We start from the raw sequence: 57,671 nt of genomic DNA, 5'->3' as shown, positions 1-57,671 counted from the left end.
CGACGGCACCGAGGGCTCGGCCGTCGCCGGGCTGCGGCGGTGCCGCGTACAGCACCGCTCCGCCACGCCCAAGCCGGTGTGGAACCCCGACATCCCCGCCACCGAGCCGTTCCGCGACCAGTGGCAGGAGGTCCCCGACAACGGCGAGTTCGACAACGGCTTCAAGGCGCAGTGGGAACTCTTCCTGCGCCACGTCGTGCGGGACGAGCCGTGGCGCTGGGACCTGGCGGCCGGCGCCCGCGGCGTGCAGCTGGCCGAACTCGGCCTGCGCTCCTCGGCCGAGGGCCGCCGCATCGAGGTGCCGGAGCTGGCCCGATGACCGGGAACGGCGCGCCCGAGGCTGAGACCGGCCCGCTGCTCTCCCGCACCGTCTTCTCGGCCGCACACGTGGTCGCCGACCCGCTGGCCGACACCACCCCGGACGGCCCCGCCGCCCTCGACTGGGACGCCACCCTCGCCTTCCGCCACCACCTGTGGTCCCACGGCCTGGGCGTCGCCGAGGCCATGGACACCGCCCAGCGCGGCATGGGGCTGGACCACGCCACCGCCGCCGAACTCGTCCGCCGCTCGGCCAAGGAGGCCCGGGCGGTCGGCGGAGCCCTCGCCTGCGGCGCCGGCACCGACCAGCTCACCGGCCCGGCCCACTCGCTGGACGAGGTGCGTGCTGCCTACGAGGAGCAGCTCGCCGCGGTCGAGGACTGCGGCGCACAGGCCATCCTGATGGCCTCCCGCCAACTCGCCGCGGCGGCACGGGGGCCGGAGGACTACGCCGAGGTCTACGGCCGGCTGCTGCGCCAGGCCCGCGAGCCGGTGATCCTGCACTGGCTGGGCCCCATGTTCGACCCCGCCCTGACGGGCTACTGGGGCAGTGCGGACCTCGACGCGGCCACCGAGTCCTTCCTGCACGTCATCGCCGACCATCCGGACAAGGTCGACGGCGTGAAGGTCTCCCTCCTGGACGCGGACCGCGAGATCGCCCTGCGGCGCCGGCTGCCGGACGGCGTGCGGTGCTACACCGGTGACGACTTCCACTACCCCCAGCTGATCGCCGGGGACGAAGCCGGCTTCAGCCACGCCCTGCTGGGCGTCTTCGACCCGCTGGCCCCGATCGCCGCCCGGGCGGTGCGCCGGCTGGACACCGGCGACACCGGCGGCTTCCGCGAGCTGCTGGACCCGACGGTGCCGCTGGCCCGCCACCTCTTCCAGGCCCCGACCCGCTACTACAAGACGGGCGTGGTCCTGCTGGCCTGGCTGGCCGGCCACCAGGACCACTTCACGATGGTGGGCGGCCTGCAGTCGGCGCGTTCCCTGCCCCATCTGCAACGCGCCTACGAACTCGCCGACGCCGTGGGCCTGTTCCCGGACCCGGAACTCGCCGCCTCCCGCATGCGCACGCTGCACGCCCTGTACGGCCGCGGCGGTGCGGCGTGAGGTGCGGCGAGGCCCGCCCGGCGACGCGCCCGTACCCCCTCCGGCGACAAGGAGCCACCACATGACCGCCCTGCGGGAGACCGTGACCGGGGACCCGGTACCGGCCCGGTTCAGCATCAACCAGGAGACCGTCAAGCAGTGGAGCCTGCCGCAGCTCGTGCGGGGCTGCACGGCGGCGGGCGTGAGCGCGGTGGGGCTGTGGCGTGAGCCGGTGCAGGGGTACGGGGTGGCCGCCGCGGCGGCACTGGTGCGCGAGGCCGGGCTGACCGTCACCAGCCTGTGCCGCGGCGGCTTCCTGACCACCTCCGACCCCGACGAACGCAAGGCCCGGCTGGAGGACAACCGGGCCGCGATCGAGGAGGCCGCCACCCTCGGGGCGCCCACGCTCGTCCTGGTCTCCGGCGGGCTTCCGCCGGGCAGCCGGGACCTGGCCGGGGCCCGGGAGCGGGTCGCCGAGGCCCTGGCGGAACTCGGCCCCTACGCGGCCGAGCGGGGCGTGCGGCTGGCGGTGGAGCCGCTGCACCCCATGTTCGCCTCGGACCGGTGCGTGGTCTCCACCCTCGCCCAGGCCCTGGACCTCGCGGAGCGCTTCCCCGCCGACCAGGTCGGCGTGGTCGTGGACACCTACCACCTGTGGTGGGACGACACGGTGGCCGCGCAGATCGCCCGGGCCGGCGCCGGCGGCCGGATCGCCGCCTTCCAACTCGCCGACTGGGTCACCCCGTTGCCCGAGGGAGTGCTCCTGGGACGCGGCCAGCTCGGGGACGGCGCGGTGGACCTGCGCTGGTTCCGCGAACGGGTGGAGGAGGCCGGCCACACCGGCCGCATCGAGGTGGAGATCTTCAACCCCGCGCTGTGGGACCGCGACGGGGACGAGGTCCTCGCCGAGACGCTGGACCGCTTCCGCCGCCACGCCTTCGGCCCGGCGCCCGCCTGAGGGAGGCGGGGCCGGGGCGCCGGCCTCGGTGGGCCGGGCCGCAGGCGGGCACCGCGGGAGGCCGTGCGAGGGTGCGGAGGCCGGCGGCGGTCGGAGCCGGGTCCGGTCTCCGGCCGCCGCCAGCCGGCTTCACGCCCCGCCTGGTCTCCCGGGCCCCACCCGCACGGCCACAGGCCGGACCCTCACTGCTCCTGGTGCACGTGGACCCGGTCGAAGCGCAGGTCGGCCAGGTCCCGGCGGCGGATCGCCCAGACGACGGTGGCGGACTCCATGCCGTCGAGGTCCTCCTCCGCGCACGACCAGGTGGCCAGGACCCCCAGTCCTCGCCGTCCTCTTCCTCCAGTGCCTCCTCCAGCTCGATGCCGATCGCCGTGCCGCCGAGCTGGATGTCCCCGCGCAGGGCCAGGAGCTGCGGGTCGGTCGCCCGCTGCCACGTCTCCCCGAGCTGGTGGGCGAGGTACTGCTGCTCCTGGTCGCACTCCTCGCCCCACCGGTCCCGGGCGAAGGCGTACCCGTCAGCGGCGGTGAGTACGACCTCGGTCACGGCCAGCGACCGCTTCCGGTACGAGTGAGAGGGGGCGGACGCCCCGGTGCCGGGACGGGGAGCGGTGGGCGTCCCGGCCGGGACGTACCGCACGCCGTTGCAGGTCGTGCCCACGCTGATGCCGTCCCGGTCGACCCAGGCGAAGAACAGCAGGTGGCCGTCGGCGGGCAGCGGGAGGTCGGTCGCGCCGGCAGGCAGCAGGCCGCAGTCGACGGAGAAGACGAAGGGGAGGGCCGGGTCCGGCGCATCGTGCGGTAGCGCCGGTGGGCCGCCCATCCGGCCCACCCCCGGCGGCTGGTCCGTCGCCACCAGCCGGACCGCGGGGCGGACTGCGCGGATGAACGCCGCCACGTCCTCGCAGGGCAGGTCCCGATCGGCGGCCGCGGGACGGAAGAGATCCGCAGCGGAGGCAAGTTCTTCCTCGAACACGCCTGCACTTTATGGCGCGTTGACCGTCCGTGGCGCACAACCGCCGCACGGCCCGGCACCCGCCATGGCCGGCACCCGGCCGGTCACCCGAGGACCCCGGCCGGTCGCCCGAGGACCCGGGCCGGAGCCCGGCGGCAGGCCGATCGGCCCGCGCACCGGCCTCACTCGGTCCCGGCCTGGCTCCTCCCGGAGGCGTCCAGGCCCCTGGAGCGCCGGGCCACGACCGTGAGCACCACCGGCAGCAGCAGCTCCAGGGCGTCCAGGACGGGGCCTTCGGGCAGGCCGGTGCGGTACGCCACCGTCCGGGAGACCGTCGGGGTGATCTGGCGCAGCACGCCGGTGACCGGCGGCGGCCCGGGTGTGGTGCGGGTGTCGAGCTCCGGCGGCCGGGAGAGGTCGGTGGCCTCGTCGGGCAGTGAGGCAACCGTCGTCCGGATGACGTCCCGGGCGGTGGCAACGTCGGTCCCCAGTTCCTCGGCCAGCTCGCGTACCCGGTCCTCCCCAAGCTCGGCCAGTACGTCGTTCTGCAACGAAGCGTCGCTCATGCGTCCACGCTACGGGCGGCCCCCGCCCTCGGCACCTCGGTGCGCCGGGGGCCGCAGCGAGGCGCCTTTGAGCCCGGTCGGGCGGCCCGGCCGGAGCCCGGTGGCCCTGGCGCGGACGGCCGGTCGGACGGGCAGGGGAGAGGCCCGCGGGGCTGCCGGGGCAGCGGCCGGGAGGGCAGCGGGGAAAGCGGGTCGTGGGAGCGCTCTCCGAAAAATGCGGCGGCGGTGCAACCGTTCGGCGGGTTGCGGAGTCTTACCGGATGCCGAGGCCCGAGGGGGGACCAGGGGAGCTGGGGGGCTCCCGGGGGGACGGGTGAGGCGAGGGGGGTCGGGGGCCCGGTCTGCGACCGGGCCCCCGAAACGCGTCCGGGCCACCGCCGGTCCGGGCAGCACGCACACCGGGCGGCGGGAGCGCCGGCGCGGGCGGCGTCCGAGGCCGTCAGTGGGCCCCGGTACGGTCGGGCCATGGGAAGCACGGCCGTCGTCGAAGGGGTCCTGGAGCGGATCACCTACGCCAACGAGGAGAACGGCTACACCGTCGCACGCGTGGACACCGGCCGGGGCGCCGGTGACCTCCTGACCGTCGTCGGGGCGCTGTTGGGCGCGCAGCCCGGCGAGTCGCTGCGCATGGAGGGCCGTTGGGGGAGCCACCCCCAGTACGGCCGGCAGTTCACCGTCGAGAACTACACCACCGTCCTGCCCGCCACCGTCCAGGGCATCCGCCGCTACCTCGGCTCCGGCCTCATCAAGGGCATCGGCCCCCGGATCGCCGACCGCATCACCGAGCACTTCGGCCTGGAGACCCTCGACGTCATCGAGGGCGACCCGCAGCGCCTGATCGAGGTACCCGGGCTCGGACCCAAGCGCACCCGGCTCATCGCCGCGGCCTGGGAGGAGCAGAAGGCCATCAAGGAGGTCATGGTCTTCCTCCAGGGCGTGGGCGTGTCCACCTCCATCGCGGTGCGCATCTACAAGAAGTACGGCGACGCCTCCATCTCCGTGGTCCGCAACCAGCCCTACCGCCTCGCCGCCGACGTCTGGGGCATCGGCTTCCTTACCGCCGACCGCATCGCCCAGTCCGTCGGCATCCCGCACGACAGCCCCGACCGCGTCCGGGCGGGCCTGCAGTACGCCCTGTCGCAGTCCGCCGACCAGGGCCACTGCTACCTGCCGGAGGACCGTCTCATCGCCGACGCGGTCAAACTCCTCCAGGTCGACACCGGGCTGGTCATCGACTGCCTCGGCGACCTCGCGCAGGACCCGGAGGGCGTGGTGCGCGAGAAGGTCCCCGGGCCCGACGGGGACGAGCCGGTGACCGCCGTCTACCTGGTCCCCTTCCACCGTGCGGAGATCTCGCTGGCCGGCCAGGTGCTGCGGCTGCTGCGCACCCCGGAGGAGCGCCTCCCGGCCTTCCGCGAGGTCGTCTGGGAGCGGGCCCTGGAGTGGCTCGCCCGGCGTACGGGGGCCGAGCTGGCCCCGGAGCAGGAGGCCGCGGTCCGGCTCGCGCTCACCGAGAAGGTGGCCGTGCTCACCGGCGGTCCCGGCTGCGGAAAGTCCTTCACCGTCCGCTCGGTGGTGGAGCTGGCGCGGGCCAAGGGGGCGAAGGTGGTGCTCGCGGCGCCGACCGGGCGGGCCGCCAAACGGCTCGCGGAGCTGACGGGCGCCGAGGCCTCGACGGTCCACCGCCTCCTGGAGCTCAAACCGGGCGGGGACGCCGCCTACGACCGGGACCGGCCGCTGGAGGCCGACCTGGTGGTCGTCGACGAGGCGTCCATGCTCGACCTGCTGCTGGCGAACAAGCTGGTCAAGGCCGTGCCGCCGGGCGCGCACCTGCTGCTGGTGGGCGATGTCGACCAGCTCCCGTCCGTCGGCGCGGGGGAGGTCCTCGGCGACCTGCTCGCCCCCGGCAGTCCGGTGCCCGCCGTCCGCCTGACCCGTATCTTCCGCCAGGCCCAGCAGTCGGGGGTGGTGACCAACGCCCACCGCATCAACGCCGGCCTCCCCCCGGTGACCTCCGGCCTCCCCGACTTCTTCCTCTTCCCCCAGGAGGACACCGAGGAGACCGCCCGCCTCACCGTGGACGTCGTGGCCCGCCGCATCCCGGCGAAGTTCTCCCTCGACGCCCGCCGGGACGTCCAGGTGCTGGCACCCATGCACCGCGGCCCGGCCGGCGCCGGCGCGCTGAACGCACTGCTCCAGCAGGCGGTCACCCCGGCCCGTCCCGACCTGCCGGAACGTCGTTTCGGCGGCAGGGTGTTCCGGGTGGGCGACAAGGTAACCCAGATCAGGAACAACTACGACAAAGGGGCCAACGGAGTGTTCAACGGCACGGTGGGCGTCGTCACCGCCCTCGACACCGTTGAGCAGACCCTGACCGTGCGGACCGACGAGGACGAGGAGGTGCCCTACGACTTCGACGAGCTGGACGAGCTGGCGCACGCCTACGCCGTCACCATCCACCGCTCCCAGGGCAGCGAGTACCCGGCGGTCGTGGTGCCCGTCACCACCAGTGCCTGGACGATGCTCCAGCGCAACCTGCTCTACACGGCCGTCACCCGCGCCAAGCGGCTGGTCGTGCTGGTCGGGTCCCGCCGGGCTCTGGCGCAGGCCGTGCGGACGGTCTCGGCGGGGCGGCGCTGCACTGCTCTGGACGCCCGACTCGGTCAAGCGATCTGAGGGGTGGCTCTTCCGTTGTCGGGGCGAAGGGGAGCAAGATGGGCCAGTAGACGGCACTCAGTGCCGCGATAAGGCCCTATGGCCGACCCCGAGTGCACGAGCGAGCGCCAAATGGGGGAAGGTATAGGCAGTCAGGGCACCTCGAAGAAGAGGCACAACGTCGGTGAGGGATGACGTGAGCGAGAAACGCGACGAGAGCGTAGTACTCCGTTACGGGGACGACGAGTACACCTACCCGGTGGTCGACAGCACCGTCGGTGACATCGGCTTCGACATCGGGAAGCTGCGCGCCCAGACCGGTCTGGTGACCCTGGACTCCGGTTACGGCAACACCGCGGCCTACAAGTCCGGTGTCACCTACCTGGACGGCGAGGCCGGCATCCTCCGGTACCGCGGCTACCCGATCGAGCAGCTGGCCGAGCACAGCACCTTCCTGGAGACCGGCTACCTGCTCATCAACGGCGAGCTGCCCACGGTGGACCAGCTCTCCGAGTTCAAGCAGGAGATCACCACCCACACGCTGCTGCACGAGGACGTCAAGCGGTTCTACGACGGCTTCCCGCGTGACGCGCACCCCATGGCGATGCTGTCGTCCGTGGTCAGCGCGCTGTCGACGTTCTACCAGGACAGCCACAACCCGTTCGACGAGAAGCAGCGCCACCTCTCGACGATCCGGCTGCTGGCCAAGCTCCCCACGATCGCGGCGTACGCCTACAAGAAGTCCGTGGGCCAGCCGGTGGTCTACCCGAGCAACGACCTCGGGTACGTGGAGAACTTCCTGCGCATGACCTTCTCGGTGCCGGCCGCCGAGTACGAGATGGACCCGGTCGTGGTCAGCGCGCTGGACAAGCTGCTGATCCTGCACGCCGACCACGAGCAGAACTGCTCCACCTCCACGGTGCGCCTGGTGGGCTCCTCGCAGGCGAACCTGTTCGCGTCCATCTCCGCCGGCATCAACGCGCTGTGGGGCCCGCTGCACGGCGGCGCCAACCAGGCGGTGCTGGAGATGCTGGAGTCCATCCAGGCCTCCGGCGGCGACGTGGACTCCTTCATCCGCAAGGTGAAGAACAAGGAGGACGGCGCGAAGCTCATGGGCTTCGGGCACCGCGTCTACAAGAACTTCGACCCCCGGGCGAAGATCATCAAGGCGGCGGCGCACGACGTCCTCTCGGCGCTGGGCAAGTCCGACGAGCTGCTGGACATCGCCCTGAAGCTGGAGGAGCACGCGCTCTCCGACGACTACTTCGTCGAGCGCAAGCTCTACCCGAACGTGGACTTCTACACCGGCCTGATCTACCGGGCCATGGGCTTCCCGACCGAGATGTTCACCGTGCTGTTCGCCCTCGGGCGGCTCCCGGGTTGGATCGCCCAGTGGCACGAGATGATCAAGGAGCCGGGCTCCCGCATCGGCCGCCCGCGCCAGATCTACACCGGCGTGGTCGAGCGCGACTTCGTGCCGGTCCAGGAGCGCTGAGGCGCCCCACCCACCCGCCGCGGCGGCGGTGTGCCCGCACGGGCCCCCGTGCGGTGTCCGCACCCGCCGTCGCCGTGGCGCTCTCCGCAGGGGCCGGCAGCCCCGCCCCTGCGGACGCGGCCACCTCGCGGTGGTCCAGGAGAAGCAGAAAGCGCCCCGCCTCCAGATCCCCCCACGGGTCCGGAGTGCGGGGCGCTTCCCTGTGCCCCGATCGGATTCCCCCCACGGGACCCGGCCGGGCGTCAGGTCGGCCACGGTGTCGCATGGCCGAAGTCTCGCGCCGCGCTCTGCCGGGACGCGCACTGCGGGAGGGCCGCTCAAAGCTCCCCGGGCACGTCGCCCCGGCCAAACGCGCTAAGCCGTGAAGATCCCCCAAGACCCTTCCGGCTTCTCGCGTGCAGGCGCCGCCGGGTGCCTGCACTCGTCTCTAAAGACTCACGACCCCCCGCAATGGTTACGTTGCGGAGAGTGTGATCTGCGTCTCTGTCTATAAGGGTACGTAAGCGGTCAACACCCCATGTCTGAAACTCTCGTTGACCTTCCGTGTGGTACGTGGGGACAGTGTGACGCTTGTGGAGTTCGCGTGGGGGTGTGGGTGGGTGCCCGGGGTGGCGTGGTCCGGCGCGTTGGGCGCCGGGGGCGTGCGGGGCGGGCCCCGAAGGGTGCCGGACGTAAAATCCGCGCCGCCGGAACGGGGGCCGCTCCGCGTCCGGGGGCCGCGGGCGCTCCTGGGCGGCGGGGCGGGTGTCCCGGTGGCGCGGAGCCCCGGCAGGCCCCCGGCACGGCCCCGGCCTCGCACTTCCGACCGCCGCGACTGCGGGCCCGGCCGCCACCCCCTCAAGGGATTGGACATGGACATGTCCACCAAACCCCGGCTGGTCAACCTTTACGGTGACTCCCGTCACTTGACCACACATGTGCACCTGACTTCACTGCTTCCGCGACCCTCCGGACGGTGACCTCACCGCCCGGAGACCTTCGGAAAACCCGTCAAGGGAGGCCACGATGAAGTTCGTTCGCATGGTGAAGAGGATGCGCCCGGAGAAGAGCCTGAAGGCCTACGCCTGGTACGGCTGGGTCTGACCGGACGGTCGACCCCGGATCGGAACCGGGCCGGGAGTTGCGCTGCCGGCCGCTGACCAGGGAGCGGTGCGGACGGCCCTCGCGGCCCTCCGCACCGCTCGCCCACGGAGGGACGCCATGTCCGAACCAGTGACCGCCACCGGCGTCGGCGGCCGGACCCTGCGGTTCGCCCCGCGCATCGAGGCGCTGCTCGCCCGCCACCGCGGGGCCGACCTGTTCCGGCTGGAGCCCGACACGGTCGGCGTCGCCGGCCCGGAGCTGATGGACGCGGTGCTGCGCAGCCGTCCGGCAGCCGCCGAGGAGCGTCCCACCTTCAAGCCCGTCCGCAAGCGCCGGGTGAGCCGGACCGACGCCGCCACCTACATGCAGGCCGTCTCCGCGGACGTCCGCAGGGCGCTGCAGACCCCGGTGCCGGACGCGCTCGACCTGACCGGGACCTGGCCGCAGGTCCCGCACGACTACCTCCGCGACCTCGTCTTCGGCGAGGAGCGCCGCCGCTTCCGAGTGCTCGTGGACCGCCGGCTGGAACTGACCCCCAAGCTCACCTGGTCCGCGGTGACCTCCGGTGCCGCACTGCTGCCGCGGCCCGGCGCGCAGGTCCCCCTCTCCCGGCTCGCGGGGCTCGTCCTGGACGCCGACACCTACGCCGACCGCCGGTACGCGATGTACCTCTACCGCCGGGTCGCGGCACCGGTGTGCTTCACCGTCGCCGCGCTCGTCACCAGCGCCGTCTGGCTCGGCGCCCCCTTCGACGACACCACCCCCGCCCGCCACCTCATCGCCGAGGCGCTGCGGCTGCTGCCGCCCTCCTGGAACATCCTGCGGGTGGCCTCGCCGGAGTTCTGCGCGGTGGACGAGCGGATCGGCCCGGGCGACGACCTGCTGCTCCTGCCGCTGCTCAGCCACCGCGACCCCGCCCTCTTCGAGGAACCGGACCGCTTCCTCCCCGAGCGCTGGGCCGCCCTCGACCCGGAGACCCACCCCGGGTACCTGCCCTTCGGACCCGCCAGTGAGCGCTGCTGGGGCCGGCACATGGTCCTCCCGCTCGCCGAACGCCTCCTGGACACCGTGCGCCGCACCGGCCTGACGGTCAGCGCCGACCAGCGGGTGGGCAAGGTGGAACTCGACGGGCTGATGGAGGTGGCTCAGGTCCGGGTGGTGCGCGGGGGGCGGTCCTGAGGATGCGTCGCTGACCGGCGCCGCCCCTGCCGGCCGGGGCCTGGCAGGGGCGGCGGGTGACACCCCTGCTGCCCCTGCCGGCGCCGCGGCGCGCTCGGTGCGGGCCCCGGTCCCGTCAGCCGGACACTCCCCGGAACCGCCGCAGCCGCAGGCTGTTGCCGACCACGAAGACCGAGGAGAAGGCCATCGCCGCCCCCGCCACCATCGGGTTGAGGAGCCCGGCCGCCGCCAGCGGGATGGCCGCCACGTTGTAGCCGAAGGCCCAGCACAGGTTGGAGCGGATGGTGGCCAGGGTGCGGCGGGCCAGCAGCACGGCGTCCGCCGCGGCCCGCAGGTCGCCGCGGACCAGGGTCAGGTCGCCGGCCTCGATCGCGGCGTCCGTGCCGGTGCCCATGGCGATCCCGAGGTCCGCGGTGGCCAGCGCCGCCGCGTCGTTGACCCCGTCGCCCACCATGGCCACGCCCCGCCCCTCCTCCTGGAGCCTGCGCACCACCGCGGCCTTCTCCCAGGGCAGCACACCGGAGATGACCTCGTCCCCCGGCCGGTCCATGCCCACCGCCCGGGCCACGGAGTGCGCCACCGCCTCGTGGTCGCCGGTCAGCAGCACCGGGCGCAGGCCCAGGCCGCGCAGCCGTGCGACCGCCTCGGCACTGGTCTCCTTCACGGCGTCGGCCACCCCGACCACCCCTCGGGCGCGGCCGTCCCAGGCCACCAGCACGGCCGTCCGCCCCGAAGCCTGAGCCGCCTCGACGGCCGCGGCGCACCCCTCGGGCACCGTGACACCGGCCTGCGCCAGCAGCGCCTGCCGGCCGGCCAGCAGCAGGTGGCCGCCGACGCGACCGCGCACCCCCAGGCCGGGGACGTTCTCGAAGTCGGTGGCTGCGGGCAGGCTCCCCAGGCGCTCCCGCGCCCCGTCGGCGATCGCCCGCCCCACCGGGTGCTCGGAGGCGTGCTCCAGCGCCCCGGCCAGCCGCAGCAGTTCCGCCTCCGACTCCGCCGGTTCGGGCGCCACCTCGGCCAGCGTCATCCGGCCGGTGGTCACCGTGCCCGTCTTGTCCAGGACGACGGTGTCGACCCGGCGGGTGGACTCCAGTACCTCGGGTCCCTTGATGAGGATGCCGAGCTGAGCGCCCCGCCCGGTGCCGACCATCAGGGCCGTCGGCGTGGCCAGCCCCAGTGCGCAGGGGCAGGCGATGATCAGGACGGCGACGGCCGCGGTGAACGCCGCCGAGGCGCTGCCGGTCTCCAGCAGCCACCCCACCAGGGTGGCGAGGGAGAGCAGCAGCACGACCGGGACGAAGACGGCCGAGACCCGGTCGGCCAGCCGCTGCACCGCGGCCTTGCCGTTCTGCGCCTCCCGCACCAGGTGCGCCATCTGCGCGAGTCGGGTGTCCGCGCCGACCCGGGTCGCCGCCACGACCAGCCGGCCGGAGGTGTTGACGGTGGCGCCGGTGACCGTGTCACCCGGTGCCACGTCGACCGGGACGGACTCGCCGGTCAGCGCCGAGGCGTCCACCGCCGAGACGCCCTCCAGCACGGTGCCGTCGGTGGCGATCTTCTCACCCGGGCGGACCACGAACCGGTCGCCGACGGCGAGCCGCTCCAGCGGCACCCGCACCTCCCCGTCCTCGCGCAGCACCACGACGTCCTTCGCGCCCAGCTGCATCAGGGCCCGCAAGGCCGCACCGGCCCGGCGGCGCGACCGCGTCTCCAGGTAGCGGCCGAGGAGGATGAGTGTGGTCACCCCCGCCGCGGCCTCCAGGTAGATCGAGGAGCCGGCGTCACCGCGCGAGACCGTCAGGTCGAAGCCGTGCCGCATCCCCGGCATGCCGGCGTCGCCCAGGAAGAGCGCCCACAGCGACCAGCCGAAGGCCGCCAGCGTGCCCAGCGAGACCAGGGTGTCCATCGTGGTGGCGCCGTGCCGCAGGTTGGTCCACGCGGCCCGGTGGAAGGGCAGCGCGCCCCAGACCACGACGGGCGCGGCCAGCGTGAGCGAGAGCCACTGCCAGTTGTCGAACTGGAGCGCCGGCACCATGGCCAGCACCACCACGGGCAGCGAGAGGACGGCCGAGACGGTCAGCCGCTGCCGCGCCGCACGGGCGCTCTGTGCCGCCTCCGTCCCGGCCCTGGACTCAGCCGGGTCCGCCGCCGGGTCGGAGGGCGCGGGTCCGGGCCCCCCGTCCTCGGTCGCGTCGGCCTGCGCGCCGCTCCTGCCGCCGGCCTGAGCGGCGGCGGACCCGGCGGGCGGTGCCGCGGCCACCACCTCGCGGGCGGTGTAGCCGGTCCGCTCGACGGTGGCGACGAGGTCGGCGACGGACACGTCCGGCCCGTGGGTCACGCTCGCCGTCTCCAGGGCGAGGTTGACCGAGGCCGAGACGCCCGGCATGCGGTTGAGCTTCTTCTCCACGCGGGTGGCGCACGACGCGCAGGTCATGCCGCCGATCTCCAGCTCCGCCCGCGCGGTGGGGCCGTCCGCCGGGACGGCCCCGGGGTCGGCCGCCGCCTCGGGCGGGGCGGTTGCGGAGTGGGATGCCGAGGGCGTGGGGGACACGACGGATCAGACCTGTCCGACCAGCTCGTAGCCGGCCTCGTCGACGGCCTCCCGCACCTGCGCCTCGTCCAGCGGCGCCGCGGAGACGACGGTCACCAGTCCGCTGGCCGAGGACGCCTCGACCGATTCGACGCCGGCCAGCTCGGAGATCTCGGAGCGGACCGCGCCCTCGCAGTGGCCGCAGGTCATGCCGTTGACCTTGTAGGTGGTGGTGACGCCGGGGGTGCTGCTCACGATGGGCCTCCTTGGGTGGTTGCTCGGGGACTCCTGCCCGCCGGACCTCCAGTCTATACCCCCTAGGGGTATACGTTCGGTGAGGGACGCTCGGGTTCCGGTTGCCGGACGGCCGCACGCCGCGACCCACCGGCGGGAAGCGCGGGACGCGCGGCCCCGCCCTCCCAACGAGGCGGCGGCCCCGCAGGCTCGTGTCGTTGCCGGCATCCGGGGGACCCGGCAGGCTGGAGAGGGGTGGACGCCGCAGCGCCCGGCGCGCCGTCGGTCGCGCCCTGCCGGGAGCCCGCCCGAGAGGTGGCCATGGACCCGCTGCCGCTGTACCTGCTGCTCGCGGTGACGACCGCGCCTCCGCTGGTGCCCAACTCGGCGCTGCTGGTGACGGCCGGGGTGCTCGCCGCGCAGGGCCGGCTGCCGCTGGTACTGGTGCTGGTGGTCGTGGCGGGCAGCGCACTCGCCGGCGACCTGGTGATGTACCTGCTCGCCCGGCGGTTCGGCGGCCCCCTGCGCAGGCTCCTGGAGCGCCACGCCCGGTCCCGGGTGGCCCTGGACCGGGCGTGGCGGGGGGTGCGGCGCCACGGTCTGCCCTTCGTCGTCGCCGTCCGCTTCCTGCCCAGTGGGCGGATCGTCGCGGCGCTCACCTGCGGAGTCCTCCGCCACCCGGTGCGCCGGTTCGCCACCGCCGCCGCGATCGCCGAGTCGGTGTGGGCGGGCTACTCGGTGGGGCTCGGCTACCTGGGGAGCGCGGCCGTCGGACAACCGCTGCACGCGGTGGGCGTGGGCTTCGCCGTCTCCTGCGCGGTGGCCGGCGTGGCCGTGCTGGTGGGCTGGGTCGGGCGGCGGCTCCCCGTGCGGCGCCGGGCGGACACGCCGGCCGGGGCCACCGCGGGACGGCCGGACGCAGCGGCCCGGGGGCACCTCGTCCGCGCCACCGGGGCGCGGGGTGTCACCCCGTCCCCCGAGAACGAGGTCAGGTTCGGCGCCCGCGGTGGCCGGGGCGCTGGGTGACCCAGTGGCGGATGGTGTCGGCGTACCAGTACGGACGGCCGCCCTTGCGCAGGTCGGGCGGCGGGAGCAGCCCGTGCTTGCGGTAGGAGCGCACGGTGTCCGGCTGCACCCCGATGTGTGCGGCGATCTCCTTGTACGACCACGGCGTCCGGTCGGTCATGGACATTCGGCACCTCCAGCTCCCGCCGGCGACCGCGGCCGGGCGGCCGGGTGCGACGGGTGATGATCACGGACCTTGGGCCCTGAGAACGACGCTCCGTGAACACGGACAGGGGCTGTCGCTCCCCTGTGACGGAAGGCCCGTGTAATGCGGACCTCCGTGATGGGGCCGGGAAGGACGTGGCGGAACGGTTACGCACCGGGCCCGGCGTGGCGGGTGGCCGGGGCCGGGCGTCAGCCCCCGGCCCCGGCCCGCAGACGGTGCTCCAGCTCCTCCAGCGGCACGCCCTTGGTCTCCGGGGCGTACCGGTGGCAGAAGACGAAGGAGAGCACGCACGCCACCGCGAACAGCCAGAAGGTCACGGAGGCGCCCACGGCCTCCTGCACCACCGGGAAGAGCAGCGCGACCGCGAAGTTGCACAGCCACATCACGAACACCGCGGCCCCCATGGCGGGGCCCCGCACCCGCAGCGGGAACATCTCCGCCAGCAGCAGCCACACCGAGATGTTCAGCGTCGCCTGCATGCAGCCCATGTAGCAGACCATCAACGCCAGGACGAGGAAGCTGACGCCGGTGGACGGCGGCAGCAGGAACGCGGCGCCCAGCAGCACCAGCGAGACGGTCATGCCCGTCAGCCCGCCGAGCGTCAGGGGGCGCCGCCCCACCCTGTCGACCAGCGTCATGCCCACGACGGTGGCCAGCACCGAGACCACGCCGACGGCGATGCTCGCGGTGATCGCCGTGTCCACGGCCAGACCGGTGGTGCGCAGGATGGTGGGGGCGAAGTAGACCACGGCGTTGACCCCGGTCACCTGCTGCACGACCGAGAGGCCGACACCGATCAGGAGCAGCCGGCGCAGCCACGGAGTGCGCAGCAGGTGCCGCACGCCCGTCCGGGCGCTCCGCTCGTGGGCCCTGGCCTCCTCGATGCGGGCCAGCTCCTCCTCCACCCCGCCCTCGGGCAGCGACCGCCGCAGCACCCGGGAGGCGTCCTCGACCCGTCCCCGTCCCACGTACCAGCGCGGCGTGTCGGGCAGGAAGACCATGCCGGCCAGCAGGGCGAGTGCCGGTACCGCGGCGAACGCCAGCATCCAGCGCCAGGCGGCCCAGTGGGCGAGCACCGCGTTGACCAGGTAGGCCAGCAGCTGACCGCTGACGATCATGAGGGAGTTCAGGGAGACCAGCCGGCCGCGCACGTGCGGCGGCGCCACCTCGGAGAGGTAGAGCGGGGTGATCACCGAGGCGCTGCCGACCGCCAGGCCCAGCACCGCCCGCGCCACCACCAGGAAGGCCGCCGTGGGGGCGAACGCCACGGCCAGCGAGGCGGCCACGAAGACCACTGAGGCGCAGAGCAGCGCCCGGCGCCTGCCCAGCCCGTCGGCGATCCGCCCGCCGGCGAGCGAGCCGAAGGCCGCACCGATCAGCAGGGAGCTGGTGACCACGCCCTCGCCGAGCGAACCGAGCGAGAAGTACCCGGCCAGGTAGGGCAGGGCCCCCGAGATCACACCGGTGTCGTAGCCGAAGAGGGCACCGCCGATCGCGGCGACGACGGCGACGGCGACGACGAACCGGGGCAGGCGCGCACCGCCCGGCGCCGCCGCGGGTCCCGCCGTCCGCCGGGCGTCGGGTTCCCTGGGGTCACGTGCCTCCTGCCGCGTCCGGCGTCCGGAACCGAGTCCCGCCACACCGATCAGCTCCCCGCGCCGAGAGCGCCGCGGCACCCGACGGGCCCGGCCGGGCCGGTGCGGGGACCGGGTGCGGGGAGGGGGCGGGAGGTGCGGGGAGAGCGTGCGTGCGTCATCGGCAGGCCGGCCTTCCGAGGTCGTGCGGTCGTGCAGGTGCGGGCTGCTCCCGCGCCCTCGCCACGGGCCACCGCCGTGGGCGGGACGGGCTGCCGGTCCCGGGGCGGCCGGGCGGACCGCATCGCGGGGGTGCCGGCGCCACCTGGCCGGGACCCGGCCCGACCGCCTCCGAGCATGTGACCGAAGTCTCCCGTCATGGGAGCTTAAGCGCGGGTTGCTCCCTTGAGTCTGTCAGGTCGCGCGGGCGGTTGCGGAGCGCGGGGTGAGCGGCGGGCGAACGCCGGGCCGGGGGCGGCTCCCGGGACGCGTCCTGGGGCTTCATTCCTCGGTGGTGTCGACCCGCACGCTGCGCACCGCGACGGCATCCTCGAAGGTCCGGCTGTCCGCTCCCGCGAAGGTGACCCCACCGGTGCAGCGGGGACCGGCGTGGAACTCCACGCCGTGGCCGAAGGGCACGCTCACCGAACGCACCGGCCCGGCCACCGTGAAGCAGCCCGAGGCGGGCCCGACGGTGACGGCCGATCCGTCGGGCCGCACCAGCAGCACCGGACGGGGACCGTGTGCGGCGGCCGGGCCGGCGGTGACGCACAGGACGAGGGCGGAGGCCAGGGCCGTCGCGCCGCGGAGCGCAACCGGTGCCGGGCGGCCGGGAGCTGACATGGCGCCGTTTCCTCTCGTCCCTCCGGGACCTGCGGGCCCCGGACGTGTGGACCGTGCGCCGGGCCCCGACCCGGGCGCACGTCGTATCGGAGGCTAATCGGACCGCGAGGCCGCAGGTGGCGGGGCGCGGCGGCGAGGCACCCCCGTCACCCGAGTGGCGGACCGGGCCGGCGGGGAGAGGAGCCCGCCGGCCCTCGCCGCGCACCGTGAAGGGGCGCCCGGTGGCCTTCTCTCCTCCGGTAGGACGGTGTGATCGTCAGGTGGCGTCCCTAGGATGCGGCCATGAGTCTGCGATCACTGCGCCTGCGCGGGCGGCGGCTGTACGCGGTGCTGACGGCCCTCGTCGTCCTGGCCGGTGGTCTCGCCTGGTCGGCCACGGCCCTCGCCGAGGACCCGGCGCCGGTCCACCGCACCGACCAGGTCCTGCACACGCCCGCCGCGCCGGGGAGCGAGCAGGAGGTCTCCCTCGACACCTCCTTCTTCACGGCCGGCGGCCCGGGCCGCCGGCCCGCGGTGCTGCTCGGCCACGGCTTCGGCGGCAGCAAGGACGACGTCCGCGCGCAGGCCGAGCACCTCGCCCGCGCCGGCTACGCCGTACTGACCTGGTCCGCCCGGGGTTTCGGACGCTCGACCGGGAAGATCGGCCTCAACGACCCGGACGGTGAGGTGGCCGACGTCCGCCACCTGGTGGACTGGCTGGCGCGACGCCCCCAGGTGCGGCTGGACAAGGCCGGCGACCCGCGCGTCGGCGTGGCCGGCGCCTCCTACGGCGGGGCGGTCTCCCTCCTCGCGGCCGGCTACGACCGGCGCGTGGACGCCATCGCCCCCTCCCTCACCTACTGGAACCTGGCCGACGCCCTCTTCCCCCACGGCGTGTTCAAGAAGCTGTGGACGCAGATCTTCTTCACCACCGGCGCCGCGGGCCCGGCCGCCGGCACCGCACCGGGCACGGCCACCGGTACCGACACCACGAACGCCGGCGGCAGCGGCGGCACGGCCGGGGCGGGAGACACCGGCGGCGCGGCCGGCACGGACGCCCCGGGCGGCGCGGCGAGCACCCCCGCGCCCGGCGGCACCGCCGCAGGCGGGGACGGCTCGTCCTGCGCACGCTTCGAGGACGAACTGTGCGCCATGTACCGGAGGGTGGCGGTGTCCGGGAAGCCGGACGCCGCGGCCCGCGCCCTGCTCACCGCGCGCAGCCCGTCCGCCGTCGCCGACCGCATCAAGGTGCCCACCCTCATCACCCAGGGCCAGACCGACAGCCTCTTCCCCCTCGACCAGGCCGACGCCATGGCCCGGGCCATCGCCCGGGGCGGCGCCCCGGTGGACGTGGACTGGACCGCCGGCGGCCACGACGGCGGCGACACCGAGGCGGCCCGCGTCCTTGACCGCACCACCACCTGGTTCGACCGCTACCTCAAGGGCGACCGGAGCGTGGACACCGGTCCGGCCTTCCGCGTCAGCCGCACCGGCGGCGTGGACTCCACCAACGGCTCGGCCCGGCTGACCGGTGCGAGCGCCGACCGCTACCCGGGCCTGAGCGGCGACCCCCGCACCGTGCGGCTGTCCGGCGTGGCCCAGACCTTCGCCAACCCCGCCGGCGCCGGACCGCCGGCGATCTCCACCGTCCCCGGCGTCGGGGCGCTCAGCTCCCTGTCCGCGGCCGGCGCCGGCCTCTCCCTGGACATCCCCGGTGAGTACGCGCACTTCGACACCCGCCCGCTGACCTCCTCCGTGCGGGTCACCGGCGAGCCCACCGTGCGCGTGAAGGTCGGCTCCAGCACCGGCGAGGCGGTGCTCTTCGCCAAGCTCTACGACGTCTCGGCCGACGGCCGCCAACAGGTGCTGCCGCACCAACTCGTCGTCCCCTACCGGCTGACCGGGGTCAAGGAGGACGCCGGCCGCGGCGGGGGGCGGACCGTCACGCTGCGCCTGCCGGCCGTCGACCACGCCTTCGCCGCCGGCCACCGGCTGCGGGTGGTGCTCTCCGCCACCGACCTCGCCTACGCCTCACCCGTCGAACCCGCCACCTACCACGTCGCCCTGGCTCCCGCCGGCAGCCGCACGGCCGCCGGAACGGCGCCGGGCACGCTCAGCCTGCCCACCGCGCCCCGGCTCACCGGCGGCGCCGGCGCCCTGCCCGCCTGGACCTGGTGGCTGCCGCTGGGCTGCGCCCTCCTCGCGGCACTGCTGCTGCTCACCGGCCGGCGCCGCACCGCGGCCCCGGCCCCCGACCCCGCCCTCGCCCGAGTCCCGGTGCAGATCACGGGGCTGAGCAAGCGGTACGCCGGCTCCGCCGACCGCTACGCCGTCCGCGAGGTCTCCTTCCGGGTGGAGCAGGGCCAGGTCCTCGGGCTGCTGGGCCCGAACGGCGCCGGCAAGACCACCACGCTGCGCATGCTGATGGGCCTCATCCGCCCCGACGCCGGCGAGATCCGGGTCTTCGGGCAGGCGGTCCGGCCCGGCGCCCCGGTCCTCTCCCGGGTCGGCGCCTTCGTCGAGGGCGCCGGGTTCCTGCCGCACCTCTCGGGCCGCGAGAACCTCGAACTGTACTGGCGGGCCACCGCCCGGCCGCCCGAGGACGCCCACTTCGACCAGGCCCTGGAGATCGCCGGGCTCGGCGACGCCCTCGACCGCGCGGTGCGCACCTACTCGCAGGGCATGCGGCAGCGGCTGGCCATCGCCCAGGCCATGCTGGGCCTGCCCGACCTCCTCATCCTCGACGAGCCGACCAACGGCCTGGACCCGCCGCAGATCCGCGAGATGCGCGGCGTGATGACCCGGTACGCCGCCGCCGGCCGTACCGTCGTCGTCTCCAGCCACCTCCTCGCCGAGGTCGAACAGACCTGCACGCACCTGGTCGTCATGGACCGCGGCCGGCTGGTCCAGGCCGGCCCGGTCGGTGAGATCGTCGGCGTGGGCGACACCCTGCTCGTGGGCACCGCGGAACCCGTGCCGGAGGCCGTGGCGCAGGAGGTCGCCGCCCTCCCCGGAGTGGCGTCCGCGACCCCGGCCGAGGAGGGCCTGCTGGTGCGTCCCGACGGCTCGGCGAGCACCTCGGAGATCCTGGCCGGCCTGGTGCGGTTGAAGGTCCCGGTGGAACGCGTCGGCCCGCACCGGCGCCTGGAGGACGCGTTCCTGACACTGATCGGAGGCGAGAGGTGACCACTGCCGCGAAGGCACCCGTCCCACGGGCCCACGGCTACCGTCCGGGCCGCACCCTGCCCCTGCGGGTGGAGGCGCGCCGGCAGTGGAAGCGAAGGCGGACCCTCGTCGTCGGCCTGGTGCTGGCGGCGCTGCCGTTCGTGCTCATCGCCGCGTTCGCCATCGGCGGGACGCCCGCCTCGCGTTCGGGGCGGATCACGCTCATGGACACCGCGACGGCCTCGGGGCCCAACTTCGCCGCCGTGAGCCTCTTCGTCTCCGCCGGCTTCCTGCTGGTGGTGCCGGTGGCGCTGTTCTGCGGCGACACGGTGGCCTCGGAGGCGAGCTGGTCCTCGCTGCGGTACCTGCTGGCCGCCCCGGTGCCCCGGGCCCGCCTGCTGCTGAGCAAGCTGGTGGTGGCGCTGGGCTACAGCCTGGCGGCGATGGTGCTGCTGCCCCTGGTGGCCCTGGCAGCGGGAACGGTGGCCTACGGCTGGGGCCCGCTGCAACTGCCCACCGGTGGCGTGCTGCCCGCCGGGGAAGCCGTCCCCAGGCTGCTGGTCGTGGTGGCCTACCTCTTCGTCAGCAACCTGGTCACCGCGGGGCTCGCCTTCTGGCTGTCGACCGCCACCGACGCACCGCTGGGAGCGGTCGGCGGGGCCGTCGGCCTCACCATCGTCGGCAACGTGCTCGACCAGGTCACGGCCCTGGGCGACTGGCGCGAAGCGCTGCCCGCCCACTGGCAGTTCGCCTGGGCCGACGCCCTGCAACCGCAGCTGGACTGGACCGGCATGATCCAGGGTTGCGCGGTCTCCGTCGGCTACGCGCTGGTCCTGGTCGCCCTCGCCTTCCGCGGATTCGCCCGCAAGGACGTGGTCTCCTGAGCCGGTGCGGCGCCGCCCCGCCCCCGGAGCGGCCGGGAGGCAGGAGGCCGCCGGGACGGAGGCGGAGACGGGCGGGCGAGACGGGACGCCCTCGGGCCGGGCCCGGCGCGACACGGCCTTCCGTGTGGCGTCGGTGCGGCGGCGGAGGGAGAAGCCGACGGCCGGCGAGGCCCCCGACCGCCAGGGGGCACCCACCCTCCATGCCCGCACCTCGCACCCTCCTCGCGTGCGCCGCCACCGCAGCCGCCCTCGCCCTCCCCGCCACGCCCCCGGCCGGCGCCGCCGCACCACCGCCCCCAGCCGCCCCTGCGTCCTCCCCGGCCGCCACCGCACCGGCCGCCGCCCCACGTCCGGCCAAGCCCCCGACCGGCCCCGCGCCGGCCACCCCCGCGCCGGCCACCCCCGCGCCGGCCACCCCCGCGCCCGCCACCCCCGCGCCGGCCACGCCCCGGCCCGCCGCCACCGGGCCCGGCCGGGCAGCCCCCGCGGCCCGGCACTCCCCCTGGGCCGTGCACCGCTTCCTCACCGCCTTCTACGGCCACCACGGCCCCACCGACCAGGCCCGGCGCCGCGACGTCGCCGAGGAACTCCGGCGCAAGGCGGCCGACATGCCCGAGGACGACCTGCTGCTCTGCGCACCCCGCCCCGCCCCCGGCCACCCGGCCGCCGCCCCGCAGGAGGTCACCGTGGGCCCGGTGGCCGCCGCCGACGCACCCCACACCGCCTGGGCCACCGTCACCACCCGCCGGTCCGCCGGCCGGTCCGCCCGCTTCACCGTCTACGTGGACACCGACGGCCGCCACCGCCTCCAGCTCCTCGACGTGGCCTGCACGATGTGAGGAGCGGGGCCGGGGCACGCACGGTGACGCCCCGGCCCCCCCCGCCACCGCCGACCCCCGCGGCCCGCCCCGTATTCTCTCCGTATGAGCTGGTCGAGCGCGCTGAAGACGACCGCACGGTCCGGACTGACCGTCGAGCGCGCCAAACTCACTCCGCTGCTCGCCGTCCGCGGCGCGGCCGGTGTCGCACTCGTCGTCTTCCTCAGCCTGTGGCTGGCCAGCCCCACCCTGGCCGTCTCCTCCGCGTTCGGGGCCTTCTCCGCCGGCATCACCACCTTCCAGCGCAGTTGGCGGCCCCGTCCCGTCCTCGCGCTGGCGGTGGCCGGGGCGCTGGCCGTCTCCACCTTCCTCGGCTACCTCGCGGCCGTGCACTACGCGGTCTTCCTGGTGCTGCTGGCGGTGTGGACGTTCACCGCCGGCATGGCCTGGGCGGTCGGGCCGGTGGCGGGGCTCATCGGCACCCAGACCATCTCCGTCATGCTCGTCACCGTCACCCTGCCGACCTCGGTCCTCGGCGCCCTCGAACACGCCGCACTCATCGCTGCCGGCGGCGTGGTGCAGGCGGCGCTGGTGGTGCTGGTGCCGATCCGACGCTGGGGCTCGCGCCGGGACGCCCTGGCCGACGCCCTGGCCGCCGAGGCCGACTACGCCCGCCGGCTGCGGGAGGACCCGGTCGCCCCCTTCGACCCCGCCCCGCTGATGGACGCCCGGCTCGCCGCCGAGATGACGCCCCACCAGGCCCGCCACCGCCCCGTCCAGCTGCACGGCCCCCGCGGCCTCGCCGAACAGGTCCGCCCCGTCCTCGCCTCCCTCGCCGACCCCGTGGTGGGCGCACCCACCGAGGGCCCGCAACGGCAGCGCGTCAACGACCTACTGGGCGCCGCCGCGACCGTCCTGGACGCCGTCGCCCACGCCGTCCGCCACGCCCGTCCGGTGCGGCTCCCGGCCGAGGCCACCGCGGTGCTCGGGGTGCCGGAGAGCGAGTACGCCCTCACCGGCGCCGCCCGCCGCGCGGGCCTGCGCCTGATCTCCCTCCTCGCCGACGCCGTCGAACTCACCGACGAACCCGTGGAGGCCTCCCGGGCCGCGCAGACCGGCGAGCGCGGCCACCTGCTGCGCCCCGGCATGCCCAAGCTGGTGCCGATGGCGCTGTACTCGGTGCGCCGCCAGTTCACCTGGTCCTCCCGCATCCTGCGGCACGCCCTGCGGGTCAGCGTCGTCACCTCGCTCGGCTACCTCCTGGCCCACCTGCTGCCCTACGGGCACGCCTACTGGGCGCCGATGACCGCGGTGATGGTGCTGCGCCCCGACTTCGGGCAGACCTACGCCCGCGGCGTCGCCCGGTTCACCGGCACCGTCGTCGGCGTCGCCCTGGCCGGCGCCGTCGTGGCGCTCCTGAACGGGCCCGCTCCCTACCTCAGCGCCGCACTCGCCGTCGGCTGCGTCTTCCTGATGTACCTGCTGATGCGCACCGGCGTCTCGGTCTCCTCGGCGTGCGTCGGCGCGTACGTCGTCTTCCTGCTGGGCATCGCGGGGACGGGCTGGCAGCAGACGGTCTCCGAACGCGCCGTCCTCACCCTGGCCGGCGGGCTGCTGGCGATGCTCTCCTACGCCCTCTTCCCCGCCTGGGAGACGCCCCGGCTGCGGGAGCGCCTCGCCGACTGGCTGCTGGCCCAGGGCGCCTACGCCGTCGCCGTCTTCGACATCTACGCCCGCCCGGCCGACCGCAGGCCCCGCCAGGTGCGGGACGCCCTGCTGAACGCCAGGTCGGCGCGCGCCGCGTGGGAGGAGAGCGTCGGCCGCGCCGAGCAGGAGCCCGTGCGCCACCGCGGACTCTCGCTGGCCACCGCGTCCGCGGCCGAGACGGCCCTGTCCACCGTCGGCCACGTCACGATGATCGCCGAGGCCCACCTGCCGCCGCGCGACGCCCCGACCTCCCCGGAGGCCGTCGCGTTCGTCTACACCCTGCGCGAGAGCCTGGAACCGGCCGCCGAGGCCATCCGGGACCACGCCCCCCTGGACTTCGGCGAACTGCGCGAGACCTGGCTGCGCTGGGAGGCGGAGGCAGAGGCCGAGGCGCCGGGGGTGGCGCCGGGCGTGGCACTGCGCACCGCCGACCTGCTGGTCGACGCCCTCGACGACCTCGCCGAGGCGCTCTCGCCCTGAGCCCGCCACCCGAACGTCGTAGCGAACAACCGCAGGTCAGACGAACGCCTGTACGCTGGAGATCGCCCGTAATGGACGCCTTGACGGTGTCTGGGGCTGATGTCCGCGATCGCGCGGTCTCGGCCCCCGCGTCCCGCGGGTCAGGCGTAGCCCACCCGTCGAGAGAGAGCAAACGAACCCATGGCGTCCAGCACCGCGTCCGGAACGTATGACATAGGCATCGACCTCGGCACTGCCAACACACTCGTCTACGCCCGCGGCAAGGGCGTCGTCCTCAACGAACCCTCCGTCGTGGCCGTCAACGCCACGGGCGACGTGGTCGCGGTCGGCCTCGACGCCAAACGCACCCTCGGGCGGACCCCCTCCGGCATCACCACCATGCGCCCCCTGCGCGACGGGGTCATCGCCGACTTCGACGCGGCCGAGCAGATGCTGCGCGCCCTGATGCGCAAGGCCCTGCCGGCCCGCCGGTTCGCCAAACCGCGCGTGGTGGTCTGCGTCCCCTCCGGCGTCACCGGCGTCGAGCGGTACGCCGTCGTCGAGTCGGTCAAGGGGGCCGGCGCCCGCGAGGTGCACCTGGTCGAGGAGCCCATGGCGGCGGCCATCGGCGCCGGACTGCCCGTCGAGGAGCCCTACGGCTGCATGGTCGTCGACATCGGCGGCGGCACCACCGAGGTGGCCGTGCTCTCCATGGGCGGCATCGTCACCGCCCAGTCGGTGCGCACCGGTGGGGACGCCCTCGACGCGGCCGTCCTCGCCCACGTCAAGAAGAAGCACTCGCTGCTCATCGGTGAGGCCTCGGCCGAGGACATCAAGAAGGCCGTCGGCTCCGCCGCGTGGACCCCGGTCGCCGCCGACGAGGACGGCGCACCGGAGCGGCCCACGACCTACACCGTGCGGGGCCGCGACAACGTCAGCGGCCTGCCGCGCATCCAGGAACTGGCCGAGGACGAGGTACGCGAGGCACTGGCCGAACCGGTCGAGATCATCGTCGGCGCGGTCCGCCGGGTCCTGGACGAGTGCCCGCCCGAACTGGCCGGCGACATCTACGAACGCGGCATCCACCTCACCGGCGGCGGAGCCCTGCTGCGCGGCCTGGACCTGCGGCTGCGTCAGGAGACCGGGGTGCCGGTCACCGTCGCCGAGGAACCGCTGGACTGCGTGGTGCGCGGCGCGGCCCGCTGCGTGGAGGAGTTCGAGACGCTCCACGCGCTGATGACGGGCGCCGCCGCCCCGGTGCGCAGGCCCGCCCGCCTCTGACCGGCCCACCCGCGGGGAGCCGTCCGCCCCGCGCCACCGGGTGCATACAGGTGGCGCTGGGGCCGCCGGTGGTCTGCGGCGCGGAAGTGGGGGAAGACGCAGTGAGAGGTCCCCGTGCGGCGGGCGCCTCGCTGTCGACTCCCGACGCGACCGTTCTGTGAGGCCCGAAGGTGCGTGCTGCTGCTCTCCCCGTACCGCAGACGGTCCGGCCGGCCTGGGACTGGGTCAGGGGACGGCTGGCGGAACCGGTCGTGGCCCAGACCCTGCGGGCCACGACCGCGGCGACCATCGCCTACGCCGTCGCCACCCAGTTCAGCCACGAGCCGGCGCCGCTGACGGCCCCGCTGACCGCGCTCCTCGTGGTGCAGGTGACGCTGTACGCGACGCTCACCATGAGCGTGCGCCGCGTCAACGCCGTCGCCATCGGCGTGATGATGTCCATCGGCGTCAGCACCATCGTGGGGCTGCACTGGTGGAGCCTGGCCGGGATCATCCTGCTGGCACTGACCGTCGCCCGGTTCGTGCGGGTCTACGAGTTCGTCAACGAGGTCGCGATCAGCGCCATGCTGGTGCTGGGCATGACCAACATCGCCACCCAGGCCTGGGACCGCGTCCTGGAGACGATCATCGGCGCGGTCATCGGCCTCGCCTTCAACCTCTTCTTCGCCCCGCCGCTCTGGGTCACCACCGCCGGCCGCTCCATCGAGGACCTCGCCCGCCGCATGCGGATGCTGCTGGTCTACATCGGGGAGGCACTGGGCGACTACACCCCCGTCTCGGAGGCCGCCGAACGGCTGTACGCGGCGCGCCAACTCGACCAGGACGTCTCCGAGGTCGACGAGGCGCTGCGGCAGGCCGAGGACAGCCTCCGCCTCAACCCCCGGGTCCGTGAGGGGCTGCTCTCCCGCCTGGTGCTGCGGACCGGGCTGGACACCCTGGAGATCTGCGTCGTCAACGTACGGACGATCACCCGCACGCTCACCGACCTGGCCAAGCGCCGGGGGGCCGACGAGCCGCTGTTCCCCCCGGAGGTGGCCGGCGCCGTCCGGGACCTCTTCACCTACATGGGGCACGCCCTGGTGAGCTTCGCCGTGCTGGTCTCCACCCAGGTCAGCGCCAACGCCGACGAGGCGGAGAGCCGTCTGACCTCCGAGCTGGCCTCGGCCATCAAGGCCCGTGACCGGATGGCCGAGCTGCTCCTGGGACGCGTCCAGGAGTACCCGCTGGCCTGGCAGCTCCAGGGAGCGCTGCTGGCGGAGGTCGACCGCATCCTCGACGAACTGGACGCCGAGACCCGCACCCAACGCCTGATGGAGGAGCTCGACCGCACCTCCGCCGCCCAGGGCACCCGCTTCCCGCTGCTGGCCCGCGTCCGCCGGTACGCCCGCGGCGAGGCCTTCCGCACCCGCCGGGGCTGACACCGGCCGGCGAGGGGCCGGGCGCGCACGGTCCGGGTACCTGCCGGCGGCCCGGAACACGCCGACGGGCGGCGCGCAGGCTCCGCAAGCCGCGCGCCGCCCGCCGGCGACACCGTCCCGGACCGCCGCCTCAGCGCCGGCCGCCCGGGAAACGCCTCACCCCGCGTCAGCCGCCGAGCGGCGCCGGCGGACCCCCGCGGTCACCGCGAGGACGGCGACGACCGCCGCGCCGGCCCCGAGGCTCAGCGGCAGGAGCGAGGAGGTCCGGCCGGTCTCCGCCGCGGTCTCGGCCATCGCGGTCCGGGAGGCCGTGACGTCGGTCAGCTTCGTGCGGACGGGGGCCACGGTCCGGATCGGGCCGACCGAGGCGACCGAGCCGTCCTCGTGGAGGAGGACCTGCCGGTTGTCGGGGTGGCGGAAGTCGAACATCGAGTCCAGCTTCCCGGCCCGGGTGTCGAAGGAGTGGTCGCCGATCCGCGCGGTGTGCCAGTTGTCCTCGATGAACCTGGTGATCGAGGTCTGCTCGGTCATCGTGTGGTCGACGTGGTTGACCTTGCTGTACGGGGAGATGACCAGCAGCGGCTGGCGGGTGCCGGGGCCGCAGCGGTCCTTGTACCCGCCGGCGGCCGCGGGGCCGTTCTGGCAGGCGGGGGAGTCCATGGCCTTGCCGTTGCTGCCGACGGACGTGTCCTTCGAACCGTTGCGGACCTTGGCCTGGACGTGGTCGTACCAGCCGTCGGAGTCGTCGTAGGCGATGACGACGGCGGTGTCCTTCCACTGCGGCGACTTCTGGACCGTGTTGATCTCGTCGACCAGGAAGTGCTGCTCGTCGATCGGGTCGGAGTAGCCGGCGTGGCCGTCCCGGTAGGCCGGAGCCTTCAGGAAGGACACCGAGGGCAGCCGGCCGGCCTTCGCCGCCGCGTCGAAGTCGGTGAGGTCGTAGTTGTGGTTGGCCTGCCCGTCGTGGCCGATCTCGGCGACGCTCTTCGGCGGCACGTGGTGCGGGTTGGCCGTCGAGGCGTAGTAGGCGAACGGGTTGTGGTGCGGGCTGTAGTCGACGACCTGCTCACCGCCGACGTTGGCGTGGGTCTTGCCGCCGCACTTGGCCAGGTGGCCGGAGGTGCCGTCCCACGGGGTGCTGGGCCGGAAGCCGCCCTGGAACCAGCCCCAGGAGACCTTCTTCTCGTTCAGCCGGTCGCCGATGTTCTTGCCCAGCAGCTTCCCGTAGGGGTCCTTGCTGGTGTGGTCGGAGCCGGAGCAGTCGTCGTAGGCGGGGTCCGGGTCGGCGACCATCGTCCCCACGCCGTTCTTGTCCGGCGAGACCAGGACGCTGGAGGCCGGCTTGTCCGTCTGGCGCGGGTGCTCGGTGGAGGAGGCCGGGTCGGTGGAGATGATGCCGTGGGTCTGGCCGGAGACCAGCTCGATCGCGCCCGGCGTCGAGGGGCCGTACGCCGACCCGAAGGAGTTGTCGTTCAGGGCGTAGTGCTGGGCGTAGTTCCACATGGCGGTGACGGTGTTGCCGTCGTAGTAGTCCATCACCAGGCCGGGTTCGCCGAAGAGGTTGCCCGAGCACTTGCCGGAGTCGGTGTTCTCCACGAACTTGTCGGCCCGGCCGCCGTTGTAGGCGTACTGCTCGGGGCCGTAGTTGTGGTTCTGGTCGCAGGTCACCGCCTGGTCGGGGGTGAGCCGCTTGGGAAGGTACTGGTTGGGGTTCTTCTTCAGCAGCCCCGCGGTCCGCAGGTTCTCGACGTCCTTCGGGGTGTGCCGGGACGGGGTGAACCTGGTGCCGTCGGTGTTCGCGGCCTGCGGGTAGGTGGCGAAGTAGTGGTCGAAGGAGATGTTCTCGTCGAAGAGGACCACCAGGTGTTTGATCGGCGTGGCCGTCGACCCGGGCCGGTGGCCGGCGGGGGTGGCCGCCGTGGCCTGCGCCCCGCTCAGCAGGGTGAGCACCGCGGCGCCCGCCGCCGCCCCCCACCGTCGCCGGCCTCTGCTCCTGCGTGTGCTGCCCATACGGCTTCCGCCCTCCACGGTTCCTGCGGCACCAGGTGACGCCGGTGGTGTTCGAGTGACGCGAACGACCGGCCCACGATGCCACGGCGGTGAACGCCCGGCCAACAGGCACGGAAGAGAAAGTGAAGGAAAGGTTGCCGGGAGGGTGCGAGGGGCCCCGGGCGGCCGGTGCCGCCCGCCCGCCACCGGGTCAGCCCGCCGCCCGCACCGCCGGCTCCCACCACGACGGGTTCGCGCGGTACCACTCCACCGTGGCGGCCAGCCCGTCCTCGAACGGCACCTGCGGGGCGTAGCCCAACTCCCGCCGGATGCGGCCGTCGTCCAGCGCGTACCGCAGGTCGTGGCCGGCGCGGTCCGGCACCCGGTCCACCCGGTCCCAGTCCGCGCCGCACAGCCGCAGCAGCCGCCCGGTCATCTCCCGGTTGGTCAACTCCGTGCCGCCGCCGATGTTGTAGACCCCGCCGGGAGAACCGTCCGCCAGCACCGAGAGCAGCGCCCGGCAGTGGTCCTCGACGTGCAGCCACTCCCGCACGTTGGCGCCCTCGCCGTACAGCGGGACCCGGCCGCCGGTGAGCAGGCGGGTGACGAAGTGCGGGATCAGCTTCTCCGGGTGCTGGCGCGGCCCGTAGTTGTTGGCGCACCGGGTGATCCGCACGTCCGTCCCGTGGGTGCGGTGGTAGGCCAGCGCGACCAGGTCGGCACCGGCCTTCGACGCGGCGTAGGGCGAGTTGGGCCGCAGCGGCTGCTCCTCGTCCCACGCCCCCTCGGCGATCGACCCGTACACCTCGTCCGTGGAGACCACCACGAGGGGCCCCACCCCGGCACGCCGGGCCGCCTCCAGGACGGTGTGGGTGCCCAGCACGTTGGTGGAGGTGAACTCCGTCGCCCCCGCGATGGACCGGTCCACGTGCGACTCTGCGGCGCAGTGCACCACCGCCTCGTGCCCGGGCAGCAGCCGCCGCAGCGCCTCCCCGTCGCGCACGTCGCCCCGCACGAACGACCACCGGGGGCCGGGCGGCGGCAGGTTGGCCCGGTTGCCGGCGTAGGTGAGCAGGTCCAGCACCGTCACCTCCCAGCCCTCCTCCAGGGCGGCCCGCACCAGGTGCGAGCCGATGAAGCCGGCGCCCCCGGTGACCAGCAGCCTCACCGCGCCACCAGCCCGGTCAGGTCGCCGAGGGCGGCGGGCAGCGGACGGGAGTGCAGCAACCCCAGACGCTGGGTGGAGCGGGTCAGCGCCACGTACAGGTCACTCGGTCCGAAGCCGGCGGGCTCGACCACGAGCACGGTGTCGAACTCCAGGCCCTTGGCCTGCCGCGGCCCGAGCAGCACCACCGGCCGGGTCAGGTCGGGCACCTCACCCCAGGAGGCGTCGGGCAGTGCCGCGGCCAGAGCGGCCAGCTGCTCCGGGGGTGCGATGACCGCCAGCCGCCCCTCGGCAGGCAGCTCCCGCGCCACGGCCCCGGCGACCGCCGCCGGCAGGTCCTCGGCCCTCGCCACCCAGGGCTGCTCGCCGGTGGCACGGACCGAGCGGGGCGGGGTGAAGCCGGGATCGGTGGCGCGCGGCACCCGGGCCGCCAGCTCCATCACCTCTGCCGGGGTGCGGTAGTTGACGCCGAGACGCACCATTTCCCAGCGGTCCCCGACGTAAGGGCCGAGGATCGCCTCCCAGGAGCCGCAGCCGCCGGGCTCCGCGGTCTGCGCGGGGTCGCCCACCAGCGTCAGGGAGCGGGTCGGGCAGCGCCGCATCAGCAACCGCCAGGCCATGGCGGACAGTTCCTGCGCCTCGTCGACGATGACGTGGCCGAAGGCCCAGGTCCGGTCCGCCGCGGCGCGCTCGGCCGCGGTGCGGTGGTCGACCTCCTCCTGCCGCTCGGCCAGCCGCTCGGCGTCCATCAGGTCGTGCGCGGCCAGCACCTCGGACTCCTCGTCCTCCCGGTCCTCGAACTCCTGGGTCCGCGAACCGTAGGAGAGGTCCAGGACCCCCTGGGCGTAGGCGACCCGCTCCTGGCGTTCGGCCTCGGCCCGGGCCTGGGCCGCCGAGTCGTCCTCGCCGAGCAGCTCGGCCGCCTCGTCCAGCAGCGGCACGTCGGCGGTCGTCCACGCGGCGGTGCGGTCCGCACGCCGCACCGCCGCGGCGTCCGCCTCGGGCAGGTGGAGGGGGTCGGCGAGGAAGTCGGCGACCAGCTCCTGCGGCGTCAGCGTGGGCCACAGCTCGCCGATGGCGGCGTGCACCCGGTCGCTGGCGGCGATGTTCCGGCCGAGCTGCGCCACGTCGTCGGGGCCCAGCAGGTTGGGGCCGCCGAACGGGTCCGCGCCCAGCCGTTCGGTGAGCTGCGCGGTGAGCGCGTCGATGACGCGGAAGGCGAAGTGCGGACGGGCCAGGTTGTGCGGCAGACCGGTGTCGCGGGCCTCCTGGCGGGCGCGCGAGACGATCTCCCGGTCGAGCACCAGCTCGCCGTCCTCGTGGTCGATCACCACCTCCGGCTCGGGAAGCCGCTGCTGGTCGCGGACGAAGAGCGCCAGCGCCCCGGCCATCGCCGCGTCCCCCTTGACCCGGGCCGCCCGCGGGGTGTCGGTGCCGGTGGCCGTGACGCCGGGGAAGAGCTCGCCGGGGGTCGCCATCAGCACCCCCGTCTCGCCGAGCGAGGGCAGCACCTCGCCGATGTACCCGAGGAAGGCCGGGTTGGGCCCGACGACCAGCACGGCCCGGCGGGCCAGCACCTCGCGGTGGGCGTACAGCAGGTAGGCGGCCCGGTGCAGCGCGACGACGGTCTTGCCGGTGCCCGGCCCGCCCTCCACGACCAGCACGCCCCGGTGGGGCGCGCGGATGATCTCGTCCTGCTCGGCCTGGATGGTCTGCACGATGTCGTGCATCCGGCCGGTGCGTGCCGAGTCCAGCGCGGCCAGCAGCACCTCGTCGGCGTCGCTCGCCTCGTGTCCGGTGCGCTCGGTGTCCGCGAGGTCGAGGATCTCGTCGTGGAGGGCGGTGACCCGCTGCCCCTTGGAGCTGATGTGGCGGCGGCGGCGCAGCCCCATCGGCCGGTGCCCGGTCGCCAGGTAGAAGGGGCGGGCGACCTCGGCCCGCCAGTCCAGCACCAGGGGCGTGCGCTCCGCGTCGTCCCGGCGGATGCCGATGCGGCCGATGTGGTGGTCGCGCCCGTCCCGGAAGGCGAGGCGACCGAAGCACAGCCCCCGCTCGCCGGCGTCGAAGGCCGCCAGCAGCCCCGACTGCTCGGCCACCAGCACGTCGCGCTCCACCCGGGACTGGAAGGTACCGCCATCCGGCGAGGCGAGGGCGTCCTGGAGCGCCGAGTCGGCGCGGGCCCGCAACTCAGCCAGACGCTCGTAGAGCAGGTCCATGAATGCCTGCTCCCGGCGCAATTCCTCGTCAGACTCGACGTTTGACAATGCGACTCCTGCCCGGATATTATGACGTCATAAAGCATTTCGCGCACCACGTGTATATGTCTGCATGCGATAGCGCGAACCCTTTACTTTCGCAGGTCACGCCCCGGCCGTCAATTCGGTCCGGGGCGTTTGTGCTTTCCGGGTGAGGGGACTCCGCCGCCCCGGTGCGCCTGCGCCCCGCTTGGCCGTGCCCGGCGAACGGGCACCCGGCCGAATACCTGAGGTATTCCCGAGCCCCTCGCATCGGAGCGTCACGAGGCGACGTCGTCCGGGCATTCACGGAGAGAGGTTGCCGGCCCGGCCGAATCGCCGTCGTGCGGATGCCGCACGGAGGCGGAAAGCCGCGCGTCGCCACCGAATTCCGGGCGGCCCCGCCCTCGACCCGGGCCGCGCCCCCGCCGTCGCGGACGAGCGGCCGCCACGCGGACCGGCCGGGCTCCCGGCGGGACCACAGGCCGGGCCTGCCGGGGGAGTCCGCCGAGCCGGTCGGCCACCGCTGACCGTGGGTTAGCATCCCCGGGCGGCGGCTCCACGTCCCCCTGAGGGCTGCCGACGAGGGAGTCCCACCCGACCGCGAACCACCGGGAGCCGCTGATGACCAGCCCCACTCCGGGCCGATCCACCCCCGTCCCGGTCGGCCCGCCCCCGCCCTTCGACCCCGAACTCGCCGAAGCCCTCGCCGCGGTGAGCGGGGTCGTCCCGCCCGGTGGGTTCAGCCTGGAGAACATCGCGGCCATGCGCGAGGCTTCGATGGCGGCCCGGCACGCCGCCCCCACCGACGAGGACCTGGCCCGCGGCGGCGCCTGGAGCGTCGAGGAGCGTTCCGTCCCCGGGCCCGCCGGCGCCCCCGAGATCTCCCTGGTGATCTGCCGGCCCACCGGAGCCACCGAGCCGACCCCGGCCGTCTACCACATCCACGGCGGCGGCATGGTGCTCGGCCACAACCGCGTCGGCCTGGACGACCTGCTGGACTACGGGCAGGAACTCGGCTTCGCCGTCGTCTCGGTGGAGTACCGCCTCGCCCCGGAGACCCGCCACCCCGGACCGGTCGAGGACTGCTACGCCGGACTCGTCTGGACGGCGGAGCACGCCGAGGAGCTGGGGGTCGACCCGGGCCGCATCGTCGTGGTCGGCGGCAGCGCCGGCGGCGGCCTGGCCGCGGCCGTCGCCCTGCTCGCCCGGGACCGCAAGGGCCCCGCGCTGCTCGGGCAGCTCCTGATGTGCCCGATGCTCGACGACCGCAACGACACCCCCTCGGCCCGTCAGATGACCGGCCTCGGGGTGTGGGACAGCGCGGCCAACGAGGCCGGCTGGACGGCCCTGCTGGGCGAGGCACGCGGCACCGACGAGGTCTCGCCCTACGCCGCCCCCGCCCGCGCCACCGACCTGTCCGGCCTGCCGCCGGCGTTCATCGACGTGGGCTCCACCGAGACCTTCCGGGACGAGGACGTCGCCTACGCCACCCGCATCTGGCAGGCCGGCGGCCAGGCCGAACTCCACGTGTGGCCCGGCGGTTTCCACGGTTTCGACTCCATCGCCCCCCGGGCCGCCCTTTCCGCGGACGCCCGTGAGGCCCGACTGCGGTGGCTGCGGCGCCTGTTGGCCCGGTGAATAGCGTGCTCCCCCGAGAGCCGGTGACACGGGCCCCGGGGTGACAAGCGGCTGCGGGGGCAAGGCGCGGACGTGGCTTCAGGCTGCGTGCCCGCCGTCCACCGAGAACTCCGCGCCGGTGAGGTACGCGCCGTCCGGGCCGGCGAGGTGCGCAACCGTCGCAGCCACCTCCTCGGCCGTGCCGTAACGTCCGAGTGCCGTCATCGCGGCCTGCTCCTGGGCGTGGGGACCGTCGGCGGGGTTCATCTCCGTGTCGACGGGGCCGGGGTGCACGATGTTGGCCGTGATGCCGCGACCGCCCAGCTCGCGGGCGAGCGCCTTCGTCAGGCCGGTCAGCGCCGCCTTGCTCATCGCGTAGAGCGTCCCGCCGGGGCCGGGCACGCGCTGCGTCATGCAGCTGCCGACGGTGACGATGCGCCCGCCCTCGGACAGGTGGGCGGCGGCTGCCTGTGAGGTGAGGAAGACGCCGCGCACGTTGACCGCGAGGACCCGGTCCACCTCAGGGAGGCTCAGGCTCTCCAGAGGGCCCAGCACTCCCAGCCCCACGTTGTTCACCAGCACGTCCAAGCGGCCGAAGGTCTCCACGGTGTGTCTCACCGCGTCGGCCGCCTCCACCGCGTCGGCCGAGTCGGCCCGCAGTGCCAGGCCCCGCCGCCCCATCGCCTCCACCCGGCGCACGACCTCCTGAGCCGCCTCCTCGCGCGCCACGTACGTCACCGCGACGTCCGCGCCGTCACGGGCCAGCCGCAGAGCGCTCGCCGCCCCTATGCCCCGGCTCCCGCCGGTCACCAGTGCCACCTTGCCGTGCATACGTCCTCCCGCTGACTCGTCCGCACCGCGTCGCCGCCACGTCGTGCGAGGCGGCTGCGGTTCCAGTAAGCCGTAGCGAGGGTGGGGGTGCCGGCGGGAAACCGACCTGAGGTTCCCGGGCGCCCACGCGGGCCGGCGCGGTGCGGCGCGGGCCACCGCACGAACTGCGGAAAGCCCTGCCGGAGCAGGGCCTTGCGGACGCCTCCCGGTGGTTTTGCAGCTGCACCCGGGCAGGCGGCGGAGGGCAGGCCGCCACCACCGGTGTCTGCCCCCGATCCCTGGCGACCCGGCCAGGGGCCGTCCACCGCGCGACCGTGCCGGGCACCACGGCCTCAGGGGTCCTTGCCATATGCCCGCCCGGGCCGCGTGGTCTGGCACCGCACCTCGCGGCGTTGCCGAAAAGCCCTGGTAGCTCCGCTACGAGGACTCTCCGGCGCCTGGCGATGCACGGCACCGGACCACGCGACCTCATCGGACGCTCATATCGCAAGGACCCCTCAGTCGATGCAGAACTCGTTGCCCTCGATGTCCTGCATCGGGATGCACGAGTCGGTGCCGTCGTACAGGGTCTGCACGTGTACCGCGCCGAGCGGGACGAGCCGCGCGCACTCGGCCTGGAGTGCGGCGAGACGCTCTTCCCCCACCAGCCCGGTGCCGACCCGCACGTCCAGGTGGACCCGGTTCTTGACGGCTTTCCCTTCGGGAACGCGCTGGAAGTACAGTCGCGGCCCCACGCCGGTGGGGTCGACGCAGGCGAACCAGGCGTCCGGTTCCTCAGGCGGCAGCGAGTCCTTGTACTCGTCCCACGTGCCGAACCCCTCGGGAGGCGGCGGCACGACGTACCCCAGAACCTCGCACCAGAAGCGGGCGAGGCGTTCGGGTTCCGCGCAGTCGAAGGTGACCTGGAACTTCCTGATCAATGCCAGCGCGCCACGATATTGGCGTCCGGCGGGCACCGGAACCCCCGATCGGGCCCCTGCGCAGCGGGAGTTGGACAGAGGGCGGCTCGGCCGCGCCCGGGGGCCGGTGCGCGCCGGGGACTCCTCGGGGCGGCGGAGTCACTGGTGGGCAGGGCGGCGTCAGGCGTCAGGCGTCCCGGCCAGCCAACCCGGCCGCTCTTCGGCCCGGTGCCTTCGTCCCGATGCTTTCAGCCCTGGTCGCGGTTGCCTCCGGGGTGAACGGGTGGTGGAAGGTGAAGGCGTGCGGTGCGGAACCGTGGCCGTGGAGGTGTTCCAGCCTGGAGACCCCGTCCTGCCAGGTGGGCGTCACGTCCTCGGAGACCCACCAGGACACGTGACTGGGGTGTCCCGTCCTCTCGAACCAGTCGTGGCGCCGGTTCAGCGCCGCACGGTGCAGGCCGGTGTAGACGGCGTCGAAGGCGGGGCGCAGGCCGGTCCAGAGTGAGAGGGTCGCGGCCAGGGCGGTGGTCTGCGCCGTACGGCCCTTGCCGTACCAGGGCGGTACGGCGAACTCTCCCCACGCACCCCAGTCCGCCCCGAAGAGCGTGCCCCGCTCACCTTCCGCCGCTTCGGCGTGAGCGAGGTACCCGGGGTGCCGGCTGATCTCGCGGTAGACGGACGCACCGATGTCGTAGAACTCGCGCGTGAGAGGTGCGGGATCGGCGAGAGGCGACTTCAGGACGCCGAAGGTGTACAGCGCAAGACGGGGCATGCGTCTCTCTCCCTGGTGGGGGCCCGGTGGGGGCCCGGTTCGGCGCCTCACGCAGGTGGACCAGGTCCGTGGGCGTGGTGCGGTCGTCCCGTCGCGGGTGGCACGGGCTGGAGGAACTCCCCTGCGACCGTGGGCGGTCGCCGAAGACCAGGTGAAGGTAGCTGTCTGTGCGGACCTTGTCGACGTTGCGTTTTCCGCGCCGGCATGGCCTGCCGCGCCGTTGCGGGAGCGGGAGCGACGGCGGGCGGGGCGGACTGCGGTGTCCCGGGGGCGGCGCACGGCACGGGGAGGACCGCGGGCGGATGGGCCTTGGGCTGGTGTGACCCCCGGCTGCCGCAACGGTCCGCCGCCGCCACTGGGACGTGACTCCGCTGTTGTCCGCCTGCGTTCTCACGCGGTCGGAGGCACCGCCGTCCCGTGCGCGGACGGCCACCAAAGCCGTGCCTCAGCGCGCCTGAAGAAGGACGGAAGCCGTGCCTCAGAAAGTGGGGCGGATCGCGCCGACCACCTGGCCGTGGCCGAGGACCGGGGCGGTGGCGAGGGCCGAGAGCGTCTCGTCGCCGTCCACGTCGATCCCGAGGTGGCGCAGCGCGGCGACCATCACCACGGGGCGGGAACGCTGGGAACCGTCAGCGATCTTGAGGGCGACCGCCGAGCCGTCCGGCAGGCCCAGTGCGTAGACCCCCTCGGCGCCGTCCTTGGCGACGGCACCCGGCAGGGCCTGCATCAGCCGTGTCACGTCCCGGCCGGTGCCGCCGACGTAGTGCGGGTGCGTGTTCATCGCGTGCGCCACGCGGTGTTCCAAGCTCCCCTCCGGCGCCGAGGCCAGACGGCCGAAGGCGCGGGCGAGGCCCCGCAGGCTGAGGGCGAACAGGGGCGCGCCGCAGCCGTCGACGCCGGTGGCCGCCACCTTCTCGCCCGCCGACTCCTCCAGCGTCTCGCGCAGCAGGACCTGCAGCGGGTGCCGGGGGTCGAGGTACGTGGCGGTGTCCCAGCCCCTGGTGACGCAGGTCGCGAGCATCGCGGCATGCTTGCCCGAGCAGTTCATGGTCAGGGGGGAGGGCCGGCCTCCGGTCGCCAGATACGCGCGCAGCGCGCCCTCGCCGATCGGCAGGGCCGCCGTGCAGCGCAGCGCGTCCGTGCCGAGCCCCACCGACGCCAGTATCGTCCGCACGCCCTCCAGGTGGGTGTCCTCCCCGGAGTGGCTGGCGCAGCCCAGCGCCAGGAGCGGACCGTCCAACTCCAGCCCGGCGCGCAGCATCCCGAGCGCCTGGAGGGGCTTGTTGGAGGAGCGGGGGTACACGGGGGTGTCGACCTCCCCGATCCGCAGGCTCTCGGAACCTTCCGGGCCGGTCGCGAGGACCGTCCCGTGGTGCACGGACTCCAGGAAGTCCCCGCGCCAGACCTCGGCCACCACAGTGTGCATCAGTTGCGTCCGCCTTTCGTTCTCGTCAACTGTCGACAGTTATCACTCGACGGCCAAGCTGTCGAACGTCGGAACGAATATGCCTCAGACCCTTGACAGCCGGGAAACCCTGCCTGTCAACTGGCGACTGTCGACACTTCAGACGAGCGACGGAGGGCGCTGCCCGTGAGTGAGACCCTGCAACGCGGCCTCGCCGTCCAGATCGTCGAGGTGCTGCGCGAGCGGCTGCTCGGCGGCCACCTGCCTCCCGGGACCCGGATCAACGAGGTGGTGCTCGCCCGGGAACTCGGCACCAGCCGGGGCCCGCTGCGCGAGGCCGTGCGGCAACTCGTCAGCGAGGGACTGCTGGTACACCACCCCAACCGGGGCGCCACGGTCTTCACCGCCGACCCGGACGACGTGGCGGCCCTGTTCGAACTCCGCACGGCGCTGGAGACGGCGACCGCCCGGCTCGCCGCCGAGCGCCGCCGGGACAGGGACGTCGCCGCGCTGCGCTCGGCCTGTGCCCGGGCACGGAAGACCATCCAGGGCGGCCGGCGCTTCGTGCACCGGCTGGACCTGGACTTCCACCGGACCCTGACCGACACCGCCCGCAGCCCGCGGATCGCGGAGCAGCTGTGGCGTGTCCAGCAGCAGGTCATCCTGTTGCGCAGTCCGCTGGGCGTCCCCCCGGCTCACACAGCCGACTCCCTGGACGACCACGAGGAGATCGCCGCAGCCGTCGCGGACGGCGACGGGGAGCGGGCCGCCGCGCTCATGCACCTCCACCTCGACCGCGTCCGCGCCCACATGGCGGCCGCGTCGTCGGCGGAGCCGGCGGTGGAGGCGAGGGCGGGCGAGGAGGCCGGGGAGGCGAGGGCGGCGCAAGCCTCGCCGCTGACAACGGCAGCCCCTGCCGCGGCGGCCTGTCCGGCGTCGGTACCGCCGCCCGTCCCCGCGCCTGCTGCGCCCGGCGAGAGCTGACCGCGCGCGGAACCCCGCCACCGCCCCAGCCCTCGGCACCGACCGACCGGTGACGGACGCCGGCCATCGACCCCGGCCGAGCGGCGGGCGGGGTGACGGGTTCCGCTGTCTCCGGCGAGGTTCCGGCCGTCCCTTCCCGGGGCCGTCCCGGCCCTCCACACCCGAACCGATCCGGCGACCTCCGGGATCGCCGTCCCGCAACGGCCGGGCCCGCTGACGGCCCGGACATGCCGACCGGGGCCGGTACCACCTGCCCCGCAGGCGGTGCGGCACCTCCGTCCCGCCACCTCACCTCCGACCCGCCACCGCCACCCCGCCTCGTCGCCCCCGGCCGCTCCCGGGCACCTGCCTGACCCGCAGCCACCTGCGCGCCTCCGGGCCCGCCCCGACTTTCCGTCCCCGGCCTGTCCCGTCCGCCTACCTGCCCGGCCTCGCCGGCCACTGGAGTACCCGCATGACCGATTCCTCCGCCGTGGCGGCGCCGCAGCGCGAACGCCGCACCCCCAGTCTGTTCGTCGCCGCGCTGCCCGTCGTGCTGATGCTGATCCTGATGATCGCGGGCTCGGTCCGGCTCGGCCTCGACCCCGTCGTCCTGCTCCTTGCCTCGTGTGTCGTCACCGGTGTCATCGCCTCACGGCTCGGCGTCACCTGGGACGAGATGGTCGCGGGCATACGGTCCAAGATCGACGCTGCGATGCCGGCACTGCTGATCCTGATATCCATCGGCATGCTCATCGGTACCTGGACGCTGGGCGGCACGATCCCCATGATCGTCGACTGGGGCCTGCGGGTCATCGAGCCCTCGTGGATCGTGGTGCTGTCGTTCCTGATCACCATGGTCGTCTCGACGGTGACCGGCACTTCCTGGGGCTCCGTCGGCACCGTCGGTGTCGCGCTGGTCGGGGTGGCCGGCGGCCTCGGCGTGTCCCTGCCGCTGACGGCGGGCGCCATCATCTCGGGCGCCTACTTCGGCGACAAGATGTCCCCGCTGTCGGACACCACGAACCTCGCTCCCGCGGTGGCCGGTTCGACGCTGTTCGAGCACATCCGGCACCTTCTCTACACGACGGGCCCGGCCGCGGTGATCTCCTGCGTCCTGTACCTCGTCCTGGGCCGCACCCAGCACGCCGACGGGCAGGCCGTCCAGCGCACCGAGAACCTCCAGCACGTACTGGAGCAGGGCTTCCACTTCAACCTGCTGCTGCTGTTGCCACCGGCCGTGGTGCTCCTGGGCGCGGTCACGAAGAAGCCGGCGCTGCCGACGATCATCGTCTCCTCGGTGCTCGCGGGGGCCATGGGCGCCGTCTTCCAGGGCTTCTCCCTGCAACAGATCTGCTCCGCGGCCTCGACGGGTTTCACCACGACCATGCTGAGCGGCCACGGCGGCATCGATCCCCAGCACCTGCCGGCGGCGGTCGACACGCTCCTCAACCGCGGCGGGATGTCGTCGATGGCCACGACCATGCTGATCGGGCTCGCCGGCTTCGCCTTCGCGGGCATCCTGACCGAGACCGGCTGCCTGGACGTCCTGATGCACCGGCTGCTCGCCAAGGTCCGCAGGACGGGCGGCATCATTCTCGCCACGGCACTGTCCTCGGTGGGCGCGGCGTTCGCGATGGGCGTCTCCTACCTGACGATCATCGTGCCGGGCCAGGCGTTCCGGGACGTCTACCCCGAGCGGGGGCTGGCCCCGAAGAACCTCTCCCGCACCCTGGAGGACTCCGGCACGGTCTTCGTCCCCCTGGTGCCGTGGACCGAGGCCGCCACCTACATGTCCACGACACTGGGCGTCGCCACCGTGGCGTACGCACCGTACGCGTTCCTCAACTATCTCGGCGTGCTGATCGCGATCGTCTGCGGGTACACCGGCTTCGGCATCGCCCGCCGGAGTCCGGTCCGGCGGTCCGCCGGGGAACCGGAGGCCGCGGCGGTCTGAACGAGGCGGCCGAGTCCTTGACCGGGCGCGTCTTCGGTGACCGGGCCGGTCCGCAAGCGGGCCGGCCACGCCGTTCGGGTGGGGCAGACCGGGCCGGCCTGCGGGAGCCGGTTCGAATGGCCGACGGGGTGGGCGCGGGGATGCGTCAGGTGACCGGGCCGGGCAGCGCCCCGCAGACAGGTCCGGCCGGGGCGACGTAACAGGTGGCCGGAGTGGTCCGGCCGACCCCGTAGTGGTGAGCGACCTCCCCGATCCGGCGCCAGCCGAGCCGCTCGTACAGACGCATGGCGGCGACGTCCTTGGCCACCACGTCGAGCACGAGACGCAGACCCCGCGCATGGCCCCAGGCCGTCGCCGCCTCGACCAGCCGCCGCCCCGTCGCCTGCTTCCGGGCCCCTTCGACGACGAACAGCCGCGCCAGCACCGCCACCCCCGACCGGTCCTCCCCGCTCCGGCCGATCCACTGCTCCACCGCCGCCGCGCCCCCGCCCCGCATGATCGCCACATGTCCCACGACCCTCCGCCCCGCTTCGGCGACCCAGGCCGCCAGCACGTCCCCGGACCTGAGCCACGCTTCCGGGGCGTCCACCCCCTCGACGGGGTATCCGTCGGTGCGGTGCACCTCCACCAGCGCGGCGACCGCTCCTGGAAGGTCCTCGTCCAGCCGGGTTCGCACGGTCACGGGGTCCATGAGGAGGTCCTGACTACTCGACGGGTGTCTTCCACGGCCCAAGGCTCCCTGCCCCCCGTCCCGGGGAGTGACCGGGGTGCCGCAGCGCCACCGGCCCCTTGCGCCACCGGATCCTTGCGCGCCCGGACAGCACGCTCCGCGGTGGGCCGCTTGCGTCCGGAGGCAGCCCCCTCCAGGTGCGGGGGGCTGGGGAACGCGCGGAACAGGCACCTGAGGGATGGGTTCCCGCCGGTGCCCGCCCGGCCCGCGGGCCGGGCGCCGAGGCGGCGCACGTGGGGGGCGAAGGCCGGCCGGTCATGGCGCGACCTGCGAGAACGTCGCCGGACTGACGGGACGTCAGTGGCGCCCCCGGCAGGACTCGAACCTGCGGCCAAGCGCTTAGAAGGCGCCTGCTCTATCCACTGAGCTACGGGGGCCAGGGTCGGACGGGACGTACGGGCCGCGGACCAGGATAGGCGTCCGTGGGTGTCGCCCCTGCTGCTCCACCTCCGTGGCACGTTGTGGAGGTTCGGTGAAGCCATGCCGATAATCGCAGGCGGCTGAGGATTCTGCACAGGTTCTGGGGGGTGTGGGTCCGCGGTGTTGTGCAGTCGTTATGGGCACGTCACCCGGCCGGACGGGGCCAAATGCTCCGTTAGAGGTGGTATGAGCGGGTTGATGTGGTGCACACAGGTGCATATACGCTTCAAAAAGTTATCGAAATTGGGCATTCTGCCCATGTGGTGACTTTGGACGTAGGGCCCCGGCTTCTCGACGCACTGTCCGCGCTGCGGGAGCGTGTGGACGCCGCGCGCTTCCCCCTGCCGTTGCCCGGCGCCGACCTCGCCAGACGCGACCGCGCCGAACTCCTGGACCACCTCGACGACTACGTGATGCCGCGCCTGTGCAGCCCCCAGGCGCCACTGCTGGCCGTCGTCGCCGGATCGACCGGCGCGGGGAAGTCGACCCTGGTGAACTCCCTGGTCGGGCGCAGGGTGAGCGAGGCAGGCGTACTGCGGCCCACCACCCGTACGCCCGTCCTCGTCTGCCACCCGCAGGACCACCACTGGTTCGCGGGCCCCCGTGTCCTGCCCCGCCTCACCCGGCTCTGGGTGGCGCAGCGGGACGGTGAGAGCGGCGACGAGGGCTACGGCGCGTGCGGTGCGGGAGCGGCCCGCGCCGGACAGGGCGGCGTCGCGGCGAGTGGCGGCGGCCCCGGGGCGGGTGGTGACCAGGAGACGGCGGGCGCCTACCTGCGGATGGAGACGGACGCCACGCTCCCCGTGGGGCTGGCCCTGCTCGACGCGCCCGACATCGACTCGCTGGTGGCGCGCAATCGCAGACTCGCCGCGGAACTGGTGTGCGCCGCTGACGTATGGGTGCTGGTGACCTCGGCCGCCCGCTACGCGGACGCGGTGCCCTGGCACCTGCTGCGCGCGGCCCGGGAGGCCGACGCCACGGTGGTCACCGTCCTGGACCGGGTGCCGCACCAGGTCGCACCGGACGTCGCCGCCGCCTACGCCGCGCTCCTGGGCCAGGAAGGCATGGCCCACGTGCCCCGCTTCACCGTCCCCGAGCTCCCCGAGTCGGTCGGCGGCGGCAGCGGTCTGCTGCCCGAGACCGCGGTGGCGCCGCTGCGGCAGTGGCTGGTGAGGCAGGCCCGGGACCCCGCGGCGCGGGCCACCGCCACCGCCCGCACCGCGGTCGGAGCGCTCGGCTCGCTGCGGGCCAGGGTCACCGCCCTCGCCGGGGCCTCGGCGGCCCAGCACGCGGCGGCGCTCCGGCTGGGTACGGCCGTCGAGGAGGCGTACGCCCGCGCCGGCGAGCAGGTCCGGGCGGCGCTGGCGGCGGGCGAGGTGCTCTCCGGTGACGCCCGCGCGCACTGGCTGGACCACGCGAACGGCGGGCGTGCCGACGAACTTCTGGACGCCCTCACCCGGGGGCTGGCGGTGCTGGTCGAGTGCGCCGCGGCGGAGGCTGACGCGCGGACGCTGAGGCTGTGGCGGGTGGGAGCCGCGGGTGACGAGGCCGAACGGCTCACCAGGGCGGCGTCCCGGGGCAGGGCCGGCCGGCTGCGCGCGGTCGCGCTGCGGTGGCGACGCTCCCTGGAGGGACTGGCCGCCGCCGAGGCCCGCCGGGTGCGCACCGGCGGCCGCGAGGGCAGACGCGCCGCCCTGGTCGAGCCCGACGAGCTCGCCGCGCTCCTGGCCACGGCCCTGCTGGGCGGCCGACGGGCCGGGGCGGCGGGCGAGCACCTGGCCGACCGCCTCGGGGCGCTCAACGCCCTGCGGCTGCGGGACGACGGCGAACGGCTGCTGACGGCCTGTGTGGGCCAGGCGCTGTCCGTCGAACGCGAGAGGCGGCTGGCGCCGTTGGACGCCTGCGACGTGCCTCCGGACAACCAGGCTGAACTGATCGCCGCGCTTTCCGCGGTGCGGAAGGAAAAGGTGACGCGGTGACGACAGGGACGGGGTTCCCGGCCGACCGGGGGCTGGAGGAGCGCCGGGGTGGACACCGGGTGCCGAGGGGACGGGAAGTGCCGAGCCCCCCACCGGACCGAGCCGCGGGGACGGCCCCGCCGTCGCCAGTGACACCCGCCCCGGCTTCGGGCCGGGGGCTGCCGGAGAGCGGCCGGAGTCGGGGCGCGGCGGGCGATGACCCTGCGGCGAACGCGAACGCGAACGCGGACGCGAACACGAACACGAATACGGCCGCGTCCGCGAGCCCGACCGCGTCCGCGAGCCCGGCCGCGTCCGCGAACGTGGGTGCGGTCGCGGGCCGGGGCGCGGGCGCCCTCGCGGCGGCGGGGAGCGGGGACGAGGCGGGTGACGGCCCTGCGACGGCCGCCGGCACCGCGCCCGCCACCTGGGATGACGGGTTGATCGCGCGGCGGGCCTCGGACGTGGGGGAGCAGTGGGGTGTGGCGCCGCGCGGGACGCAGGCGGCACCCCGGCCCCACGGCGGCGGGCGCCCGTCGGAGGGCGGGACGACGGTGCCCAGGCCGGAGCAGGCCGCCCGCCGTACCGGTGCGGCCACCAGCCCGCAGCCGACCCGCCCCCTCGGCGAAGCCCGCCACGAGGTGCAGGGTGGCCACCAGGTGCACGGTGGCCACGAGGTGCACGGTGGCTACGAGGTCCGGGGCACCCGCGAGGTTCCGGACGGCTACGGGGCTCGGGGTATGGACGCGCAGCAGGACGGCCACGAGGCTCACGACGGTCACGGTGCCGGGAACCGTGTCCTCGGGGCGATCCCCCGGGCACCGGAGAGGGGAGCGCTCGTGCGGGAGGGCGCGGCCGGGCCCGTCTCCGGCGTGGGCCCGCCCGTCGGGTACGGCGCGGTACGGGCGTACCACGCCATCGCCGCAGCAGAGGCCCCCGCTCCGGTGACTGTCCCCGCTCCTCCCGCGCCGCGGCGGACGGGGGGCGTGGGGGCGCCGCGGACTCCGGTGGCCCCGGGCGGCGGGGCGACGCCGTGGGTGTTCGGCGCCGGCGACCCGCGCGACCGGCTGGCCGCGCTGGAGCGGCTCGTCGGCATGTCGCGCGGGCAGGTGGAGCCGGAGTTGCTGGCCGACGCCGCACGCGTGCTGGGGTCGGCCGGTGAACGGTTCCGCCTCTCGGCCGAACACACCGTCGTCGCTCTTGCCGGCGCGACCGGCAGCGGTAAGTCCTCCCTGTTCAACGCGTTGGCGGGGGCGGGCCGCTCCCGGGTGGGCATCCGGCGGCCGACGACCTACGAACCCGTGGCCTGCGTCTGGTCCCCCGACGTGCAGGCCCCGCAGGGCCTGTTGCGCAGGCTGCGGGTCCCCTCCCGGCGTCAGGTGGCCCCCGCGACCGCCGACCCGGCCCTGACAGGACTGATTCTGCTGGACCTCCCCGACCACGACTCGGCGACCCGTGGCCAGCGCGAACAACTCGACCGCATGCTGTCGGTGGTGGACGCCGTCATCTGGGTCGTCGACCCGGAGAAGTACGCCGACGCGGCACTGCACGAGCGGTACCTGCGCCCGCTCGCCGGATACGCCGAGGTGACCTTCGTCGTCCTCAACCAGGTCGACCGCCTCCCGGGGGACGCCGCCGAGCAGGTCCTCGACGACCTCCGGCGCCTCCTGGACGAGGACGGCCTGGCCCTGGGCGAGCACGGAGAGCCCGGCGCCGCCGTGTTCGGGCTCTCGGCTGCGACGGGGGAAGGAGTGGACGAACTCCGCGCCGCCCTCGCGCAGTTCGTCTCCGAGCGGGGCGCGGCACAACGCCGGGTGGCGGCCGACGTGGACGCCGTGGCAGCCCGTATGCGGCCCGCCTACCTCGCCGAGGGGCAGGTGGCATTCACCGAGGAGTCCCGGTCGCAGTTCGGGGACCGGCTGGCCGAGGCGGTGGGCGCGGCAGCCGTGGGGCGCGCCGCGGAGAGCGACTGGCTGCGCCACGCCGAGCGGGCCTACTGCTCCCCGTGGAGCCGGCTGGCCGGGCTGCGACGTGCCACAAGGGCAGCGGGCCCGGTGCCCGTGCCCTCCCGCGGACCGGAGCGGGCGACCTCCCGGCCGCTGGTGGAGCAGGCGGTCCGGGGCCTCGCCGACGACGCGACGCAGGGGCTCCCGGGCCCCTGGGCGGCAGCGGTACGGGAGGCGGCGGAACGGGGCGGCCGGCGACTGCCGGAGGAGTTGGACAAGGTGGCGCGCCGGGCCGACCGGGAGCTGGCGGCCGGGCCGTCCCCCGCCCCCCGGTGGTGGCGGCTGGCCTTCTGCCTCCAGGCCGGTCTCTTCGTCACCCAACTCGCCGGCCTGTTGTGGCTGCTGGCAGGCGTGACGGGACCGGCCGGGCAGGCGGTGTGGCCCGCGGCCCTGCTGGCCGTGCTCGCGGGCCTCGCCGACCCGGGCCTGGTGGCGCTCTGCCGTGCCGCGGCGCGGGGCCCGGCGCGGCGTTACGGGCTGGACGCCGAGCAGCGTCTGCGAGTGGCGGTCGCCGCCTACGGCCGGGTGGAGGTCCTGGAGCCCACCGTTGCGGAACTCGGCCGCTACCGGCAGGTGCGGGAACTGTACGTCCGGGCGGCCGGAGGCTGAGGGCGGAGGCCGTTGGACGGAGGGCGCCGGCGGTCGCGCCTCGCGCCTCGCGCCTCGCGTCTCGCGGGTGAGGTCCGTTGCTTCCCGGCCGGTCCCGTTCCGCCCGGCCCGTCCAGCTCCGTTCCGTCTTCCGGGGGAGGGGCGGCCTTACACCGACGGGTGACGGGGTTGTCCACAGCCCTTCGGCTGTCCACAGGCCGGAGCGGGAAGGCGGCGGTTGCGCCACGCTGAGGGAGCCGCGGGGACGGAGCCGGACCTCTCAGGGGAGCGCCTGCACCCCGCGGCGAGGGGCCACGGCGAAGAGCGGCGTGGCGAGGGGCCCGGGCATCGCGTCCGGGCGCGGGGCCGGTCCACCGGGCCCGGACGAGGAACGCAGGAGGCGGGACGATGAACGAGACGACGGTGACCCTGGTGGGGAACGTGGCGACGGCCGTGGAGCACCGGCAGACGGCCGGCGGGGTGCCGGTCTGCCGCTTCCGACTGGCGACCAGGTCACGGCGCTACGACAGGGCACGGGAAACCTGGAGCGACGGCGAGACCAGCTTCTACACCGTGCGTGCCTGGCGGGCGCTGGCGGACAACGTGGCAGCCTCCGTCACGCTCGGGGAGCCCGTCGTCGTCCACGGCAGGCTGTCGCTCCGGGAGGGGGACCAGCCACCGGAGCGGGGCGGCCAGCGGTGGTTCGCCGCCGAGGTGGAGGCGGTCGCCGTGGGGCACGACCTCGCCCGCGGCACCTCCGCCTTCCGCAAGGTGACGCGGGCACGGACGGAGGCCGAGCCGAGTGGGCGCGCGGAGCCCGATCCGTGGGCTGCCTCCCCGCCGACGCCCCCTGTCACGGCGGAGGGGGAGGCAGTAGGGGCAGGGGCAGGGGCAGGTGCGGGGACGCGGGAGGAGCCGGGCGCCGGCTGAGCTTGCTGGGGAAACGGCGCGCCGGTCGACACCCGCTGGCGCAGACGGACGCCCGTGGTGGGCTCAGCCCTGGCTTCGGGAGGCCCGGTCCCCAGCCGTCGTCCTGCGCCCACCGCCTGCCCCGCACAACGGCCAAAGCGGCGTAGGGGGCGCACACCTGACGTGGCGTCCGCCCAGGGTCGCCTGTCGGCTCCCTGGGCTCCGAAGGGGCATTCTTTTTCACGTGGGAAGGGGGGCAGGGGCTGGCGATTTGTCGATAATCCCAGCTCACAACCGGTGTGTTCGATAACGATTCCGATTCGGATCACCCGGCTGGACCGATCCGTGGGGACGACGCTCCGCCCGCTCCATAGGATCAGCCGACGAGTGCTCACCGAGGCCGCACTGACCGGCCGTTGAGTCTTCCGAAGTTCTTTCCGGCGAGGTCACCGTTCATGCATCCGCCTCGCCCAGAGGGGAAATTCATGATGTCTGTGAAGAAGCGGGGCGCTGCGCGTCTTGCTGCCGCGACGCTGGCCTCGGGCCTGTTCGCGGCCGGGGCGATAGGCGTCGCCGGTTCTGCCGCGGCCGACGAGGCCCCGGCGAACACCGGGGGTGCGAGCGCCACGCTGGAGGGGCTGGTCCCGGGCTCCTTCGCCACGGCGATCGACCACACCACCGGCAAGGGTGTCAATGTCTCGGCAGGCCTGTTCAGCATGAAGGTCGCCGACGGCGGCACGCTGCAGAGCTACTGCATCGACTTCGACCACCACACGCAGGACCAGGCGGAGTACTCGGAGGTGCCCTGGAAGCAGTCCTCCCTGGCGGGCAACCCGGACGCCGGGAAGATCCGCTGGATCCTCCAGCACTCCTACCCGCAGGTGAACGACCTCGCCGCCCTCGCCTCGCAGGCGGGTGCCGGCAAGCTGACGCCCGCCACCGCGGCGGCCGGCACGCAGGTGGCCATCTGGCGGTTCTCGGACCACAAGAACGTCGACGCCGTCGACAAGCCGGCGGAGAAGCTGGCCGACTGGCTGCAGAAGAACGCCGTCAACGCCGGTGAGCCCGCCGCATCGCTGAGCCTCACCCCGGCCGCGGTGTCCGGCAAGTCCGGTGGCCGCGTCGGCCCGGTGACGGTCCACACCAACGCCGGTACCGCTTCGGTCGCTCCCGGCCTGGGTGCCCCGGCGGGCGTGAAGGTCGTCGACGGCCAGGGCAACCCGGTCACCACCGCCAAGGACGGCCAGCAGCTCTTCTTCGACGTGCCCGCGGGCGCCGAGGACGGTTCGGCCTCCCTGACCCTCCAGGCGCGCACCAAGGTGCCGGTCGGCCGGGCGTTCACCTCCAGCAACCCGAAGATCGTCAGCCAGACCCAGATCCTCGCCGGGTCGAGCGACTCCAGCGTCTCCGCCACGGCCACGGCGACCTGGGCCAAGCAGGGCCCGATCCCGGCCCTCTCGGCCGCGAAGGACTGCGCCAAGGGCGGCGTCGACGTGACCGCCGCCAACAAGGGCGACGAGGCCTTCTCCTTCGAGCTGGCGGGCAAGAAGTACGAGGTCGCCCCGGGCAAGTCGCAGACCATCACGGTTCCGGTGACCGAGGACCAGGCGTACAAGATCACCGTGACCGGCGACAAGGGCTTCAGCAAGACCTTCACCGGCATCCTGGACTGCAAGACCACCAGTGAGGCGGGCGGCAGCGCCACCCCGTCCTCGCACCCGAGCGCGGCCTCGGTCGGCGGCACCGGCGGTTCGCAGGACCTCGCCGAGACCGGTTCCAGCAGCGCCACCCCGGTGATCGCGGGCATCGCGGTCGTCCTGGTCGTGGTGGGCGGCGGCGCGGTCTTCTTCCTCCGTAAGAAGAAGACCGGCAACGTGGCCGGCTGAATCACGAGGGTGAGGGCCGCTCCCCGCGGCCCAAACCCACCGGCCGCACCGTGAGGTGCGGCCGACCGGCGGGTGCGAGCCCTCGCCCGGGGACGCCGCGGCGTCCCCCGCGAGCCGCACACCTCCGTCAGGCCCGTCCGACGGTCCCCGAGGCGTCCACCGCCCGGGGACCGTCGGCGTTCCCGCGAGCCCGCGGCGCACGGGGCTGACGGCTCACGGGTGCTCCGGAGCCCGGCCCACGCGGCTCAGGGCCGGCCGAGCCCCGGCCCTCGCAGCCTCCACGGCCCTCATAGCCCTCACATCCCCATAGCCCTCACAGCCCCCACGGCCCTCATGACCTGCGGCGCGGGGACGCACGGCCTCGCGGCTCGCAGCCGGCGGCCTCACGGCGCCAGTCCCACGACCCACCGGCCCGTGGCGCCGGCCCACGGTTCACCGGGCCCACGGGCCTCCCGGGGGCCTCCGGGCGCGTGCCGCCGTGGCTTGCCGGGCCGCCGGGGGTGCGTCGTCGGGCACGGCCTGGGGCGGGCCGCCGCCGAAGGCCCGGCCGGCCGCCGCGGACGGAACCCGTTTCCGCCGGAGAGGGGCCGTACGGCAAGATGGGTGTGTCTGCCCGCACGCGGTGGAGCCCACGTCGGACACCGCCGACGGACCACGGTGAGACTCCGTGGCCACACCGTGCACCCGTCCGCACGCGGTCGGGCCGCGGGACGGTCGCGTGGTGGAGTCGCGGCCGGCCGGAGCGGCGGACCGCTCGCTGACGATGACCATGACAGATCCAACACTGCCGGACGGTTTCTCTTGGCTGAGTTCATTTACACCATGCGCAAGGCGCGCAAGGCGCACGGCGACAAGGTGATCCTCGATGATGTCACCCTGAGCATGTACCCCGGCGCGAAGATCGGTGTCGTGGGTCCCAACGGCGCCGGTAAGTCGACGGTGCTGAAGATCATGGCGGGCATCGAGCAGCCTTCGAACGGTGACGCGTTCATCTCCCCCGGCTACTCGGTCGGCATGCTCATGCAGGAGCCGCCGCTGGACGAGTCCAAGACGGTGCTGGAGAACGTCCAGCAGGGCGCTGCCGAGATCATGGGCAAGCTGCACCGCTTCAACGAGGTCGCCGAGCTCATGGCCACCGACTACTCCGACGAGCTCATGGAGGAGATGGGCAAGCTCCAGGAGGACCTCGACCACGCCAACGCCTGGGACCTCGACACCCAGCTCGAGCAGGCCATGGACGCCCTGGGCTGCCCGCCCGGCGACTGGTCGGTCACCAACCTCTCCGGTGGTGAGCGCCGCCGCGTCGCGCTGTGCAAGCTGCTGCTGGAGGCGCCCGACCTGCTCCTCCTCGACGAGCCCACCAACCACCTCGACGCCGAGTCCGTCGCGTGGCTGGAGCAGCACCTGGCCCAGTACGAGGGCACCGTCGTCGCCGTCACCCACGACCGGTACTTCCTCGACAACGTGGCCGAGTGGATCCTGGAGCTCGACCGGGGTCGCGCCCACCCCTACGAGGGCAACTACTCCACCTACCTGGACAAGAAGGCCGCCCGCCTGAAGGTCGAGGGCCAGAAGGACGCCAAGCGCGCCAAGCGCCTCAAGGACGAGCTGGACTGGGTCCGCTCCAACGCCAAGGGCCGCCAGGCCAAGTCCAAGGCCCGCCTGACCCGTTACGAGGAGATGGCCGCCGAGGCGGAGAAGACCAGGAAGCTGGACTTCGAGGAGATCCAGATCCCGCCGGGCCCGCGTCTGGGCAACGTCGTCGTGGAGGTCGAGAAGCTCAGCAAGGCCTTCGGCGAGAAGGTCCTCATCGACGACCTCTCCTTCACGCTGCCGCGCAACGGCATCGTGGGCGTCATCGGCCCCAACGGTGCAGGCAAGACCACCCTGTTCAAGATGATCCAGGGCCTGGAGGAGCCGGACGGCGGTTCGATCAAGGTCGGCGAGACCGTCAAGATCTCCTACGTCGACCAGAACCGCTCCAACATCGACCCCAAGAAGACGCTGTGGGCCGTCGTCTCCGACGAGCTGGACTACATCAACGTCGGCCAGGTCGAGATGCCCTCCCGCGCCTACGTCTCCGCCTTCGGCTTCAAGGGCCCCGACCAGCAGAAGCCGGCCGGCGTGCTCTCCGGCGGTGAGCGCAACCGCCTCAACCTCGCGCTCACCCTCAAGCAGGGCGGCAACCTGCTCCTCCTGGACGAGCCGACCAACGACCTCGACGTCGAGACGCTCTCCTCGCTGGAGAACGCACTCCTGGAGTTCCCGGGCTGCGCCGTGGTCGTCTCCCACGACCGCTGGTTCCTGGACCGCGTCGCCACGCACATCCTGGCGTACGAGGGCGAAGCCAAGTGGTTCTGGTTCGAGGGCAACTTCGAGTCCTACGAGAAGAACAAGGTCGAGCGGCTCGGCCCCGACGCCGCCCGCCCGCACCGCGCCACCTACAAGAAGCTCACCCGGGGCTGAGCAGCTTGCGACACCTCTTCTCCTGCCCCCTGCGCTGGTCGGACATGGACGCGTTCGGCCACGTCAACAACACGGTGTTCGTCCGCTACCTGGAGGAGGCGCGGATCGACTTCATGTGGCGGCCCGCGCCGGGGGAGACCGAGGCCTCCCTCGCGGGCGGTTCCGTCGTGGCCCGGCACGAGATCGACTACCTCCGGCCGCTGGTCCACCGCCACGAGCCGGTCACCGTCGAACTCTGGGTCACGAAGGTCGCCGCGGCGGCGACGACCATCGCCTACGAGGTGAAGGACGAGGACGTCGTCTACGCCCGCGCCAGCACCGTGGTCGTCCCCTACGACCTCGATGCGGGCAGGCCACGGCGCCTCACGCCGTCGGAACGCGCCTTCCTCCAGCAGTACCTGGAGGAGGACGGGCCCGGCGGTGACGGCGCCACGGGGCGGCAGAAGGGGAGGGCCGTCACCGTATGACGGTCCTGCGACTCGCCGACGCCGGGGAGGCGGCCGACCTGGCCGCCTTCCTGGGCCGGCTGATCCACTACGACCGGGCCGCGGCCGTCCGCCTCCAGGCGCAGGGAAGTGCCCTCGCCGTGTTCGGCAGGCCGCCCTCCTTCGAGGTCCTCGCCGTCCGCACGGCGCGGCTCGCCGGACCCGCACCCCACCGCACCGAGGACGAAGGCGCCCCGGACGGCACCCTGCTGCCGTCGGCGCGCAGGGCCGGCGCCACCACCGGGACCACGGCCCTCGCCGGTCCGGGTCTCGACGTGACCGTCTCCGCCGGCGCCCTGCTGGAGGGTGTGACCGAGGACGAGACGGACGCCGTGGTGACGGTGCCCGAGAGCGTCACCGGTCCGCCGTGGGCCGGGATGCTGCCGCCCCGGCAGGGATGGCGGAGGCTGCCCGGCCTCCCGGGCCAGGCGGAGCTGCGAGCCGCGCTGGCAGCCGCCGTGCGGGAGTTCCGTGCGCGCGACGAGGCGCTGCCGCCGGAGCGGCGCACCCGGGCCGAGCGGGACCGCATCGGCCGTGACATCTGGTCGCGGACGCTCGGCGCCACCCCGCTGCCGTTGCGCGCCGCCCACGCGGCCCAGTCCCTGGGCTTCCTGCGGCCCGCCCGGGCCACCGTCCTCTCGGCGGCCCCCGGCGGCCGCCCGGAAGCGGCGACCGGAGGCACACCCCGGAACCGGGCCCAGGACGGGATGACGACCGGCACCCCCGGGGCCGACGACGGGCTCGTGCTCTTCGCCGCGCCGGGCTGGCTCCGGCTGCGGACGCCCTTCGGCGCGGTGGCGCTGCGCACCGCCGGCGCCGCCCAGCTCGGCCTCTCACCGGTGTGAGCGTCCTGGTGGCGCTGGTGAAGCCCTGACGGTCCCGCCCGGCTGCCCCGCCCCCGCCCGGCCTCGCCCGGCTCGGGGGCGCGGGGCGGAGGCGCTCAGTCGGGAGTGTTGATCATGGAGGCGGCGGCGAACGTCAGGTAGCGCCACAGCTGCGCCTCGTGCTCCGGGGCGAGGCCGAGGGAGTCGACCGCGTCCCGCATGTGGCGGAGCCAGGCGTCGTGTGCGGCCCGGTCCACCGTGAAGGGCGCGTGGCGCATGCGCAGGCGGGGATGGCCCCGCCCCTCGCTGTAGGTACGCGGCCCTCCCCAGTACTGCATGAGGAACAGCGCGAGCCGGTCCTCGGCCGGTCCGAGGTCCTCCTCCGGGTACATGGGCCGCAGCAGTGGGTCTTCGGCGACACCCTGGTAGAAGCGGTGGACCAGGCGGCGGAAGGTCTCCTCCCCGCCGACCTGCTCGTAGAAGGTCGTCTCCTGAACCGTGCCGTGCGGAATCTCGTTCACCTCTCCATGGTCGCAGACAGCCCGGGAGCGGCGGGAGGACCCGGGAGGCCGCAGAAGGGGGGCAGGGACCGCGAGGGAGGAGGCGTGACGGGCCGGGGCGCAGGTCACCGCGTCCGGTGCCCGCCCGGTGCCGCACCATGGCCTGCGCCGCAGGGGCGGCCCATGCCCCGGCGGGCTCTCCCGCCCCGCCCCCGCCCCGAAGGTGTCGTCACCCGCGGGGCCGGGGCGGCAGCGGGGTGGCTCAGCCCCGGCGCACGGTGATGGTCGTCCACGCACCGACGTGGACCCGGTCGCCCTCCTGCAGCGGCACGGGCACGTAGGGCTGGATCGGGTCCTCCGCCAGGTTGATGGTGGTGCCGTTCGTGGAGTTCTGGTCCACCACTGCCCAGTTGCCGTCGGGCTGCTGCACCAGCAGGGCGTGCTGGTGGGAGACGCCCGGGTCCTCGGACGGCTGGGACAGGTCGATGTCGGGGGACTCGCCGGTGCTGTTGCGGCGCCGGCCGATGGTGACCTGTTCGCCGCCGAGCGAGACCTGGCGTTCGGCCGGGTAGGCGGGCGGGGTGAGCCCGGACGCCTCGGGACCGCTCCGGCCCATCATCGCCCGGAAGTACTCGTGGTCGGCCGCCACCACCGCGACCCAGCCGGCAGGCGGGGGCCCGGAGGGGCCGCCCTGCTGCCACTGCCCCTGGTCGGGGCCGGGGCCCTGACCAGGGCCGGGCCCCTGCTGCTGGTACTGCTGCGGCTGCTGGGGCGGCCCACCGGGCCCGCCCTGCTGCGGGGCGAACGGCTGCTGCACGCCGGGCGGGGCCGGCGGCGCGCCCATTGCGCCCTGCGGAGCCTGCTGCTGCCAGCTCTCGGGCCCCGGCTGACCGTTCGGTCCGCCCTGCCCCGGGCCCGGCTGACCGCCGAAGCTCCCCGGGCCGCCCTGAGGGCCCGGACCGCCCGGGCCGCCTTGTCCGTTCGGGTTGCCGGGGCCACCGGGGCCACCGGGGCCGCCCATCGTCCCGCCGGGCGGGCCGGGGAAGTCGTAGGACTGCGGCGGCATGCCCGGCTGCTGCCCGGGGTGGGAGCCGGGACCGCCGGCCGGTGCGGGGCCGCCCTGCTGCGGCGGCGGGAAGCCGTAACCGCCGCCCTGCGCCCCCGGGCCCTGCTGCGGCTGCCCTCCCTGCTGCGGGGCGAAGGGCGGAGCCGACTGCGGAACCCCCTGCGCCGGTCCCTGCTGCGGCGGCGGGAAGCCGTAGCCACCACCCTGCGGGGCCTGCGGCGGTGCGGGGGCGGGCTGCTGCGGCGGCGGGAAGCCGTAGCCACCACCCTGGGGAGCCTGCGGCGGCCCGGGCTGGGGCGGTCCCTGCTGCGGCGGCGGGAACCCGTAACCACCGCCCTGCTGCTGCGGAGGCTGGGGCGGGCCCTGCTGCTGCGGGGGCTGGGGCGGGCCCTGCTGCGGTGGCGGGAAGGCGTAGCCGCCGCCCTGCGTGCTCGGGCCGCCCGGGGCCTGCTGGGGCGCGGCACCGCTGGACGGCGTGGTGAGGAACCCCTCCGGGAGGGCGGGCGGCGGGGGCATGCCGCCCGCCATGCGCTGGCCGCACACCTCGCACCAGTCGTCGGCCGCCGACTGGTGGCCGTTCGGGCAGGTCGGCATGTCGGTTTTCCCCCTCCCGTACCGTCACGGGCCTCTTCTGCCGCCGGTACATCTCGCTACCACTGTCGTGCTGCTGTGCACTTCTCGCCCGTGCCAGCACGGAGTCGAACGGAAGGGGGGAGTGGGTTTCCGTCGGTCACCCGCACGCCCCAGGAGCGTTCGCTTCCAGTCGCACAGTACCCGCCGACGCTTCGACCGCGCCTACCACCTTCGCAAGCGGGTTCGTCATGACGCCGGGGTCGCGGAGGAGGGGGACCGGACCCGCCGGCCGGCGCGACGGCGCCGCCAGGGGCCGCCGCGAAAGCGAAGAACGGCAGGTCGGAGGGGTGGACCGGTCACCCGCGCAGGGTGCGGCGTCAGCCGTTCGGTGTCCCCTGGCCGTCCCCGGCCGCCCCCTCCTCGTCCGCCGCCCCGTCCTCGGCCGCCGCACCCTCCCCGGCCACGCTCCCCTCCGCCGGGGCGGGGACCGGGTACGGGAGGACGGCGACGGTGACGTTGTCGTGACCGCCGCACTCCAGGGCGTGCCCCACCAGGTGACGGGCCGTCGCCAGCAGCGCCCCGCCGGCCCCCTCCGGCACCAGGGCGGCCATCTGCTGCGCCGACTCGGCGTAGTTCCACAGTCCGTCGCTGCACACCACGACGACCCCGGGCCCCTCCGGTGTGAAGACGGCGGTGTGCGCCTCCAGTTCCTCCGCGTCCGCGCCCAGCCAGCCGGTGATGGCGTGAGCCCGCGGATCGGCCTGGGCCTCGGCGTCGGTGAGGAAGCCGTGCGCCACCATCTGCGCCGCCCAGGAGTCGTCCTCGGTCAGACGGGCGGTGCCCTCGCGGGCGTCGGGCACCCAGTACACCCGGCTGTCGCCCACCCAGCCGACCGCCAGCCGTTCACCGCTCACGACCGCACTGACGAAGGTGCAGGCCGGGGCGTGCTCCTCGCGCGGGCCGGCGTCGGTGCCGCCGGTCCGCACCAGGGCGTTCACCGCCTCCGCCGCCGCGTGGACGGAGGCTGCCAGGGCCTCGGCGGGATCCGTGCCGCCGGCCAGCGCCTCGACCAGGAGGTCACCGGCGGTCGCCGCAGCCGTCGCCGAGGCCTGGTCGGGACGGGAGGCGGAGGACACCCCGTCGCAGACCACCGCGACGACCGCCGGCGTGCCGTCGGGGCGCAGGGTGCTCGTCACCGCGAAGGAGTCCTCGTTGCGGTGGTGACGGTGGCCCACGTCGCTGACGGCGGCCACCGTGTCCAACTCCTCCTCCATGTGGTCGCGCTCACCGGGGCGGGCCTGACCGCAGGCGGTGCAGAAACCGTTCGCCGCCACGGCTTCCCGCCCGCAGAAGGCGCAGACGCGGTCGGGGTCGCGGGCACCGGGCTGCTCGTCGTACGCCAGGAGGCGGGGGTCCGCCGGCGCTGCCTCCCGGTCGTCCCCGGCTCCGGCGCCGCCTTCAGCTCCCCTACCGGCCGCCGCGCCCTGCTCCGCACCGGCGGTCGCCGCCGGCGGACCGGCGGGCCCCTCGGGCTGGTTCCCGGCCGCCCCCGGCGCACCGCCGCTCCCGCCGGACGGCGCCGGGTCTGCCTCGCCCCCGTCGTCGGCCCGGGGCCCGCCGGCCGCGGAAGCGGTGACCGTTCCCACCACTGCGGCGTCGGCCTCGGTACCCGTGGCGGTGCCTGCCTCGGGTGAGCGGCGGGGCTGCGGCGGGGCCGGGGCGGTGCCCGGCGGGTAGGGCGGCAGGGGCGGGGCGCCCGCCGGCAGGGGATGGGTGCGCTGGGCGGGGGTGCGGGGGGCGTCCAGCGGCGCCGCCTCGACGACCGTCGCCCCGCCGTGAGGTCCTGCCGCGACTCCGTCCGCCGTCCCCGGAGCCGCAGTCGGCCGGGGCGGGGCGGCCGGAGCGGCCGTCCCCGGAACGGTCGGATCGAAGGGCGAGACGGGTGGAGCGGGAGGCGCCGGTGGGACGGAAGCGGCGAGGTCCGGGGCGGACGCGGCGTCGTCGGGGGCGGACGCGGCGACGGGCCCGTCGGGCGTGGGTGGTGGCGCCGCGTCGGGCGCGGCGGCCCGGAGGGCCGCGCCGCACATCCCGCAGAACCTGTCAGCCGGCTGCACGGGTTCCGCGCAGCTCGGGCACCGGGACAACTCCGTCTCACCCATGGTCACACCCACGTCCTGGGCGGAGACGGTCGCCCCGTTCCCCCCGGTCAGTCCTCTACGTCTGCGGCACGCCGACCCCGGTCGCCGACGCCGGAACCCCGAACGCCGGACCTGCGCCACGTGCTTGCCGGCACGGCGGCCTCCCGGGTGCCCGGTCAGCCGTCGACGGTCGTCGGCCCACCGGACGCTACCGGTAAGTATCCACTGGACGGCACCGGCCGGCAGGTCTCCCCTCGCAGCGCACCGCAACGGGGCGGCATCCTCTCACGCCTCCCCGGACTCGCAGGCCCGGAGCGCGGCCTGCTGGTAGCGGGTGACGGCGGCCTCCGCGGCCCGCAGGTCGCACGGCCCGCTCCACAGCATCCGCCGTGCCGCGTCGTGCCGTTCGACGAGCACCGGGTCGTCGGCGAGACCGTGCCGGGCCGCCCGGGCACGCCAGGCGTCCAGCCGGCCGCGCAGTTCGGCGCGGACCGCCAGGGGTGCCGTCACCGCCGTCAACGACTCGCGGGCCCGGTGGAGTTCCTCCTCGGCCAGCTCCTCCAGCCGCTCCAGCAGCGGGGAGAGCCGGTGCCAGCGGGCGTGCCTGCGGTGGTCGACGGCCAGCGCGAGCTGTTCGTGCAGCGCGGTCGCGGGGCCGGACACCGCGGGCACCTCGGAGGCTGCGATCTTCGCGAGCACCTCGCCGCGCGCCCGTCGTGCCTCGTCCAGTGTCCGGTCGGCGCGCGAGAGGACGTCGCGCACCCGCATCAACCGCTGCTCCGCGTCCTGCCGTACGTGGAGCACGGCCTCGACCTCGCGGCGGACGTCCTCCAGCGCGCGGGCGGCACGGTCGTAGCGCTCGGTGT

General features: G+C 74.5%; 42 protein-coding genes and 1 tRNA gene (2 of these 43 running past the window's edge). 24 read left to right on the top strand and 19 right to left on the bottom strand.

From position 1 onward, the window contains the following. The 3 genes from ACFV3R_RS03765 to ACFV3R_RS03755 form a co-directional block, all read left to right on the top strand. A protein-coding gene (locus ACFV3R_RS03765) for a Gfo/Idh/MocA family protein (protein WP_385574861.1) crosses the window boundary here: on the top strand, positions 1 to 319 show its 3' end. 833 nt of this gene lie to the left of the window's left edge; the window shows 319 of its 1,152 coding nt (coding positions 834-1,152); its start codon lies off the left edge, out of view; it ends in the stop codon at positions 317 to 319. Then, a complete protein-coding gene (locus ACFV3R_RS03760; RefSeq protein ID WP_385574859.1) occupies positions 316 to 1,431 on the top strand; it encodes a dihydrodipicolinate synthase family protein in 1,116 nt (371 codons plus the stop codon). The genes ACFV3R_RS03765 and ACFV3R_RS03760 overlap by 4 nt, the downstream gene beginning before the upstream one ends. A 61-nt stretch (positions 1,432 to 1,492) precedes the next feature. Beyond that, positions 1,493 to 2,368, top strand: coding sequence for a sugar phosphate isomerase/epimerase family protein (locus ACFV3R_RS03755; protein ID WP_385574856.1), 876 nt, complete (start codon positions 1,493 to 1,495; stop codon positions 2,366 to 2,368). Positions 2,369 to 3,502: 1,134 nt separating this feature from the next. On the opposite strand, the gene ACFV3R_RS03750 is transcribed toward ACFV3R_RS03755, so the two are convergent. Next, positions 3,503 to 3,886 carry a hypothetical protein gene (locus ACFV3R_RS03750; protein ID WP_385574853.1) on the bottom strand — a complete coding sequence of 128 codons (384 nt, stop codon included), beginning with the start codon at positions 3,884 to 3,886 and terminating at the stop codon, positions 3,503 to 3,505. 465 nt (positions 3,887 to 4,351) lie between these two features. On the opposite strand from ACFV3R_RS03750, the gene ACFV3R_RS03745 reads away from it, so the two are divergent. From ACFV3R_RS03745 to ACFV3R_RS03730, 4 genes are all read left to right on the top strand, one after another. Beyond that, positions 4,352 to 6,562 (top strand): ATP-dependent RecD-like DNA helicase, encoded by a 2,211-nt coding sequence (locus ACFV3R_RS03745; protein ID WP_385574850.1) that lies wholly within the window; start codon positions 4,352 to 4,354, stop codon positions 6,560 to 6,562. A 163-nt stretch (positions 6,563 to 6,725) separates the two neighbouring features. After that, positions 6,726 to 8,036 (top strand): citrate synthase, encoded by a 1,311-nt coding sequence (locus tag ACFV3R_RS03740; RefSeq protein WP_385574846.1) that lies wholly within the window; start codon positions 6,726 to 6,728, stop codon positions 8,034 to 8,036. Between the two features lie 1,005 nt (positions 8,037 to 9,041). Beyond that, positions 9,042 to 9,119 carry a tryptorubin family RiPP precursor gene (locus ACFV3R_RS03735; protein ID WP_385575489.1) on the top strand — a complete coding sequence of 26 codons (78 nt, stop codon included), beginning with the start codon at positions 9,042 to 9,044 and terminating at the stop codon, positions 9,117 to 9,119. Between the two features lie 117 nt (positions 9,120 to 9,236). Continuing rightward, a complete protein-coding gene (locus ACFV3R_RS03730) occupies positions 9,237 to 10,298 on the top strand; it encodes a cytochrome P450 (protein WP_385574842.1) in 1,062 nt (353 codons plus the stop codon). Between the two features lie 115 nt (positions 10,299 to 10,413). Here ACFV3R_RS03730 and ACFV3R_RS03725 read toward each other — a convergent pair whose 3' ends face one another. Continuing rightward, positions 10,414 to 12,732: a heavy metal translocating P-type ATPase gene (locus tag ACFV3R_RS03725; protein WP_385575486.1), complete on the bottom strand. Its 2,319-nt coding sequence runs from the start codon at positions 12,730 to 12,732 to the stop codon at positions 10,414 to 10,416. Between the two features lie 123 nt (positions 12,733 to 12,855). Then, positions 12,856 to 13,086 (bottom strand): heavy-metal-associated domain-containing protein, encoded by a 231-nt coding sequence (locus ACFV3R_RS03720; protein WP_385575483.1) that lies wholly within the window; start codon positions 13,084 to 13,086, stop codon positions 12,856 to 12,858. Between the two features lie 231 nt (positions 13,087 to 13,317). Here ACFV3R_RS03720 and ACFV3R_RS03715 point away from each other — a divergent pair, with 231 nt between their 5' ends. Next, positions 13,318 to 14,088, top strand: a complete 771-nt coding sequence (locus tag ACFV3R_RS03715) for a DedA family protein (protein ID WP_385574840.1) — start codon at positions 13,318 to 13,320, stop codon at positions 14,086 to 14,088. Here ACFV3R_RS03715 and ACFV3R_RS03710 read toward each other — a convergent pair. The 3 genes from ACFV3R_RS03710 to ACFV3R_RS03700 form a co-directional block, all read right to left on the bottom strand. Further along, positions 14,051 to 14,248, bottom strand: coding sequence for a MerR family DNA-binding transcriptional regulator (locus tag ACFV3R_RS03710; RefSeq protein ID WP_385574837.1), 198 nt, complete (start codon positions 14,246 to 14,248; stop codon positions 14,051 to 14,053). The genes ACFV3R_RS03715 and ACFV3R_RS03710 overlap by 38 nt on opposite strands. A gap of 233 nt (positions 14,249 to 14,481) precedes the next feature. Next, positions 14,482 to 15,933 (bottom strand): sugar porter family MFS transporter, encoded by a 1,452-nt coding sequence (locus ACFV3R_RS03705; RefSeq protein ID WP_385574834.1) that lies wholly within the window; start codon positions 15,931 to 15,933, stop codon positions 14,482 to 14,484. Between the two features lie 435 nt (positions 15,934 to 16,368). Further along, positions 16,369 to 16,710, bottom strand: coding sequence for a hypothetical protein (locus ACFV3R_RS03700; RefSeq protein ID WP_385574831.1), 342 nt, complete (start codon positions 16,708 to 16,710; stop codon positions 16,369 to 16,371). Between the two features lie 282 nt (positions 16,711 to 16,992). On the opposite strand from ACFV3R_RS03700, the gene ACFV3R_RS03695 reads away from it, so the two are divergent. The 6 genes from ACFV3R_RS03695 (at position 16,993) to ACFV3R_RS03670 (ending at position 26,421) form a co-directional block, all read left to right on the top strand. Then, positions 16,993 to 19,875 (top strand): alpha/beta fold hydrolase, encoded by a 2,883-nt coding sequence (locus tag ACFV3R_RS03695; protein WP_385574828.1) that lies wholly within the window; start codon positions 16,993 to 16,995, stop codon positions 19,873 to 19,875. Then, positions 19,872 to 20,738 (top strand): ABC transporter permease, encoded by an 867-nt coding sequence (locus ACFV3R_RS03690; protein WP_385574825.1) that lies wholly within the window; start codon positions 19,872 to 19,874, stop codon positions 20,736 to 20,738. The genes ACFV3R_RS03695 and ACFV3R_RS03690 overlap by 4 nt, the downstream gene beginning before the upstream one ends. A 200-nt stretch (positions 20,739 to 20,938) precedes the next feature. After that, positions 20,939 to 21,577, top strand: coding sequence for a hypothetical protein (locus ACFV3R_RS03685; RefSeq protein WP_385574822.1), 639 nt, complete (start codon positions 20,939 to 20,941; stop codon positions 21,575 to 21,577). An 84-nt stretch (positions 21,578 to 21,661) separates the two neighbouring features. Next, positions 21,662 to 23,743: an FUSC family protein gene (locus ACFV3R_RS03680; RefSeq protein WP_385574819.1), complete on the top strand. Its 2,082-nt coding sequence runs from the start codon at positions 21,662 to 21,664 to the stop codon at positions 23,741 to 23,743. Positions 23,744 to 23,923: 180 nt separating this feature from the next. Then, entirely contained in the window at positions 23,924 to 25,003 is a 1,080-nt protein-coding gene (locus ACFV3R_RS03675; RefSeq protein WP_385574816.1) for a rod shape-determining protein, read from the top strand. 251 nt (positions 25,004 to 25,254) lie between these two features. Beyond that, complete coding sequence (locus ACFV3R_RS03670; protein WP_385574813.1) at positions 25,255 to 26,421, top strand: aromatic acid exporter family protein; 1,167 nt, start codon at positions 25,255 to 25,257, stop codon at positions 26,419 to 26,421. A 156-nt stretch (positions 26,422 to 26,577) separates the two neighbouring features. Here the strand turns inward: ACFV3R_RS03670 and ACFV3R_RS03665 are convergent, their stop codons facing one another. The 3 genes from ACFV3R_RS03665 to ACFV3R_RS03655 form a co-directional block, all read right to left on the bottom strand. After that, on the bottom strand, positions 26,578 to 28,431 hold the full coding sequence (locus tag ACFV3R_RS03665; protein WP_385574811.1) for a phospholipase C: 1,854 nt from the start codon (positions 28,429 to 28,431) through the stop codon (positions 26,578 to 26,580). Positions 28,432 to 28,621: 190 nt separating this feature from the next. After that, positions 28,622 to 29,578, bottom strand: coding sequence for a dTDP-glucose 4,6-dehydratase (gene rfbB, locus ACFV3R_RS03660; RefSeq protein ID WP_385574809.1), 957 nt, complete (start codon positions 29,576 to 29,578; stop codon positions 28,622 to 28,624). Further along, on the bottom strand, positions 29,575 to 31,812 hold the full coding sequence (locus ACFV3R_RS03655; protein WP_385575480.1) for a HelD family protein: 2,238 nt from the start codon (positions 31,810 to 31,812) through the stop codon (positions 29,575 to 29,577). The genes rfbB and ACFV3R_RS03655 overlap by 4 nt, the downstream gene beginning before the upstream one ends. A gap of 621 nt (positions 31,813 to 32,433) precedes the next feature. Here ACFV3R_RS03655 and ACFV3R_RS03650 point away from each other — a divergent pair. After that, on the top strand, positions 32,434 to 33,450 hold the full coding sequence (locus ACFV3R_RS03650; RefSeq protein ID WP_385574807.1) for an alpha/beta hydrolase fold domain-containing protein: 1,017 nt from the start codon (positions 32,434 to 32,436) through the stop codon (positions 33,448 to 33,450). A gap of 78 nt (positions 33,451 to 33,528) precedes the next feature. Here ACFV3R_RS03650 and ACFV3R_RS03645 read toward each other — a convergent pair whose 3' ends face one another. From ACFV3R_RS03645 to ACFV3R_RS03630, 4 genes are all read right to left on the bottom strand, one after another. Then, entirely contained in the window at positions 33,529 to 34,260 is a 732-nt protein-coding gene (locus tag ACFV3R_RS03645; RefSeq protein WP_385574804.1) for an SDR family oxidoreductase, read from the bottom strand. 497 nt (positions 34,261 to 34,757) lie between these two features. After that, positions 34,758 to 35,186: a VOC family protein gene (locus ACFV3R_RS03640; protein WP_385575477.1), complete on the bottom strand. Its 429-nt coding sequence runs from the start codon at positions 35,184 to 35,186 to the stop codon at positions 34,758 to 34,760. A 160-nt stretch (positions 35,187 to 35,346) separates the two neighbouring features. Next, positions 35,347 to 35,931 (bottom strand): DUF3291 domain-containing protein, encoded by a 585-nt coding sequence (locus tag ACFV3R_RS03635; RefSeq protein WP_385574801.1) that lies wholly within the window; start codon positions 35,929 to 35,931, stop codon positions 35,347 to 35,349. A gap of 478 nt (positions 35,932 to 36,409) precedes the next feature. Further along, positions 36,410 to 37,357, bottom strand: coding sequence for an asparaginase (locus ACFV3R_RS03630; RefSeq protein ID WP_385574798.1), 948 nt, complete (start codon positions 37,355 to 37,357; stop codon positions 36,410 to 36,412). 165 nt (positions 37,358 to 37,522) lie between these two features. Between ACFV3R_RS03630 and ACFV3R_RS03625 the strand changes: the two genes are divergently transcribed. Together ACFV3R_RS03625 and nhaC are read left to right on the top strand one after the other, a co-directional pair. Then, positions 37,523 to 38,320 carry a GntR family transcriptional regulator gene (locus ACFV3R_RS03625; protein WP_385574795.1) on the top strand — a complete coding sequence of 266 codons (798 nt, stop codon included), beginning with the start codon at positions 37,523 to 37,525 and terminating at the stop codon, positions 38,318 to 38,320. 454 nt (positions 38,321 to 38,774) lie between these two features. Further along, positions 38,775 to 40,256, top strand: a complete 1,482-nt coding sequence (nhaC, locus tag ACFV3R_RS03620) for a Na+/H+ antiporter NhaC (RefSeq protein WP_385574792.1) — start codon at positions 38,775 to 38,777, stop codon at positions 40,254 to 40,256. Between the two features lie 145 nt (positions 40,257 to 40,401). Here the strand turns inward: nhaC and ACFV3R_RS03615 are convergent, their stop codons facing one another. Together ACFV3R_RS03615 and ACFV3R_RS03610 are read right to left on the bottom strand one after the other, a co-directional pair. Then, positions 40,402 to 40,947 carry a GNAT family N-acetyltransferase gene (locus tag ACFV3R_RS03615; RefSeq protein ID WP_385574789.1) on the bottom strand — a complete coding sequence of 182 codons (546 nt, stop codon included), beginning with the start codon at positions 40,945 to 40,947 and terminating at the stop codon, positions 40,402 to 40,404. A gap of 340 nt (positions 40,948 to 41,287) precedes the next feature. Continuing rightward, positions 41,288 to 41,363: transfer RNA gene (locus ACFV3R_RS03610), tRNA-Arg, on the bottom strand. Between the two features lie 303 nt (positions 41,364 to 41,666). On the opposite strand from ACFV3R_RS03610, the gene ACFV3R_RS03605 reads away from it, so the two are divergent. The 7 genes from ACFV3R_RS03605 to ACFV3R_RS03575 all read left to right on the top strand — a co-directional run bounded on the left by ACFV3R_RS03605 (position 41,667) and on the right by ACFV3R_RS03575 (position 52,549). Then, the gene (locus ACFV3R_RS03605) at positions 41,667 to 43,385 is read left to right on the top strand and encodes a dynamin family protein (RefSeq protein ID WP_385574786.1); all 1,719 of its coding nucleotides are present in this window, start codon (positions 41,667 to 41,669) and stop codon (positions 43,383 to 43,385) included. 302 nt (positions 43,386 to 43,687) lie between these two features. Next, positions 43,688 to 45,979, top strand: coding sequence for a GTPase (locus ACFV3R_RS03600; protein ID WP_385574783.1), 2,292 nt, complete (start codon positions 43,688 to 43,690; stop codon positions 45,977 to 45,979). A gap of 387 nt (positions 45,980 to 46,366) precedes the next feature. Next, complete coding sequence (locus ACFV3R_RS03595) at positions 46,367 to 46,888, top strand: single-stranded DNA-binding protein (protein ID WP_385574780.1); 522 nt, start codon at positions 46,367 to 46,369, stop codon at positions 46,886 to 46,888. A 464-nt stretch (positions 46,889 to 47,352) separates the two neighbouring features. Next, a complete protein-coding gene (locus ACFV3R_RS03590; RefSeq protein ID WP_385574777.1) occupies positions 47,353 to 48,753 on the top strand; it encodes an LAETG motif-containing sortase-dependent surface protein in 1,401 nt (466 codons plus the stop codon). 801 nt (positions 48,754 to 49,554) lie between these two features. Beyond that, positions 49,555 to 51,219, top strand: coding sequence for an energy-dependent translational throttle protein EttA (ettA, locus tag ACFV3R_RS03585; RefSeq protein WP_385574774.1), 1,665 nt, complete (start codon positions 49,555 to 49,557; stop codon positions 51,217 to 51,219). Positions 51,220 to 51,224: 5 nt separating this feature from the next. Then, complete coding sequence (locus ACFV3R_RS03580) at positions 51,225 to 51,686, top strand: acyl-CoA thioesterase (RefSeq protein WP_385574771.1); 462 nt, start codon at positions 51,225 to 51,227, stop codon at positions 51,684 to 51,686. Beyond that, entirely contained in the window at positions 51,683 to 52,549 is an 867-nt protein-coding gene (locus tag ACFV3R_RS03575) for a hypothetical protein (RefSeq protein ID WP_385574768.1), read from the top strand. The genes ACFV3R_RS03580 and ACFV3R_RS03575 overlap by 4 nt, the downstream gene beginning before the upstream one ends. Before the next feature lie 95 nt (positions 52,550 to 52,644). On the opposite strand, the gene ACFV3R_RS03570 is transcribed toward ACFV3R_RS03575, so the two are convergent. The 4 genes from ACFV3R_RS03570 to ACFV3R_RS03555 form a co-directional block, all read right to left on the bottom strand. Beyond that, a complete protein-coding gene (locus tag ACFV3R_RS03570) occupies positions 52,645 to 53,049 on the bottom strand; it encodes a globin (protein WP_385574765.1) in 405 nt (134 codons plus the stop codon). Between the two features lie 241 nt (positions 53,050 to 53,290). Further along, positions 53,291 to 54,688, bottom strand: coding sequence for an FHA domain-containing protein (locus tag ACFV3R_RS03565; RefSeq protein ID WP_385574762.1), 1,398 nt, complete (start codon positions 54,686 to 54,688; stop codon positions 53,291 to 53,293). A 356-nt stretch (positions 54,689 to 55,044) separates the two neighbouring features. Continuing rightward, positions 55,045 to 56,754 (bottom strand): PP2C family protein-serine/threonine phosphatase, encoded by a 1,710-nt coding sequence (locus ACFV3R_RS03560; protein ID WP_385574759.1) that lies wholly within the window; start codon positions 56,752 to 56,754, stop codon positions 55,045 to 55,047. A gap of 336 nt (positions 56,755 to 57,090) precedes the next feature. Continuing rightward, positions 57,091 to 57,671 carry the 3' end of a hypothetical protein gene (locus ACFV3R_RS03555; protein ID WP_385574755.1) on the bottom strand. It continues 730 nt past the right edge of the window, so only the last 581 of its 1,311 coding nucleotides appear in the window; the start codon falls outside the window, past its right edge; its stop codon occupies positions 57,091 to 57,093.

The sequence above is a fragment of the Streptomyces sp. NPDC059740 genome (genome assembly GCF_042733155.1).
In the GTDB taxonomy this organism is placed as follows: domain Bacteria; phylum Actinomycetota; class Actinomycetes; order Streptomycetales; family Streptomycetaceae; genus Streptomyces.
The sequence above is the reverse complement of the archived record's forward strand: the minus strand, read 5'-3'. Positions and strand labels throughout refer to the sequence as shown.

Coding starts and splice junctions, on each gene's coding strand:
- ACFV3R_RS03760 (WP_385574859.1), top strand. CDS start 316: ATGACCGGGAACGGCGCGCCCGAGGCTGAGACCGGCCCGCTGCTCTCC.
- ACFV3R_RS03755 (WP_385574856.1), top strand. CDS start 1,493: ATGACCGCCCTGCGGGAGACCGTGACCGGGGACCCGGTACCGGCCCGG.
- ACFV3R_RS03750 (WP_385574853.1), bottom strand. CDS start 3,886: ATGAGCGACGCTTCGTTGCAGAACGACGTACTGGCCGAGCTTGGGGAG.
- ACFV3R_RS03745 (WP_385574850.1), top strand. CDS start 4,352: ATGGGAAGCACGGCCGTCGTCGAAGGGGTCCTGGAGCGGATCACCTAC.
- ACFV3R_RS03735 (WP_385575489.1), top strand. CDS start 9,042: ATGAAGTTCGTTCGCATGGTGAAGAGGATGCGCCCGGAGAAGAGCCTG.
- ACFV3R_RS03730 (WP_385574842.1), top strand. CDS start 9,237: ATGTCCGAACCAGTGACCGCCACCGGCGTCGGCGGCCGGACCCTGCGG.
- ACFV3R_RS03725 (WP_385575486.1), bottom strand. CDS start 12,732: ATGACCTGCGCGTCGTGCGCCACCCGCGTGGAGAAGAAGCTCAACCGC.
- ACFV3R_RS03710 (WP_385574837.1), bottom strand. CDS start 14,248: ATGACCGACCGGACGCCGTGGTCGTACAAGGAGATCGCCGCACACATC.
- ACFV3R_RS03700 (WP_385574831.1), bottom strand. CDS start 16,710: ATGTCAGCTCCCGGCCGCCCGGCACCGGTTGCGCTCCGCGGCGCGACG.
- ACFV3R_RS03695 (WP_385574828.1), top strand. CDS start 16,993: ATGAGTCTGCGATCACTGCGCCTGCGCGGGCGGCGGCTGTACGCGGTG.
- ACFV3R_RS03685 (WP_385574822.1), top strand. CDS start 20,939: ATGCCCGCACCTCGCACCCTCCTCGCGTGCGCCGCCACCGCAGCCGCC.
- ACFV3R_RS03680 (WP_385574819.1), top strand. CDS start 21,662: ATGAGCTGGTCGAGCGCGCTGAAGACGACCGCACGGTCCGGACTGACC.
- ACFV3R_RS03675 (WP_385574816.1), top strand. CDS start 23,924: ATGGCGTCCAGCACCGCGTCCGGAACGTATGACATAGGCATCGACCTC.
- ACFV3R_RS03665 (WP_385574811.1), bottom strand. CDS start 28,431: ATGGGCAGCACACGCAGGAGCAGAGGCCGGCGACGGTGGGGGGCGGCG.
- ACFV3R_RS03650 (WP_385574807.1), top strand. CDS start 32,434: ATGACCAGCCCCACTCCGGGCCGATCCACCCCCGTCCCGGTCGGCCCG.
- ACFV3R_RS03645 (WP_385574804.1), bottom strand. CDS start 34,260: ATGCACGGCAAGGTGGCACTGGTGACCGGCGGGAGCCGGGGCATAGGG.
- ACFV3R_RS03635 (WP_385574801.1), bottom strand. CDS start 35,931: ATGCCCCGTCTTGCGCTGTACACCTTCGGCGTCCTGAAGTCGCCTCTC.
- ACFV3R_RS03630 (WP_385574798.1), bottom strand. CDS start 37,357: ATGCACACTGTGGTGGCCGAGGTCTGGCGCGGGGACTTCCTGGAGTCC.
- nhaC (WP_385574792.1), top strand. CDS start 38,775: ATGACCGATTCCTCCGCCGTGGCGGCGCCGCAGCGCGAACGCCGCACC.
- ACFV3R_RS03615 (WP_385574789.1), bottom strand. CDS start 40,947: ATGGACCCCGTGACCGTGCGAACCCGGCTGGACGAGGACCTTCCAGGA.
- ACFV3R_RS03595 (WP_385574780.1), top strand. CDS start 46,367: ATGAACGAGACGACGGTGACCCTGGTGGGGAACGTGGCGACGGCCGTG.
- ACFV3R_RS03590 (WP_385574777.1), top strand. CDS start 47,353: ATGATGTCTGTGAAGAAGCGGGGCGCTGCGCGTCTTGCTGCCGCGACG.
- ACFV3R_RS03575 (WP_385574768.1), top strand. CDS start 51,683: ATGACGGTCCTGCGACTCGCCGACGCCGGGGAGGCGGCCGACCTGGCC.
- ACFV3R_RS03565 (WP_385574762.1), bottom strand. CDS start 54,688: ATGCCGACCTGCCCGAACGGCCACCAGTCGGCGGCCGACGACTGGTGC.
- ACFV3R_RS03560 (WP_385574759.1), bottom strand. CDS start 56,754: ATGTGCGGCGCGGCCCTCCGGGCCGCCGCGCCCGACGCGGCGCCACCA.